Source organism: Pedobacter sp. NO84 (assembly GCF_059703915.1).
This window is the reverse complement of record NZ_AP046575.1, coordinates 634,387-692,057: the sequence shown is the minus strand read 5'-3', so window position 1 is coordinate 692,057 and position 57,671 is coordinate 634,387. Positions and strand designations below refer to the sequence as shown.

Here is a 57,671-nt window from a genome sequence, read left to right as displayed (position 1 = left end):
GTCGCATCAGCAATTAACTTACAGTTTAAAAAGACAAAACCATAGGGCTGTGCCTGCGTAGTTGAAGCGGCAGTAATGTAAGAATTCTTTTTACTTTGAATTACGCAATGTTCAAAGACTACGGTTGCAGCACCAAAAATAAAATCGGTTGTACCTTCAATGTAACAATCAACATAATATTGCCGGCTGGTATCGGCTGATGGAAATAAAGTATCCTGATTACCTACTATTCTGCAATTTTTGATCACCACCCTATCAGCGGTAACGTGTAGCGCAACCGCTTGGCCAACTGCTCCTGCGGCATTTTCGAAAGTTAAATTCTCCGACCTAAAATCATTTCCCTGTATTAGCGCAGTATAGGAAGTGTAGGTATTAATTCCGTTTTTTCCCGAATAATCATCATAAGTGATGATAGTTTGGTTTTTATCTTCTCCAATTAAAGAAATTCGTGATTTTTGTGCCGGAACAACTAGCTTCTCCTTATACACTCCATTTTTAATGTAGATAGGCACCTGTACTTCCGACCAATCCCTCACTGCATTTACCGCTTCTTGAATTGTTTTAAAATCCCCGCTTCCATCTTTTGCAACTGTAAAAGAGGTTGGAAAAGTTTGTACTTGTGCAACAGCAGCAAATGTTATGAAGGTTAAAAAAAAAGCAAAGATTAATTTCATATTTCAGTTGTTTGTGGGAATGGGAAATAAGTAGTAGCTAGCAGTATTCACGCCCTATTTTCTATTTTCTATTCCCTCTCTCGGATTCCAGTCTTTAAAAATTTTATCCAAGGTATATTCTTGTACGGTTATATCACTGAGCTGATGCGACCAGCTAGCCCGTGCATTTGGATTTGCCCCAGGGCCAACGTTTTTATATTCGGCATAATATGCTGTTTTTTCATTGCTTTCTTTGCCCCAATTGTCCCATCCAGCAGCTTTAATCATCTTACCTAAGTTGCAATTGATAAATACGGCTTTACTGTAGGGGCGCCATGGTCTGCCTAAGAAATATGAATTCTCTGGTGCGTCTCCCCCTATCTTGCAGTTAATAAACACATAACCATACTTAGTGGTGTCGGGGGTTGATGCAGCAGTTATATAGCCCCCTTTTTTACAAAAAATCTCACAGTCTTCAAATACCGCTGTTGATGAGCCAAAGATAAAATCGACAGTTCCTTCGATATAGCATTTATAATAATATTGGCGACTTGCGTAGCCGTAAGTATATAGCGTATCCTGAAAGCCTAACATCCGGCAGTTTATAAACTTGGCTTTATCGCCAGCTACAAATAGTGCTACCGCTTGTCCAACTGGTCCAGATGTATTTTGAAAAGTGATATTCTCTGCGATAAATTGAGTACCATAGATGTAGCAACTAGATGAACCCGAGGTACCTTTATCCTCACCATAGACATTTTTCTTCTGGGCCCAATCATCATAACTCAAAATTGTTTTATCAACGCTTTCACCTATTATCTTAACTAAAGATTTAGAGTGCGAAAGATTTAATTTCTCTTTATAGGTTCCATTTTTTATAAAAATAGTGGTGGTAACTTTTCTAAAATCAGGTACAGCATTAAACGCTTCTTGTACGGTCTTGTAATTACCAGAGCCATCTTGAGCTACAATGATGTTGTAAGGCGATTGGCGTTTGGCGTTGAGCGTTTGAGGAAACAACATTCCAACAATCGAACAATAAAACAATATCAACAATGTAGCTTTCTTCATAGTTATAACTTTTGCATGGCATTAAAAACCAATTGCGCCACTGCAGTAGCACCTGCCTTTTGGAAATGGGTGTTGTCTTTTTGACCATCTGGATATCCAGGGTACAATCCTTTTTCAAAGTTCATGAAATACTTAGATGTTACTTGTTCTTGACCTATCGTTGTAAATTCATCAATAGAAAGTTGTGTAAGGTCAATCAATTTAACATTTAGTTCTTTTGCCACTTCCTTTACGGCATTGGGGTATTCGCCGTGTACATTGCTTAATCTTCCATCCTTCCAGGGGTAATTTCTGTTTACGGGTGTAATTAAAATAGGTATGGCCCCCTTTTCCCTAGCCTGATTTACGTATAGCCGTAAAAATTCTTTGTATCCAGTTAGATTAACGTATCGTTCTGGTTTATCAACCGCAGCATCGTTATGTCCGAATTGGATCATTACAATATCATTCTTTTTTAGATCCTTAAAGATGGCTGCCCAGCGTCCTTCTTCAAAAAAGGTACGAGTGCTTCTTCCGCCTCTGGCTTTATCTAAAACCAATACGCTATCGGTTTTAATTAGATTTTTAACTTTTATGAGACTATCTTTCCTGAAGAATTGTTGGAAAACCTGGCCCCATCCATTTAAAGGAAATTTCTTTTCCATATAGCCAGAATCCAATGTATAGTCGGCCATTGTTGAATCCCCTACTAAATAGATGCAAGTTGGACTTTTAGTTGGTTTGAACGCAACTAGTGTTAAGGTTAATAATAGGCAGGTTATCTTTAGTAATTTCATTGTACAACTAAGTGTTTTGCTAATCCAATTTTTGTTTCCCTAATCCCTTCAACCACCAAACCAGCAACAACTTTTGCTCCTTCTGGGTTTAAATGGGTATTATCTTTTTTTCCTTTAGGATAATTTACGTGACCTGAATCTACGTAATTAAAGAATTTTGTTGATGCTTCATCTCCGAGACCAACTAACAATTTTTCTGTTTTACGCTGCATATCAATTAATGGAATATGCAATGAATCCGCTAATTTCCTAACCACATCGGGATAACCCATATGAGTGTCCCTAAAAACCCCATCTTTGAAGCTGTGCCTTGCGATTGGGGTTAATAAAATCGGGAAAGCGCTTTTGGCTTGGGTTTCTTTAATATATTTAATCAGATTGGTCTTATATTCTGCTAATGAAGTGCCAATGGCTGGATTGTCAATTTTTTCATCGTTATGTCCGAATTCTATTAGCACATAATCGCCCGCTTTTAACGTGGTTAAGATGTCGTCCCATCTTTTTTCGTTAATAAATGACTTGGTACTTCTACCATTCAGTGCACGATTATCAACTTTTACATCCTGATTAAAAAAATTAGCTAATTCCATACCCCATCCGGTTTCTGGAAAGGCTTTCGGCTGTTTGTTAGCAGCAGTGGAGTCTCCTATAATGTAAACTGTGATCAGCTGATTTTTTAACATCGTAAAAGACATGAGTGTTAAAAAGCAAAGAAAGGGAAGATACTTTAATTTCATCCTATAAATTTAAGCAAAAAAAAGACGGGGTTTTAAGCCCCATCTTTTTAAGAATTTTTATGCTATTAATAAGCCCAACGGGGATCTCCAATAGCTATACTGGTATTACTTGCGGTCCTTAAAGGCGAACCTACAGGCAATTGGAATGTAGTGGTAGCAGCTGTCCAACCTAAATCAATCGCATAGTTAGATGTTAATGTAACCGTAGCCGGGAAAGTAAGTGGAGTTGTACCCGTTCCATATAAACCAAACATATCGGTATAAGAAATTGTAGTGGTTACTCCTGCTCCTGTTGATCTTAAGGCAGCAGCTTGTATCGTTCCTGATTTAGGCGTATTTGCTACAATACTGTTTGTTAACGTAAAATTAACTGGATTTGCATTGGCATCTAATAGTGCATACTTACTATTACCACCAAAGCCATTAAACGTAGAATAACTGATGTTTATTGATCCCGCTGTAGCTCCTGTCATGGTATTACTTGCAGTAACCAATCCTGGGCCCGCATTATAGAAAGTTGATTTGGTGACATTAATAGCTGTAAACTCCATTTTATTAACATGGAAAGTATAATATGCCGATGAACCATTTGCTCCCATATCATACACTATCGAATTATTTACGGTAATGTTACCTATTTTGAAATCCCTAATTGCAGAACCCCTATCACCACGTAAAAACGATGTTGTAGAACCGTGTACAATGCAATTATCAACCACAACGTTAGTAAATGTAGCTGCTAGCGCATTATTGGCTTGAGAACCAATAAAATTAAGGAAATAGAGTGAGGCAGCAGTGGTGCCATCAAATTCGATCCCTGATAAGGTAATACCTGCACCTGTACCCTCGATGTCAATTTCTTTAAAGTTTACTTTGGTATCTAAAGGTGAGCCTGAAGTTGATTTTAAAGTAATGGTTTTACCTGTAACAAAGATATTTACCGATGTTACGTTATAAGTTCCCGGGTTTAACCCAATTATGGCTCCATTTGCAGCGGCAGTTATTGTGGCAGCTAGATTATCTGTTGGATTAATTATGGTAGAATAAACGGTTACTGGTAATGTTGTAAACGTAACTAATCCTTTATCTTTTGTACCTGCATAAATTTGCGCCGTATAGGCAACTCCACCTGTTAAACCTGTAATGGCTTTTAAACCGGCGGTAATATCCGCAGCGCTTAGCGTTACGGTTATCGGAGTTCCTCCAGTTGTGGGAGTAAGTTTAATACTCGTTAATGTAGCATCATTTGCGAAACGTAGCGTTACCGAAGTTTCTCGTATTTCTGAATCACGAACAGGCAAGAATAACTGCGTACCGGTAATGGTAAATGTTGATGTGCTTACGATATATTTAGATTCTGGTTGACCTTCGAACGCATTAGCTTTAATACGGGTATAATAAGGAACCCTTATGGTCAAATTATCGTCGGTTACAGTAATACCAGCGGTATCAACCACTTTGGTATAGGCAACGGTTGTAAAACTCGCATCCTTAGAAAAATCTACGGTATAGGTTAAGGGTTTACCAGTTGAAAATAATGGAACGCCCCATTTAATTTTTGCAGAAGTTTGACCAGCAGTAACCGATATATCGCTTGCTTTAAATAAACGAGGTGGGTCTAAAACTGGTTCATCATTCTTTTTACAAGCAGTAATCAACAAAACTGCTGCGAATAGAAGCAACAGATTTTTGCTTGTGTGATGGAAAATAGTTTTCATATCTAATTTTTTAAAATTAATAACCATAATTCTGTACCATATTCGGATTTTCATTTAAAGCCGTTTTTGGATATGGGAAGAGTTCTTTTTTGTTGGGTTCGAAATAAGTAGCAAAGCCTGTAGACAAACCTGTTACCGAGTTATCAAGCGTTAATTGTTTTCTCCAATTCTTTGTGGTGTATCCTGTTGGTGCGGTAGCCGAATTTAAACCTGGAGAAAATAATACTACGTTGGCAGCTCCACCATATAAATCTAATGATTGTACTTCTGCAACACTCGCTGAGTTATTATATGTTGATTCTTTTGCGTACACATAGTTTGGAACATTTACGTATGGTCCTGTTCCATCAATTAATTGTACCAGTTTTGCCCGGGTCTCTATAAATTTACTGTTAATTAAATTCCAACGGATCAGGTCGTATTTTCTAATTCCTTCGCCACCAAATTCCAATAAACGTTCTTTAACAATCGCATCGAAGAAAGCAGCTTTAGTAGCTGGAGCTGCAGGTATTTGGCCTTCAAAACCAGAATAAGCACGTTTTTGTACTTCCTGTAGCGCATTAACAGCCAGGCTTGTTGGGCCATTGATTTCATTTTCAGCCTCTGCATACATCAACAAAATATCGGCAAAGCGAAGAATTGGCCAGTTTATGGCAAAATTTTGGGATGATGAACTATTATTAAAGGCAGTCCATGATTTTCTAAATTTAGCATCGGTAAAATTGTTCAGCACATTGATCAATTTCTTAGAATTGGCAGTGATTTCCCAAGTTCCGATGGTTACGTCTCTGCGGCAATCTCTCGTTTGATCAAATTCATAAAAATAGGTTGGGATAGCATTCATACCTCCGCCACCTGTACCATAGGTAGAACCCGCAGCAAAACGAACACCATTGTAATATCCTAATTTACTATCAGTAGAGGCATTAGCACCAAATGCGGCAACTTCAAACATTAGCTCATGAGCATCATCTAACCTTGTAGAGGTGTGCAGTGTTTTAAATACATTTTCATAACTTGGATTTAGTGTATGTTGCGCACGATTGTCCATGATACTTTTACACTCTTCAAGTGCAATCTGATAATATTTTAGGTAATCCGCTCTGCGCTCCATCACATGGGTATCAGATCTTAATGAATATCCCCCACGGTATAAAGCAATTCTTGCTCTTAAACCTTTAATTGCTCCTTTTGTTAATCGGTAACTACCATAATCAGGAATATCAGATCTCCATCCTACTAGATCTTCGGCAAGTTTTAGATCTTCGATCAAACGATCATAGGTTTCGTCTCTATTTGCATTTTTAGGGAATAAATCTTCAGAAAATGCTGCTGGAACAAACCTTGAAGGAACATCGCCCCAATTTCGGATAAGTTCTAAATAGAACAACGCCCTTAAAGCTAATGCTTCGCCATGATAACGTTTCATAAGCGTTTGATCTGAGGCCGACCCTGAGGTATACAATTTCGATTCTGGAATGTACTTAATGCAAAGGTTTGCTCTTTCTATTCCGGCATATAATTGTGCAAATGGATTAATTAGATCCGAATTATCGGAGCTCGCTCCATACATGCTAATTCCCCGTCGATCTGAAGAAATATAACTTCCAGAGGTTTTAAAATCATCAGCTGATAACCCGAATAAGGTAGAAATTCTACTTCCATATCCATTATCGCCAATCAACTTATTATAAACACCAATAACAGCTGTATTTGTTGATGTAGAACTTTCAAATACCACATCTTCTGATGATGTAGAAGCTGATTCGTAGTCTAAGAATTTTTTACACGATGGTGTGATTGTAATCGCTCCTATAGCTAAAACTAAAAAAGCAGATTTTATAAATTTTTGTTTCATTGTCTTTTAAAGCTAAATGGATTAAAAAGTTAAGTTTAAGCCACCCAGAAAATATCTACTGCGTGGGTAAGCCGCATAATCAATACCTGGAGTAAGTGGATTTGATCTGCGCGTATTCGCTTCGGGATCATATCCCGTATAATTAGTAAACGTATAAAGGTTATTTACTGTTCCATATATTCTTAATCGCGAGATGAATTTTGTACGCTTAACCAAATTTGTAGGTAAAGTATAACCTAAAGTTACATTATTGATCCTTAAGAAAGAACCATCTTCAATTGCATAAGATGATAAGGCATAATTTCCTGGAGTTGGCGTCCATAAAGTAGTATTAGCATTCATCGCCGTTAACTGGGTTGGATCGGTTATCTTAACACCATTAGCATCAAAGTTTCTCCATCTATCATTCATTGTAGCTAACAGGTTGTTATCTTTAACGTTATACTGAGAAGAAAATTCAATCGCATTTGCATTGTATACTTCGTTACCCACAGAGAAGTTCATAAACACTGTAAAATCGAAGTTTTTGTAGTTAAATGAATTATTAAAACCACCAGTAAATTTAGGTTGAGAAGTGCCTAAAACCGTTCTATCATCATCACCGATCAACATGCTTGTTGAAGTCGATAATTTTTTCACTTTCATGTCGCCAGGTTGTGGATCTTTATTACCAATCAACAAACGACTATTTGGCACATCAGCTTTTAACGTATAGGTGTAAACTCCCGTGGTAGTGTTCTGTACATAGTTAAAATCATTAACTGTGTAACGCCCATCGGCCACAAAACCATAGAACTGACCCACCGGTTTACCTACTTCAATTAAGAAATCGGCTAAGCTATTAACCCAACCCGATTGAGCCACATAAGATTGAACGTTGTTCTGAAGTGCTAAAATTTTGTTTTTATTAAACGAAATGTTAAATCCAGCATTGTAGCTAAAGTCTCTTGATTTTACAACCTGTCCGTTAAGTGCAATCTCAATTCCTTTATTTTGGGTCTTGCCCACATTTTGTTGTTGAGAGCCATACCCGTTAATTGGCGGAATATTTGCCAACAATAATAGATCTTTTGTTCTATTGCTATATAGATCTAAGGCTAGGGTCAATCTATTTTTAAATAGATCTACATCTAAACCTAAGTTACCAGAGATATTTTTTTCCCAAGTGATGTTTGGATTTGCTAGCACATTGCCTGTAATTAATCCAGTGGTTAAAGCAGCATCAGATGCGGCATAACCTCCAGCTGTTGCACTTGCAGAGAATAAAGTTCTGAATAAATCCTGACCAATTCTATTGTTACCAGCGATACCATAACTAGCACGGATTTTTAAGCCGTTTAGCCAAGTTAAGTCCATCTTTTTCAAGAAATCTTCTTCAGATACACGCCATGCCACCTGAGCCGATGGGAAATCTCCCCATCTTTTACCTGGAGCAAAGAATGATGAACCATCTCTACGATAATTTAAGGTTGCTAAGTATTTTCCTTTATAGCTGTAAGATGCTCTTGAGAAAAATGAAAGTTGGCGCGAACCAGAGAAAAATGAAGTTGGTGGATCTTGTACAGAACCGGTTGGTGGAGCTGCTTTTTGGATACTTCCAAATGCCTCATCGGCGGTAATATTGATTGGGAACCATTTGATGGTAGAACTGTTCGACTTAATATCGAATTTGTTCAGTTCTTCTCCAACCAATATGTCTAAACTATGGTCGTTGCCCAAATTTGGCTTATAATTAACCACGTTGGTATTGATCAGTGTAGTGGCACTTGAATTATCCAGCGTTATGGCAGGGAGACCTGCGTTGTTACGGGCAAGACCACTTAATGGACCATTAAAACCGTTTACTTTACGATCTGTAAAATTAAGACCTACTGTTGATCTAAAATTCAGGTTTCTAAGTATTTGAAAGCTTAAATAACCGCTACTGATCAAATCGTTACGTTTATCATCCTTTAGCTCTTGTTCTGCCAAAGAAATGGGATTGGATAGTTGTGTAGTTAAGAAATCGGCATCGAATAGATCTCCAGTATCACCACCTCCCGAATAAGGTTGATAGCGAACAGAATTTCTTAAACGGTTTGTGCCTTGAGATCCAGTACTCGTAGTACCTACACCTTCAACTGTCTGACGGCTGTAACGAACGTTTACACCAGTTCTGAACTTCTCAGAAATGCGATGATCAAAACGGAAACTTGCAAAGGTTCTGCGGTAGCCCGATTCGAGCATAATTCCATCCTCAGAAGTATTATTTACCGTGAAGTTATAGGTTGTGGTTTTAGTACCGCCCGATAAGGTCAATACTTGTGTATTTGAAAAAGCTTGGCGACCGAATACTTTGTCCTGCCAATCGATATTTGGAATGTTCTTATAAATTTCTAAATCTTCAAAAGTACCATATCTCTTGGTAAAATCACCTTTAACTACATCCGTGGTATTGTTATTGTACAACTCATATTGATACATTACATATTCATACGGATTCATTACTGGCAATTCATTTACAATTTGTCTTGAGCCAGCAAAAGCTTCAAAGGTTACCGCGGTTTTACCGTCCCTTCCACTTTTGGTGGTGATAATAACTACACCATTTGCACCGCGACTTCCGTAGATTGAGGTAGAAGCAACATCTTTAAGTACATCGATACTCTGGATTTCGTTAGGAGATAAAATTGATAAGGCATTATCCACTTGGATTCCATCAACAATATAGAGTGGAGAGTTATCACCAGTAAGTGAACTACCACCTCTAACCCTGATTTGAATCTCAGCACCGGGACTGCCCTCGGTTGTAGTAGCCGTAACACCAGCCAATTTACCTGCTAGTGCCTGAGCCGCGGTACCTACCGGAAAATCTGCAAGATCTTTTGCGCTTATAGAAGATACAGAACCCGTTACCGCTTCTTTCCGAACTGTGGCATAACCGATATTAACCACCACTTCATTCAGCGTGGTAGCACTTTCTTCTAAAATAGCATTTACTTGGTTTTTGGTTCCAACTTCGATTTCAATCTCATTATAACCTATAGATTTGAAAACTAGCACTACAGTGCCCGTAGAAGGGATTGCAAGTTTATAAGTACCGTTGATATCCGTACTCGTTGCAATCTTGGTTCCCTTTATCGTTACACCCACGCCAGGTAGCGTAGTGTTGGTTCCTTTTTCGGTAACCTTACCCGATATTTGCCTTGTTTGTGCGTGTGCCATATTTAAACCCATAGCAAGCACACAAAAGAACAGTAAAATTTTTTTCATACATTCAATATATTTGGTGTTTAGGATCACTTGTGCAGTTTTCCATTAACAAGTCTACATTGTTTTTTTTACAATCCATGACAGTACAGGACACTAAATTTGTGCAATCGTTCCCGACAACGTTGCCAAAATCCATCAAAAAAGTTATCTTTAGGCATCTAAAAAAATAGTATCATTATAAACTGATTTTTATTTTTGGAAAATTTCCATTTATTGCACTGAAAGATGTTCGAGCCCGTAACCATAAAAGACATTGCAAAGGCCCTAGGGCTCTCTACTTCAACTGTTTCTAGAGCTTTACGGGATACCCACGAAATAAGTGCAGCTACAAAAAAAATTGTTCTGGCCTATGCCAAAGAAATCAACTACCATCCAAATCCGATTGCTTTAAGTTTAAAAGAGCGCCGAAGCAAATCTATTGGTGTGGTAGTTAGCGAAGTAGCAAATAGTTACTTCTCCCAGGCCATTAACGGCATCGAATCCATTGCGTATGATAGAGGTTATCACGTTATTATTTCACAGACCCACGAATCGTACGACAGGGAAGTAGTAAACGTACAGCATTTGGCGTCGAGATCTGTGGATGGATTACTGGTTTCACTATCTTCCCAAACTACAGATATCAGCCATCTCAGCTCCTTGCACGAGAGAGGCCTACCCATTGTTTTCTTTGATCGCGTGGCGGATGAAATCAATACGCATAAAGTAATCGCAAATAACGAAAAAGGGGCTTTTGAAGCTACTTCTTATCTAATTAATTCAGGATACAAACGTATAGCACATTTAACCAGTTCTAGCTATTTATCCATAAGTAAAGAGCGTTTAACGGGCTATGAAGCGGCATTAAAGGCACATGGCCTTACGCTAGAGCCCGCCTATATTAAACATTGCCCACATGGTGGGATGATATACGAAGAAACAGAGACTGCCATTAAAGAATTAATGGCCTTAGCCCAAAAACCGGACGCTATATTTGTAGCAGGTGATAGGCTGAGTACGGGATGCTTGAGTGTATTTAAAAACCTAAAAATCAAAGTACCTACTGATATGGCCATCGCCGGCTTTAGCAATTCTGATGTACTTGATCTGTTTAACCCTTCTTTAACTTCTGTCCGCCAGCCAGCTTTTGAAATTGGACAATTGGCAACTCAAATGCTTTTACAGTTAATAGAGGCCAAATATCCCCAGGAAGAATTTGAAAAAAGAGTATTGGAGACTGACTTGTGTGTGAGGAAGAGTTAAGCGCTGAGCGATAAGCGTTGGGTGGAGAATACAGTAAACTATTAACAATTTACTTGGTAAAAAGCGCCACTTTCTGATAAAGGTCATCCGGTAGGAAAGGTTTAACGATCACATCATTTATTCCTACTTCATTTACCCTAACTTCTATATCTTTTTTGACATTTGCCGTTAACGCAATAATGGGGATACTTATGCCTTGGGCTCTTATCCTTTTCGATGCTTCGTATCCATCCATAATCGGCATATGTAAATCCATCAAGATAAGCTTGTGCTTAATTACATCTAATTTATGTAAGGCTTCTTCGCCATTATGGGCCACATCAACCTGAGCGCCCCATTTTTGTAAAAATGTTTTGGCCACCATTACGTTCAGTACATTGTCTTCTACCAACAAAATAGAAAGTCCTTCGAAAGGTTTTTCATTTTCCTTAAAATTATTAGCATCACTTGGTTGGTCTTGGTTAAGGCTTGTTTTAGAGAAGGTTTGGATAAAATAGAATATAGAACCTTTACCTTCTTCGCTCATCACTTTTAGTTCTGAGCCTTGCATCTCTAAAATCCGTTTTGAAATGGCCAAGCCGAGCCCGGTACCACCGAAGCTTCTTGAGGTAGATGAATCTGCTTGGGTAAAACGATCAAAAATAATGGCCTGGGTTTTTTTAGATATCCCAATCCCCGTGTCCTTTACCTGTACTTTTAATGTGATATAGGTATCAGTTTGCGCCATTTCGGTGATGCTCACCTGTACACTACCTTCGTTGGTAAATTTAACCGCATTGTGTACCAAATTGGTAATTACCTGAAAAATTCTTGTAGGATCGCCCAATAGTTTATGTTTGAGAGACACCTCAGTAGTAAATTTTAGCTCGATATTTTTTTCTTGTGCAAAATTCTGCAGTCCAGCAATGATATTTTTAACGATGGCAACGATATCAATTTCTGTAAACTCTAAATCTATTTTTCCGGCTTCAATCTTATTAAAATCTAGGATATCATTTACAATACCTAACAGATTATTGGCCGAAAACAACATAATATCCAGTTGCTCTGCCTGATCAGGTCGTGGATTGTTTCTCAAGAGCAAGTGGCTCATTCCAATTACAGAGTTCAGTGGCGTTCTAATTTCGTGGCTCATGGTGCTCAAAAACTCGCTTTTAGCAATCAGCCCTTGCTCTGCCTGTTCGCCCGCCTTTTTAAGCTGAAAAGATACTCTATGCGATAAAATGAGCGATTGCAGAAAGAAAAAACCAATGTATCCGAAAAAACTAAGTAGCTGCAACTGGGGTATAATTGTCCAGTAATGGAGAAGAGTAATGGCAAATACTGACATCATTGCAACTGTGCTCATTAATGCAAATCTTGAACCCGGCCGGGACCTCCGGTAGGCTATTGCATAAATAGCAAGCGTGTATACAATGCAAAATACCGTAACTACCAAAAATGGATTGACCAGTTGGCTGAAATAATAGACCGGCAGCACCAAAGTAGCCAAGCTAAAGATTAAGCAGATGCAACAGAATACGTTGACAACGATTTTATTCACATCCTTTGGATATAAATAGTAGGTATATAGGCCGAACAAACCAACACCTAAAAACAAAGTGATGTATTCTAAACGCACGGTAACCGCCCAACTTAAATTGGGAAGGATAGTATGGAGTACATAGTTATTTATCCCCATGATGCGATAACTATATACGATAGAATATAGAGAGAATAACAAAATAGCCTTATCGCGACTCCCTAAAAGATAAAGTCCGATAAAAAACAGGCCTCCCATAATTAAACAACCCGTTAAGAGCAGATCTATCGCCTCAGCCCGTTGCCTATCGCTTTCTATTTTTTCTTTTTGCCCAATAAATATGGATTCCTTAATTCCTCCCTTACTATGCACAAAATTTGCAATTTGTAGTACAAATTTAGCGGTGTCCGTTCCTTCCGGGATGTCGAAGGCCTTATATTGCCAGTGCGGCCTAAAGTCGTTGGCGTTATCACTTACTTTCCCATTCGACACTACTTCCTTCCCATTTAAAAATAAGCGATAAGCACAGTAAACATCCGGCATGCTAATCCTGAGTGTGTTTTTTGTTTTTGGTAATAGGATGGTTAGCCTATAAGAAGCATAGCCGAATGAAGATAATTTTTTGCCATTGATAGTGAGATCGTTCCAAATGCTGGGAAAATTTACAGTTTCACCTTTTGGGATTATAGTATCGTTTGGATTAATGAGTTGTTTCCAGTAGAAAATCCATTCTCCACCGAGCGGGATATTCTCCTCAAAATTTTGGCTGCGTAAATCAAGAACCCCATTTTTTGCCTGAGGAACATCAGCATTATTGGCTATGCTCGAAAAACCAAACGCAAAAATGAGCAAGAAAGTTGAAAAAAAACAATACAGTTTCATGGATTCGCTTAATCTAAAAACCTTTTAATTTTGGTATTTAGCTATTACACGCGAAGATAAAAAAATGTTTGGTTGCTAATCACATCGTATAAAAATATCATTAGGAACATTTAGCTGGGATTATAAATTCCCTCAAAAAAATTTATTCGTTTAAGAATGTACCGTTTAAACTAAGCATATTTGTTTAGTCCAATTTTACCAAATATCTTCCTCATATATGAAAATTAAACTAATTGATAAGGTGATCTGCCGCACGCCTGCTTTTTGCCTCAATGATAAAATGGCAGATGTATTAGAAGAACTTAAAGTCAAAATCCAGGAATCTTCTCCAGCATTTTACCAATTTATATCATCCTTAGACCAGAGCGAGCTAGATCAATTAACTGAGAAAACGCGGTTTACCCTATGGAAATATTTCAATCGAGCAAAATACAGATCAACACCATTTGGTTCATTCGCGGCAATAACTACCCTACCCCTCGCTTTCAAAAGTAAAGAACCAGTAGTGATTGAAAAAGAAATGATCACTGATCATTTTATAGATTGGAGCCATAAGGAACATCATCTTAAAAATCTAAAACATGCCCTTGGAGGTGCTACTCTTCTATTGAGCAACTCTTCTATTTATTTTGTAGGAAAGGAAATTAGATACATCAAGATAAATGAAAATTTTCATGAATTGGCTGCCGTAAACGCCATTCCTGAACTCAGCGCAATTCTGCACAAATGTAAACACAAAATCCCATGCCTTGTAATCTACGAGTTAATGGAGGTGTCATTTGATATGAACGAGGTTGAAACTAGCGATCTGCTGGTACAATTGGTTAACATGCAATTGTTAATTACCGAACATTTTCCGAACATTACAGGAACCGATTATTTTGAAAGGTTAAAGATTGATGCACCCAAAACACCCAACGACTATATCATTGCTAAACGCAAACATTTAAGGGGAGCCTTTAATGGCGATTTACTGAAGCACGTTCCAGAATGGTTTATGTTTTTAAACCATCATTTAGGAACCCCAGATAATGCAGATCTTAGGAATTTTAAGCGTGCATTTGCAAAACGATTTGAACATCAAGAGGTAAGTCTAGCCTTAATAATGGATCCAGAAATTGGAGTTGGATATGGGAACCTCGCTCAGCAGCATGGCGCAAATCCACTGGTGAACGAAATTAAACAAGCAAAATCCGTCCTTCATCAAGACACCATCGCCTATGGCGAATTTCACGCTTTTTTATTAAATAAGATCGTGGAGGGCCAAGCCATTTTGTTAGAAGAATTTGTAACTGCTATAAAGCCTAAGGCAGAGCTTCCAAATACCTTCAGTATTATCTTTCATCTCTATCAATCTCAGCCCGTACTTGCCTTTGCTGGTGGATGTACGGCAAATGCGTTGATAGGCAGGTTTACAATGGGCAATCAAGAACTGGAAGATTTTGGAAAGGAAGTTGCCGCTTTTGAGATGAAGGTTAATGAGGATGTTGTATTTTTTGATATTGCCTACCAAGCAGAAAAAAGAGTAGATAATGTAAATAGAAGAAAAATACTGTACCAAAATGAACTCCCTATTTTAACATGGAGTGATTTACCCCATCCACTGGATTTTAACGATATCTTGGTTTCAGTTTTGGGAGACGAAGTAATTTTAAAATCAAAACGGCTGGGGAAGAGGATAGTGCCCAGAATCCCTTCTGCTTATAATTATACCAGATCTGATTTGGCGGCCTATCGTTTTTTATGCGATATCCAAAGTCAGGGACTGTCTACCAATTTAGGGTTTAAGCTTCAAGAACTATTTCCAAAATTGAGCTATTACCCGAGGTTGAGCTATAAAGGAATAATTGTTTCTCCGGCAATGTGGCGTGTACCATCAGGTATTTATGCCGACAATAAAATAGGTATAACGCAGGGGTGCTCGCTTTTAAAAGAATGGCTGCAAAAAAACAACATCAACTTTAGATATAAAGCTGGATACAGCGACCATACCCTATGTTTTGATCCCAATGAGGCTGAAGATATCTGGGCATTTATCAATTTTTGCAAGCAACAGCAGGAAGAAATTTATATTACCGAGGCTCTTATTTCGAATTCAGATGGCATCAAAGATGAGAAAGGAGGCATATATCTGCCCCAATATATCGCTAGCTATAAACACGAAGATCGATTGTATCAAGCTATTGCCACTCCAACCAAAGCCCAACAAAAACACGATAGAATTAAGCTTCCTGGAGGAGATTGGCTGTACTTCGAATTGTACTGCCACCCAGCAAAAACTAATCATCTCTTACTTAAAAATGTATCCTACTTTTTAAAAAGCCATAAGAAACAAACAAAAAAATGGTTTTTCATCCGATATAATGAACCCAGCAATCACATCAGACTACGTTTGCACCTTATAGATAAGGAATATGTGTTTATGGCAATGGAAGCCTTAAAGGCGATAATTGAGCCAGAAATGCATACGGGTACCCTGATCGACTATAAAATCAAAACCTATTTTAGGGAAACCGACAGATACGGCATACAACGGATTGATCTTGTTGAACAATTCTTCTTTGTGGATAGCAAATTCATCCTCCATTTATTAAAAAAATCAAAATCAGAGAATCATTTAATCTTAAGTTGCTTACGGCTCTTGATGGATTGGCTGGACCATAGCTTAAGCAGTTTGGCAGACCAAGTTCTGTTTGTAAAACACATGTCCGAAAGTTTTGCCGCTGAAACCGTAATTGGTCCGAGGCATTTTAAAAAGATCAATTCGAATTTCAATGCGTTAAAAGAGGATGCCGAGAACCACCCTATTAATATCCCCGTTGTATTTTTAAATCGTTACCGAAGGTTATTAGAAAAGATGATGCAGACTTCGCATCACCATGGAGAACGAGAAAAATTACTGGCCGATTTGATCCATATGCATATCAATAGGCTTTTTTCTATAGACCAACGGATGTATGAAACCATTATTTACCATTATTTATTGCGTATGCTGCAAACAAAGAAGGCTATTTTAAAACAGCTATAGCGATGTTAATATTTACTATAAATCGATGACTATCAATAGCGTAATGGAAACTGGCCTGATCACCATAGGCATACTTCAATCTTTTTTCGATATTATAAAGTCCAGATTTACTTTTCATTGTAGTCTCCTCGCTGTTGATCAGATTGGTAGTATTGATATACAGTTTTTCTAAATCAGCGTTAATTGATATCAAAGCAGGTGAGGTGGAATGGGTAAGATCGCCATGTTTAAAAATATTTTCCGTTAAAGTGAGGAGCACAAGGGGAATAATCTTAAGGTTTTTTACAGATTCGGAATAAGAGAAATCGATGTACAGTTTATTGTTTCGCCTAACCTGATTTAAAAACAGGAGATGGTCTATCTGCCCTATCTCATCAATTAATTCTATGGTGCCTTCCATTTGATCTGAGTCTATTGCAAAGCGCATCATTTCGGCCAAACGGATAATGGTTTCGCCTGCAACTTCCGAATGCATATTTACATTGTGATATACAAAATCTAAGGTGTTAAAAAGAAAGTGCGGGCTAATCTGGGCCTTCAAATAGGCATTTTGAGCAATGGATAGCTCTTGTTCTATTTTTTGCCTATTAATAATATTGTGCAGTCTTTCCCGCTCTAACTCTTCTGTTTTCTTTCGTTCATTAAGGTAATTTTTAAGAAAATAATAGCCAGTTGCAAAGGCCATAAAATAAATAGCACGATAGAAATTCCTAAAGATAAAATTGGTATTGAATTTAATGGTTTCGTAAGGGATTACACGAATAAACGCTAATAAATAATTAGCTAAGTGATGAGCACCAATATATAGAATGATTTGGGCAATGATAATAAAGGGAACCCGCCAAAAAGCATTCCTCTTACTGCGGAGCGCCCATGGCAAAAGTAAGTCGGAATACCCGTAAAAATAGGCGATGATTATAACACTGTGGACGATGTAAATCAAAGGGTGGGCATACACATGGAAAAGGATGGCAATGATCACAGATTCGTACATCACATACGAAATCCAGATCAAAACGTGGATTTTATTCTTAATCAGCCATCCTAATGCTTTTCCTTTCATAAATACCTGTGTGTATAGAAAATAACCCTGTCTGTATAAGCTACTATAACTCCTAAAAATGCAGCCTTAAGTTTCATAAAAAACATAAAATTATGAAACGCAAAGCATTAAAAATTACGGAAAACACCTTGTTTGTTTACAAAAAAGAAAAATCAAATTTAGGCAGATCTGAAACTGAGCCAACAACTACTATTTCAACTGTACTTACTGGAACAACGGGCATTAACAACCGAAACCTTAGATAGGTAATGGGGGCGGGATTAATTTCTTTTTCCCGCTCTTATTAATCTTTCAGTTATAAAACTGTTGAACTTCTTCCTATAAGCCTCTCCTACCGTAATTCTTAGTCCATTTACCATTTTAATCTGGTTCCCATCAACCGCTTCAATCTTATCTTGCCTAATGATAAAACTGCGATGCAATTGAAAAAACCCAGGCACATCTTTCAACAGCTTAGCAATTTCTGTTAATGAAATATAGGTTAGCACATTCTTAGAAAGTGTGTGGATAAGGATATAGTTTTGCTTACTCTCTATGGCAACAATATCTGCATAGCTTATTTTCACAATCTTTAAATCTTCTTCTTTACTTTTCACAAAAAAGAAGTCTTCCTTGCCGCCTATTTTAGGTTGCTCCTTTTGTGGGAACAGCTTATCAATGGTGATCACAAATTTGCCCAAAGAATAGGGTTTCAAAAGATAGGCATCCGCACTTGCGTCAAAAGCTTCATAGGCATACTTGCTGTGCGCAGTTGTAAAAACTAATTTATCGGTTTTGTTTCTGATTTCCCTAGAGAGTTCAATACCATTTATCTTAGGCATATCTACATCTAAAAATATCAGATCAACTGGTTCTAAAGCCCTAATAGATTTTAGCGCTTCTAATGGATCAGTATAACTAAAAATTAATGTTAGCTCAGGGGTGGATTCCATGTATCTTTTCAACCCTTCTATTGCATGTTGCTCATCATCAATTATTATACACCGATACATTTTAATCTGCTATTACCCTTAAATATGTGCAAAATTGAGGATTTCTCCAAACTAATTTGTTAAAGTAATTGAAGATTATAATAGTTTAACAACTTATGCTATTTCTTATACCAATAGGTATATTTTAAGGACGGAAAGGACTATTTTAAGGTCGGAACCTGTTTAGCTACAAAAGCAGCAATTTTATAATTTATTGAATATCTGCTTCTTGGAGAAAGGAGATTTTAGCTACTAAGATCAGTGTGATATACTGTTCTTTTAAGTGTTTAACTTTGCTCTTAAGGCGCTAACAACCCATAACGCTGTATGAATACGTTACTTCTACAAGAATTGAAACGTTTAATTTTAGTAAAACTCAACATACAGCACATCAATCCTTCCGATTGCCTTGTTATTTCCATTCTGATCCAAAAAGAACTTAAGAAAAACATTTCTGAAACAACGTTGAAAAGGATTTTTGGATTTGCGCAAATCAAGCATGAATTCTCGCAGTTTACCATCAATACCTTAAAAGAATTTGTAGGGTTTATAGATGAGCAATAAGATTGCTGCGATTAAAGGCCATTAGAAACACAAAGCCATGCCGACAAACTTGTTTAATCATCCCTAATTAGTGTTCATCAAGCATGGCTTGTATAATTGTTAGCGAGAGCATAAATGCCTTACTTCTACACTATGAATTTAGGTAGTTAATTGACAGTATTTTAATAAAGTAGGTGAAGACAAAGAAATAATTGATGAGCAGGGTTTTTTAGTAGACTTGATAGAATGGAAGAGGTAAGATGGAAGGCCAAACGCTTTATTGGCGGTCGCCAAACGCTTATCGCCTATCGCTAAACGCTAGCCGCTTTACGCCAAACGCTGGTCGCTTTATGCTTATGCTTGTATGGTAGCTTGCCAAATAAAATAAGCGTTCAGTAGGATATACACTAGCAAACTAACTATGGCGAAAATCCGATCAAATTTAATAGCCCTCGCCATTTGACCCTTCTTAAACAAGGTTAATGAGTAGGCTGTAGAAATAATTACGACCAAAATAAATACCAAGGTTACCCCGTGTAAGGTATCAACAAGGGTAAATGAAGTAGATTCGGGCAGTGAGCCATCAATAATATATTTGTTTCCAATTACGGCGAAAAGAGCTCCAACGCTTAATCCAAATCGTGAATCAATGCTGTCTATATGAATGTAAAAACACATATAGGCAATCAAGAAAGCTACGTACATGCCCAAAAACATTTTCCAGAACAACCCCATTGCATCCCTGCTGATACCGATACGTACCTTGAAATTGCTATATTCTGTATGAGGTTTTGGAATGCTGTTATCCCCAAAAGCTGTTTCGTAAACCTTAACGCCAGCCGACATTTTTAAGCTGTCAATTTTCCAGCCCCGTAAGGTAAAACGAGGGTCGAACTGCTTTCCTAATGAATCTGGCACAAAAATCAGTGCATTCGAATCATATTGAGAGTTTTCTATCGAAAGTCTCAATGTTTGGTGATCGAACGGGAAATTATCAATTGCCCATGAATCTTTCATCACACATTGTAACTTCATCAGCAAATACATTTCATTACCGCTACTATCTATAGTAGAAAAAGACTTTTCGACCGTTTTAGCCTGCGGAATCTCTAAATTATCTACAAAATTAAAGTCTTTATTTTTATACTTAAGCCAAAGCCAAAAGTTAACCGTGTACTCTTTATCCTTAAAATTAATATCGTGGATACTGGTAACATAAACCCCACTTCGCACCGTATCTGGTCCTTTTTTTTGAGCAAAGGTGATGGATCCTATAAAGATAAGCAACAGCGAAAACAGCAATTTTTTCATAATCTCTATAAAGATAGCCAATGTTGGGGAACTGTTAAGTGCGAAAATGGTTAATTGTTAAACTGGTTAATTGTTAAACGGGTTAACAGACCACTCAAACCTCCCAACTCAAAACTAATCTACAGCTCCCTTATCCATATATTTCGAAAACTAATGGGTTCGCTCTTATCACCATGTGCCTGTAATTTTATAGGACTAGCACCATGCGCCTTGGCATACGATGGTTTGCCGATGTATTGTGTTGGGCCGGTTAATTCGAAGTTATTTTGCACCAGAACACCATTAAATAATACCGTTACCCTTGCTGCGCTCTTTAGTGTTCCATCTTGGTTAAATACTGGAGCAGTCCAGATTACATCGTAGCTTTGCCACTCTCCTGGCTTACGGTTAGCGTTTACTAAAGGTGTGGTTTCCTTGTAAATACTGGCAGCCTGACCATTGGTATACGTTTTGTTTTCGTACGAATCCAAGATTTGTAGTTCATATCCCAGATCCCCCGCTCCTATGGAAGCCAAGAAAAGTCCACTATTACCTCTTAATTGTCCCTCACCGGTTATATTTTTAGGGATAAGCCATTCGATGTGCAATTGATAATTGTTAAATGCTTGTTTGGTCTCGATGTTACCAGCGCTTTTATCAACGGTGAGGATACCTTTTTTAACTAACCAAGTAGCCGGACTTTTATCCTTAACGTTTACCCATTGGTCTAAATTTTTACCATCAAATAAAATGATTGCATCAGATGGGGCAGCAGCATTATTTGCTCCTGGTGTAACTATTGGAGGCACAGGTGTATAAAACTCTGTGTCTTCATGTTTTGCTTTTTCTTGGGCTGAGGCAGCAAAAATCTGACTGCCTGCTATTAAGGCCAACAATAAATAACGTTTCATCTAGGTGTTTTTTTTGAAATGTTTTTAAAGATAAACGAATGAGGTTTTAAATTTAAAATTTTTCGAAGATTTATTTAATCCAACGCCAAACGCGATACGCTTAACGCCAAACGCTATTCATCATGCTGAGGCTTGGCAAAATCACCCATAAATCCTTTAGGATCTTTGCTTCCCTTATCAGTAGCAATTTCATCTTCATCAGTTACCGCTTCTTCTTCTAGTACATTGCCCGAAGCGTTTCCTGATAAATCATTACCCGAATTATCGATTTCTGGAGTTTTTACCTCTTTATTTTCTTGATCGCTCAAATCAGTATCGTGATTTTGTTGGTTTTCATTCCATCCTTTTGGTTCGTTTTCTATAGGTGCCATGGTTTTATAGGTTAAGTGGTTAATTGGTTAAGTGGTTAAGTGGTTAATTGGTTAATTGGTCAATTGGTTAATTGGTTAACTGTTTAATTGTTTAACTGGTTAATTGGTTATCCCGATATCTAGCAGGAGTTTAAATTTAACAACACCCATCATCATAGAATGTTTAGTAATTTATCATTTAGGGCCATGCGTAAACAGTAATTCTAAAGCATGCCTTTCCTTCTGTGCAGATCATTCCCAAATTGCTTTTCGTTCATCTATGATGAAAACCAATCGCAAGGGCCTTAAGCAGCTGCAGTCTGGTCCCAAATGGACTCCTTTCGAGCTAATGTTTTTCCCGTTCAATTCTAAAATTTGAATGTCTCCTCGAGGGCTCCACGGATAGGTGATGTAAATAATGCAGTAACAAAACAAAATTGGCATAAACCCCAATTAAATTTCAATCCATTCCAATTTTGCACATTGTTTTACACATCATTTCAGAAACTTTATGAGAATATCGATTTTGTTATTATATTCCCTAAATACAATCATCTCCCTATGATCAAGTTCAACTCAACCTCCCTAAGTGGCGTACTCGCTTGCTTAAAATGCCTACGCAATTCACACGCAAGTTACATTGTCACTTACATTCCATATGCGCGCAACGTCATTTGACTATCATAAGATGATAGTTTATGCTGTGCGGTACAAGCTAATTACAAGGGTGTTTAAATGCGTAAAGAAGATAGGACGTATGAAAAAGTTTACCTCAATCTTTTAGCTGTAATTGACTAATGGGCATGGATCATGAATAGATAATTTTCACTACAAAAAAGGTAAAAATACCCTTAATTTAAGGATAAAAATATAAGATATTGCGATTATAATAATGACGCTATCGCCTTACCAAACGTTAGTGACATGCCCTAAGTCTTAGATACTTGGAAATATAAATTTATTAATTTAGTTTCATAATAATGAATACTATCCGAGCATCGATTTAGACAGACCCTATATGAAAAACATGAACTAAATATTTTAACCTAAAACAAATCCCTATTATGAACAAAATCAACCTCTCAAGGATGTTTCTATTGATATCCTTTGTAACACTGTTTTCCCTTTCTTGCAAGAAGGACAAATCATTTGAAAACGAAAATCCCATAGAAACACCAACAAATCAATAAAGCCATGAGGAACACTGGAAAATTATTGCTTATGCTTTTTTTTGTAGCGCAAATAGGTTGCACCAAAGAACAAGCGGTCAATGAATACGACGTAAATCCCATTTTAAAAGCGAAGGTTCTATTGGCAAGCAAGTCATCGGAGGCGGTCAAGCTCCAATTTTGCAATGAAATACCCTTCAAATGGGATAGCATCATCATTCTACCGCCCTACAGCAGCGCGGAGACGGTAAGAAAACAAAACGTGGCCAATCCTAAAGCTATAGAAAAAATGTTCCCCGAATTGACATTGGATGAGGGGAGATGCGTACTATTGTTCATCCAAGGCGACAATATCGTAAGATATGCTTTTGTACCCCGTGACCCCCTAGATTTTAACGACCTCGTAGGGCCAGACAAGGCTAGCCAAAAGATTTCTAAGGAAACCGCATGCGGGAAAATCTATATCAAAAGAGATAATTCCAAGCTTTCACTGTCCTATTGATTTCTTCTTGGATTATATTTCTGCAATAATAGTAAAGCCACCGCTAGGGTGGCTTTATTTTACTACCTCTTTCCACCTCCTTGTCTATAGAGATGACATATATGCCAAAAATGAAATGAACGCTGATAGAGATGGATAAGATCCTACTATGACCGTTTTCCCAATTGTTTATACTGTCGACGTTTAACTCCAAAGCTTCCTCACATCAGTCTTCCAAAGCCTGAAGTCTATTCATTTCTTCCTAATTACTCCAAATGGTTATAGTTTTGTTGCCTAATACCATGGAAGCATGATTACACTTTGTTTTCGGAATCGAACGCTAACCTGCTTCTGCAACATATAGAATCCAATCCCTTTAAAACCCATTCACTAAAAAGGGTGGCTTAAGAGCGCGAATGGCTTTATCGGTCATTTATTTATAAGGTGGAATTTGTTCTCCGCTATTCTTAAAGTGAGTGCCGAGCATTTGTGCTTGGGTTTAGGTTGTGGTATTATCAAAAGCTAGTCGACAGAAAAATCGGTATTCGGTATTCTTAAGTTTTACAAACTGCTATGCCAGATGCTCCGCACATTTTATTGCCGATGCTTTTATATTACACCCCTTCAAATAAAATTGTGCATACTCTTGGCACTTGCTTCGGATCTGTCATTTAGTTTGTGGCAAACAAATTCATGCCTCATACGCAATTCTCTGCACCTTTACTTCATCCACGCTGTACCTTTTAAAAGGTGGGCCTTGCTTGCAATTTGCTCACCTGCGTATCGTGGTAGCCTGCATAATCAAAACAAAATAACCTAGTAGAACAAAACTCGTTTATATTTATAAACAATGAGCGATTGCTCGAGGAAGGTCTAAAAAGACTTTTAAACAACCACTGAAGCAACATTTAAACATAAAAAAAGCCTCAGATAGAAATCTGAAGCTAGTGCGCCCACCTGGGCTCGAACCAGGGACCAAAAGATTATGAGTCTTCTACTCTAACCAACTGAGCTATAGGCGCCGAAAACCTTTTGAGTTTTGCGAGTGCAATGTTACATATTTGCAATCAATTTTGGAAGTAATTCTAAAGGAAAAATAAATAATTGTTAATAATAACAGATAGGTCATGGACCATAGTTAGTGGTGATGCGACGTGTCCAATCAACACAAATGTTTAAAGATGTTCCAAATCCACTTCAAACCCAATGTTTTAAAGATTTTATTTCACGTCCCATATCTACGAGATTAAACCCCCTGTTTGCTCCAGATTTAAAACGTGGCTTGAATATTGTTATAAAATGGTAATTCCTTTCTACTGTCGGGCCCGAATAATTTCAATCTATTTCGGGCGGATGATATATCGGCCAAGTGCCTTACCCTACTTACACCAAATCAAATATGACAACTTTCAAAAACGTACAGCCCTTAAGTGCTGAGCAACTTTTCGACCTGTTAAAGAAGGAATTTACTGATGTGATCAATACCAGACTTGACTCAAGTCTTAGCATCAATTATGCGCATGTATACGATGTGATTAATGTTTCTTTCCCGGAAATAGCGGAAGGAACAATCTTTACGATCACCATAAATGATAATGAAATTGAATTAACCAAAAACGGCGACAGCACTGAGTACAATACAGAGCTATTGGAACAACATCTTAGCGACTTTTTAACGGAGAGATGCAGTTAATTCAACTTCATATCTCATTATTCTACAAATAAAATCACCAACTCATGGAAAAGAATACGCCAGATCAGTCAGTTTTGATGCATATCAAAGAACTCACCGAAAAAGAAGAGCATTTATATGGTAAGACAGATCTTACGGATCAAGACGTGGCAGAAATGCATGCCGTAAAGTCGCAATTAGATCAATATTGGGATCTGCTGCGTCAACGTAGAGCATTTCGCGATGCAGGTGAGGATCCAGAAAGGGCAAAAATGCGTTCTAGTGAAACAATCGAGAATTACAAAGAGTAAATCATTTATGTAAACAAGAGCAATTATGGGGCATGAATCATCAGCCATGATCCAGGAACCATCAACCTAATTTCACGCTCTTTCTGTATCTTTGCGCCAATGGAGATAAAAAACATCATATTCGATTATGGGAATGTAATTTTCGAAATCAATTTCAAAAAAACCCAAGAAGCGCTGTCAAAACTTGGAATCAAAAATATTGAAGCATTTTTCGCCCATAAAAATCATAATTCATTGTTCGATAATTTCGAGGTTGGTGGCATCAGCGCAGCTGATTTCAGAGCTGGCATTAGAACTGCCGCGAACAATCCATCCTTAACAGACCAAGAGATAGATGATGCATGGAACAGTTTGCTAATTGGTGTTTCTGCTAACAATCATGAAGTTTTACTTGAAGTTAAGCAAAAGTACCGCACCTTTTTGCTCAGCAACAATAACGAAATACATTACGATTGGATCATTGATCATATTCACACTGGTTATGGCATAAGCAATTATGATCACTTGTTTGAAAAAGCTTATTTTTCTCATTTGATGCAACTACGCAAACCAAATCTCAACATCTTTGAGCAAGTGATTAAAGAAAATAATCTTAATCCTAGCGAAACACTTTTTATCGATGACAGTCCACAACATATTGAAGGAGCAAAAAAAGCAGGTTTAAAAACCCTATTGATGGATGTTCATCCTGAAAAGTTGAGAGACTTCTTAGATCAGCATCATTTATTGTAAGGGTGGTCGTCATCAAAATCAAGAGGTAGCGACATTCCTATTCGTCTTTCGGCCATATCGCCATACATGAAAAGACTGGATTCTGAATAATATCCATTTAGTTGGATGTTGATTCCACCTTCCTTAAAAAAATAGAGGTAAGATGATAAATATACGGGTTTAGGCACTTTGGGGTTATCCTTATTTTTTCCTATCAAGGCTGCGACCGTTTTTTCCTCATTCAGTCTGGTCTTGTCGTAACTTACCAATAACGTATCCGTAAAATTTAGATTTACGGTTCTCGTAGCCTTATCTTTTGTAAAAAGCTTTCTAATGTTTATTGGCGTGGTTTTAAAACTTATAATTGGATTTTGCCGCATTACCATTTGATAGTATTTTACGGTATCTAAAGAAAAAAAACGAATAAGAGAGGTACCTGGCCTATTTTCTTTAGCGTAAGCTTCAGCTATTCTTTTATTAATGATCGCACTTACCCGCACCTGTTCTTTGTTTCGAATAGCGGTATATTTATAAACACTAAAAAATTCGCTTTCTAGATTATTCCTAAATACCGAACGCATGAAGTGCATTGCTGAGCCTTCATACGCTAGTTTCCTGTTTTTCTGAATCTGGCTTTCCGAAAGTTTACTTTGTTTTTTATTTTCATATAAACAGGAATAGGTATACGTAACTTCGTTCGAATTAAAGTTATAGTCAAACTTATCTAAGTCTAACCTGATTGTATAGGCCAAAAACTCGTTCTCAATTACTAGCGGACCTCTAGCATAAACAGAAACCTGATTGTTAGACTTATCATAGTCAAAATACAGGACTTCAGGGTTTTTTAGCTTACATTGGGTAGTTGAGTGCTCATATCTACCAATTAAATTGGTGGTAAACAGGTCGATCCATTTGGTTACATCAACTAAACTATATTTTCTGCTTTTGATAACTACCTCATTCAGGGTATTATCTTGAGCTTTAAGAGCAACCACAAGCGAATCTCCCTTGCCGGATTCTACTACTTGAACTTTTTTTTCATAAAGGATGTGCGAGAAAACAAGTTCTGCTTTTCCAACAGTTGTGCAGGCCAAGGTAAAATTCCCATCCTGATCTGTTTCGGTACCGCAACTACTGTTATTTAAATAAACTGATGCCCCTTGGATCCCCTGATTGGTTTTTTGATCAACAACCCTTCCTTTTATTTTAGTTTGAGCGATACAGCTAAGCGTGGCAAAAAGAAAAAAAAAGAGTAGTCTTATTTTCATGCAAAATTGATGGTGTGTAAGTATTTCGTTATTTTTATGTGCTAAATATAAAGATTATGAGCGAAAAAAGATTCACGTCTCTTAGAGAATTTTACCCTTTTTATCTGTCTGAACATCAAAACCTAACCAGCAGGGTTTTGCATTTCACAGGTACCGCCCTACTTATTTTGGCCTTGATTGCTGCAATTCTTTTTCACGATTGGCGTTTTTTGGTTGCCATTCCTTTTATCGGGTATGGCTTTGCCTGGGTTGGACATTTCTTTTTTGAAAAAAATAAGCCGGCAACCTTTCAGTACCCCGGATACAGTTTAGCAAGTGATTTTATCCTCTTTTGGGATTTATTGAGTGGTAAACAACCTTTCAGGGTAAAGTGATTACATAGATTACGCTTCGCGGATGATTACAGAGATTTTATAAGATTACACCGATTTTTGGTAACTTGACAGGCTAAGTTATTCGGACTTTCTGTCCCGATAGCTATCGGGATTCGGACTTCTGGACTCCCAACTCACAACTTCCTCCTCGTCTTCTCCCTAGCAATCAGTCCTAACTCTCTACCAGTTTGGCCAGCTACAGAGGTATTTTCCTGAGCACGTCTGAACAAATACGGCATAACCGCTTTAATTGGCCCGTATGGCACATATTTGGCTACATTATATCCCGCGTCGGATAAATTAAAGCTCAAGTTATCACTCATACCAACCAACTGCGCAAAATAAGCGTGTGGGTGTTCATGTGGGATATTATTTTCGTCCATCAACTCGGTGAGCAATTTGCTGCTTTCTTCGTTGTGTGTACCGCATACAAAACCAATCTGATCAATATGTTTTACACAGAACCGCAATGCTTCGTCGTAATCCTTATCTGTGCTCGCTTTATCAGGTTGTATTGGCGAAGGATAGCCCATTTCTAGCGCTCTCTTACGCTCTTTTTCCATATACGCACCACGTACGATTTTAGCCCCCAAGATAAAACCGGTTTCTTTAGCGATCTGGTAATCTGCTTTAAGATCGGCCAATTTATCATGGCGGTAAAGTTGATAGGTATTATAAACAATGAGTTTCTCTTTGTTAAACATCGTCATCATGGCTAGTGCCAATTCATCAATGGTATGCTGGATCCAGGTTTCTTCGGCATCAATCATTATGGGTACCTGTTTATCAAATGCAGTACGACAAATCCTTTCGCAGCGGGCTTTAACACGTTCGTAGGCTTCAGCTTCGCTGGATGTGAGTTCTTGTTTGGCATCCAATTTTTCTAATAACGAAAATTGCCCGATGCCAGTAATCTTGAATACAGTAATTGGAATCCGTGGATCTCCATCAGCGCGATTAATTGTTCGTATAATTTCTTCGCAAGTAAAATCAAAAACCTCTTCTTCATCCTCTCCCTCCACAGAATAGTCTAAGATGGTTCCTACTTTACCTAAATGCAACTGTTCTATAGTATGCTCGCATTCTTCTATAGTTTCGCCTCCACAAAATTGCTGGAAAATTGTAGCCTTTATGGCGCCCTTTATTGGGAAACCGATGTTAAGAAAGAAATTGGTAATTGCTGGACCAACCTTAGTTAAAAAGTTGCTGCTAATAATTTTAAATAACCAGTAAGCTTTGGTGAGTTCGGTGTTAGATTTATTGCGAAAAGCGATTTCAGTATTGTCAAAATTGATTTTTTTTCTGGGCGATATTTCCATTTTGCCGATTTGGTTAGTCAGATAAGTGCAAAAATATAAATTACAACGGTTGTTAGGGTAAAACACTTTATAAATAATTGTAAATTTGCACCATAATGATAAAATTCAAACTCGAAGGCGAATTTATACCGCTAATTGCATTGCTCAAGGCTACATCTTTGGTTCAAAGTGGTGGCGAGGCCCAAGCCGTTGTAGAAGAGGGCTTGGTTAAATACAATGGCGCTGTAGATTTTCGCAAGCGTCTAAAGGTACGAATTGGCGATAAAGTTGATTTTATGGGCAAAATAATTGAGGTAATTTAATGGAACCCATCAAGAGCGCTCAGCATTCTATCTATTTTGAAACGGGCTTAAAACCACTTCAAACCCTACTCGACCAACAAAAATACAGCAAGGTATTTGTTTTTGCCGATACCAATACAGCCGAACTATGCCTTCCTGTTTTCCGTGCATTCTTAAACGATTTAGACGATTTTGATATCATAGAAACCGATCCTGGAGAAGAGAATAAGAACATTGATTTTTGTATTGGGATCTGGAAAACATTATTGGATTTTGGTGCAGACCGTAAGTGTTTAATGATCAATCTAGGTGGTGGTGTAATTACTGATATGGGCGGTTTTGTAGCTTCAACTTATAAAAGAGGGATAGATTTTATCAACATACCAACCACCCTACTTTCGCAGGTTGATGCCTCTGTAGGAGGAAAAACTGGAATAGATATTGATAATGTGAAGAATATGGTAGGTACTTTTAGTATGCCACAAGCGGTATTTATCGAAAATTCTTTTTTAAGTACCTTACCAAAAAGAGAGCTGCTATCCGGCTTTGCCGAAATGATAAAACATGGACTAATAGCTGATAAGGAGTATTACAATTATTTAAAGGATGATTTTGGATTTGAGCCCGAAAAAATTTACCGTTCGATCGAAATCAAAAATGAGGTGGTAACCCAGGATCCGCTTGAAAAAGGTTTACGTAAAATCCTAAATTTTGGACATACCATTGGTCATGCGGTTGAAAGCTACGCGTTAACCAATTCGAAAAAACCATTAACCCATGGAGAGGCAATTGCCATTGGAATGGTTTGCGAAGCTTTTTTATCCGAAAAATACTGTAATTTAAGTAAGGAAGAATTAACGGATATTACCACGTATATCACAAGTCTATATCCGAAATACACGATAAAAGAAAAAAGCTTCGATAAGTTAATTAATTTAATGCAGAGCGATAAGAAGAATGAAGATGGACAGCTTATGTTCTCTTTATTAGAAAAGATTGGAAGTTGTACTTTTAACTGTAGAGTAACTACCAATGACATTTTGGACAGTTTGATTTATTACAATAATCTATAATGAAGTTTACTGGGGGTGATATTTCTGTTGGGGCATTATTTGGCTTTGTAATCGTGCTTACTTTTGTTGAAATGTATTTCAGCTATCGTCACGATCGTAAGTTATACACTAAACGTGATACTTGGACCAACGTTTATTTAATGGTTGCTGCTATTGTAATTAATCTTGGCATGAAATACGCAACCTTCGAACTACTCGATTATTGTTATCAGTTCAGGCTTTTTCAAATTTCTAATTTTTGGTTGTATTGGGCAGTACTTATCCTTACCCAGGATTTTTTATATTGGTTTTTACATACTATCGGCCATTATGTTCGATTCTTTTGGGCCATGCATGTAACCCACCATTCGTCTGAACATTTTAACCTCACTACTGGTTTTAGGTCTACCGTTTTTGAGCCTTTGTACCGCGTATTTTTCTATTTGCCTTTGGCCTTTATGGGTTTTACGGCACTTGATATTCTTTTCGCGTATCTAGTTACCCAAATCTATGGCAATTTAGTGCATACCAGAACTGTTGGAAAATTGCATCCATGGTTTGAATATGTCTTTGTTACCCCATCACATCACCGCGTTCATCACGCTAGTAATGTGCGCTATTTGGATAAAAATATGGGTATGGTGTTAATTCTGTGGGATAGATGGTTTGGCACCTTTCAAGAAGAATTGCCTGAAGATGCCATCAAATATGGCTTAACTACGCCTCCAAAAGATACCGGACCGGTAAATATCATTTTCCATGAATTTATTGCGTTGAAAAATGATATAAAAAAAGCCCCTAGTTTTAAAGATAAGGTTAGCTATATCTTAAACCCACCTGGATGGAGCCATGATGGTAGTACCAAGATTGCTAAAGTTATGCAACAGGAGCTGAAGAAAGAAGAGTCCAAAGTCGGTAGTCTGTAGTCGTGATTCTAGCTATTTATCTGAACTCTGCCATAAACTTTGCTACGCTTCCCTCTACATCATCAATAACTAAACTTTTCACAAATGCGCTACCTATAATAGCCCCATTTGCATATTCATTAGCCGAATCAAAAGTTTTTTTATCCGAAATACCGAAGCCAATCAAGATTGGATTATTGAGTTTCATGTCGCGGATCCGTGCAAAATAACTTTTAGCCTCAGAAGAAACATCCAGATTTTTTCCAGTAGTTGCTGCTGAGGATAAAAGGTAGATGAACGCATTGCTCAATCCATCAATTTTACGGATCCGTTCTTCACTGGTTTGTGGAGTTACCAAAAAGATATTGCTGATACCATATTTCTCGAATGTAGGTTGATATAATTCTTCGTATTCGTACATCGGTAAATCCGGAATAATACAGCCATCAACCCCTACTTCCTGACACTTCTTACAAAAATTTTCTACACCATATTGCAAGACCACATTTACATAACCCATCAGTAAAATAGGAATGGACACTGATTTACGCAAGTCTTTTAGTTGCTCAAAAAGGATAGGCAATGTCATGCCATAATCTAGGGCTAATTTACTGCTCCCTTGGATAACCTGGCCATCGGCTACTGGATCTGAATATGGAAAACCAATCTCCATAAAGTCTGCACCCGCTTTTTCTAAAGCAATAGCAATTTTTAAGGTGTCAGTTAAATTAGGATAACCTGCGGTATAATAAATAGAAAGAAGATCTTTCTTTTTTGTTGTAAATAAATTTTGTAATCGATTCATATTTTAAGATTTGAGATATGAGATTTGAGATATGAGATGGCCGACTTACATTGTCTCACATCTCACGTCTCATATTTCACATCTATAGGTTAAAATGTTTCATATACGTCTCCATATCTTTATCTCCACGTCCAGATAAGCATACGATTACGTTTTCGCCTCCGTTAAATTTCATGTATTCTAAATAAGCCAGGGCATGAGCACTTTCTATTGCCGGTATTATGCCTTCGAGCTTAGTTAACAATAAACCCGCGTCTAGTGACTCATCGTCTGTTATAGATACATATTTCCCACGACCGGTTTTAAATAGATGGGCATGTTGCGGACCAATGCCTGGGTAGTCTAATCCTGCAGAAACCGAATGCGGTTCTACAACCTGTCCATCAAGTGTTTGCATTAAAATGCTTCTGCTACCATGCAAAACACCTTCCTTTCCCAAATTTGTTGTAGCAGCTGAGAAGCCGCTCTCAACGCCTTTGCCGGCAGCTTCAACAGCAATCAGTTGCACATTTTCGTTATTAATAAAATGATAAAACATACCAATGGCATTACTGCCCCCACCTACACAAGCCAAAACGTAATCAGGTTCGTCTTTACCAGTTTGCTCCAGTAATTGTTTTTTAGATTCTTCGGAAATAACTGATTGAAAAAGAGCCACCATATCTGGGTATGGATGTGGGCCAACCGCAGAGCCTATAATGTAGTGGGTATCAACTGGATTATTGATCCAATCTCTCATCGCTTCATTTGTAGCATCTTTAAGTGTTTTGCTCCCAGACGTTGCAGGTACAACAGTGGCGCCCAACATTTTCATCCTGGCTACATTTGGCGCTTGGCGTTTAATATCAACCTCGCCCATGTAAACTACACATTCGAGACCACGTAAAGCGCAAACAGTGGCTGTAGCTACGCCATGCTGTCCGGCACCTGTTTCGGCGATTATTCTCTTTTTGCCCAATCGCTCTGCCAATAGAATCTGGCCAATGGTATTGTTAATCTTGTGCGCCCCAGTATGATTTAAATCCTCTCGTTTTAAGAAAATATTGGCACCATATTTTTCAGATAGGCGTTTAGCCAGATACAAGGGAGAGGGCCGGCCTACATAATCCTTTAGTAAGGCTTTAAACTCTGCCTGAAAGCTTTCTTCATTAATGATAGATAGATAGCGCTGTCTTAGTTCTTCAACATTTGGGTATAACATTTCGGGAATATAAGCTCCGCCAAAATCCCCGTAATAACCCTTTTCATTTACAAAATATTCCATAATTTTTTTACTTTATTATAGCAAGTTCAACGTTAACAACTTCGACAAACCCAATGTGAGGTGCTTAGGAGTTCATCAATTTATAAACTTTGACAAACCGAATGCAGGGTGCTTAGGATTTTGTCATAGTAAGCTATCTTTAAATTTTCTTAATTTTTCTATATCTTTTAATCCAGGCTCAACTTCAAATTTGCTATTTACATCAATGGCATATAACCTTACATCATTTATTAATTTTATAGCTTCAACATGAGTTAAATCTATTCCACCACTTAAAAAATAAGGCTTATTAAATTTATAATTACGTAACAACTCCCAGTTAAATACCTTTCCAGATCCACCATGAACAGGGGTCTGTGTGTCGAATAAAAAGTAGTCGACCATATTTAAATAAGGCTCTAATTGGTTAAAATCAAAGTTTTCATCAACCCCAAAAGCTTTGATGACTTCTGTCCCCGTAGTTTTAAGCTCATTGCAATACGCTATGCTCTCATTTCCATGCAATTGAACAGCTTTTAAATTATACCTTATGATATAAGCTTTAACTAGGTCTAAACTTTCATTTACAAAAACCCCAGTTGATTTAATAGATGATGGTGTATACTTAATTAACTCAGATGAAACTTCGCTAATGAAACGAGGCGATTTTTCGTAAAAGATAAATCCCATATAATCAGGTAGCAAATCAGCCACTGTAGCAATATTTGTTGCCTGTTTCATTCCGCAGATCTTTAATTTTAGTTTCATTCTCTTACCATTAAGAAATTAAGTTCATTAAGTAATTGTTATTTATTACTTAATTTCTTATTCGTCATATTTTAACTTAAACTTATCAACTTAGTAAAACTATTTAATGCTTTCTTCTTTAATAGCGATTCTTCGGCCTCATAATAACAATCAGAAAACGCAACATCTCCCTTAATCGTTTGGATTGCTAGGGCGGCATTACACAACACCACATTTATTTGAGGATCTGTACCGCTTCCGTTTAAAATATCCGTAAATATTCTTGCTGATGATTCTACCGTGTCTCCGCCTTGGATCTCTTTTTCTGTGATTTCGGTAAAACCTAAATCGGCTACTTTGTTTAGGGCCTCCCCTTTTTTACTGAACGTTTTAAAATCGCAAGTTAAAGAAACTTCGTCGAAGCCATCCACCGCGTGAATAATGGTGTAATTTTTATCCGTTTGCTGGTATAGATAAGCATATAGGCGCGCCAATTCCAAACTAAACACCCCAACAATCTGGTTCTTAGGCTGAACGGGGTTAACCATTGGCCCCAGCATGTTAAAAAATGTCTTTACTCCCAATTCTTTTCTAATTGGCGCTACGGTTTTCATAGCCGGATTAAATAGGGGTGCATGTAAAAAGCAGATGCCTGCGGCATCAAGGCTTCGCTTCAATTGATCTTCATTATTGGTGAATGTATATCCCAAATATTCCATTACATTTGAGGACCCACAACCCGAAGAAACCCCATAATTTCCATGTTTTGCCACTTTATATCCTGCTCCAGCTACTACAAAAGAGGCTAAAGTAGAGATATTGAAGGTATCTTTTCCATCCCCTCCAGTGCCGCAAAGGTCTACCAGTTCATATGCCGAAAGGTCTATTTTTAAGCACAAATCCAGCATTGCATCGCGAAATCCCTGCAATTCCTCAACCGTAATATTACGCATGCCATAAGCAGTAATAAATGCGGCAATCTGCGAGCTATTAAATTCGCCCAAAGCAATAGAAGTAAGTATTTTTTGCGCTTCTTCCCTACTAAAGGTTTTATTTTCAAATAAGTGGTTCAGTATTTTCTTCATGGGTTTAAAACAAAAAAGGTTGCTTTATACAAGCAACCCTTTAACATATATTTTATAAAAATAAGCTCAAATAAAGGATCACATCACGCTGTTGCGAAATGCCACCACCAATTTTTATTTGTACTTGTTAAAATCATTCTGTAGCAAATATGGAATAGTTTTTATTATTTGCAAAATCTTTCTTTAAATTATTTGCAATTATGGCATTTATTAAACGAAAATCACATGATGAAGACGATTTAGGCTATGGAAACCGGCCCATGGGCAAAGGGCAGCGTATGATGAATGCTGATGGAACCTCTAACATCAAGCGAATTGGCTTGCCATTTTTTCGGTCTTCAGATACCTACAATTGGTTAATTTCCATGTCGTGGGGCAAGTTCATGTCAATTATAGTTATCGCCTATTTAATAATTAATTTATTCTTTGCCGTTATTTATGTAAGCATTGGAATTACACACTTGCATGGTGCAGATGGAATTACAAGGCGTGACCAATTTTTTGATGCATTTTTTTTCTCAGCCCAAACTATTTCAACCGTCGGCTATGGGCATATTAGTCCGAATGGCTTCTTAACGAGTTGTGTTGCAGCCTTCGAATCAATGCTCGGGCTATTGGCATTTGCCTTAGCAACTGGATTATTGTATGGTCGTTTTTCGAGACCAAAAGCTAAGATTTTATATAGCAAAAACATGGTTGTGGCCCCCTACAAAGGAATAACAGGATTGATGTTCAGATTAGCAAATGAAAGAAATAATCAGCTCATAGAAATTACCGTTCAACTGGTTTTTACCATAAATGAGCTTGTAGAAGGCAAAAAAACAAGAAGGTTTATTCCGTTAACACTAGAAAGAAGTACAATTGGATTGTTAACATTGAGCTGGACTGTTGTACACCCGATTGACGAAAATAGTCCGTTATTTGGAATGACCCAAGAGGAAATGATAGAGGGAGAAACGGAGGTTTTAGTGCTCTTACAAGCATTTGATGATACTTTTTCTCAAAATGTGCATAGCAGAGCATCTTATTTAGATGATCACATTTTATATAATCACAAATTTGCACCGCTTATTTCGCAAGACGAAAGTGGAGTTACGACTCTAGACCTATCGAAATTAAGTATAGTGGAGAAAATAAGCTGATTTAACAAAATTCCTGAACTGATAGAAACCGAGAGGATACTACACGTTATCGCGGCACGCTAGAGAATGGATGGTCAAATAAGTTATTTTTTTTAAATTGCTTCCTGATATTCACAAAACCTAATCAAAGTCCTCTCAAATGAAAATAAAATTATATATAGCTGTATGTTGTGCATTTGGATTGTTCAATTCATGCAAGAAATATGATGAATATTATAAGCAAGTTACCATGCGTATTAATCATTTTGAGCAGGCAACCACCGATTTTGGGAGTCCAAGATTCGTACAAATGTTCCAAACTCTTAATGACATAGGTACCAATAATTGGACAAATATCTCGCAGTCCATAGAAGGTTTTGACTATGAGCCCGGATATTATTATACGATAGAAGTGATTACCAAATCGGGTGTTACAAGCACCGTTACTGGACAGAACGATTATAGCGGATATACCTATAAATTAAAAAAAATTAATGAAAAAACGGCTGTTGGAGCAGGGACGACATTTGAAGTTAACTTAAGATCAAATAAAGTAAACCTTTATACCGGCAATTCAACGGCAGGATTTAAGATCTTAGATAAGTTTAAAATAGATGTTGGAACCTTATCTAATGATTTTAATAATGCCGTTTCATCAAGTGCCCCTAACATCATAGGAATATTTGTACGTAATGCGGATGGAAGTTATCTACTGAAGGGTTTAAAAGTTTATTAAACTAAAAGCTCAACTAATTACAGATCAATGTAGCGTTTGGAAACAAGCCAACGTATAGAGGAGATAACCCGCCATTCATCAGCTTTGCTAACTATCTATGAAAAACATATCCCTTAAACCAAACCTTTTAACAATTATTTTTGCGAGTATTTTTATACTTTCATCTTGCGAAAAAGAAGAGAATCTGGGAACTGTCCCTTTAAGAGTTAATTTCTTTAAACAAGCGAGTTATTCGGGTATGGTACTTTCTGTTCAGGAACGACCTAGTATCGGAACCGGTAATTGGGGCCCCATTGGCACCGAAATCACAGGTTTTAAGTATGAACCAGGGTATGTTTATGAACTTCTTTTAACCAAAGTTCCTGTTCCATATCTAGCGGATGCCCCTTCATTTAATTATAAATTAAAAAGAATATTAGCCAAAAAGAAAGTTGCTGCTGACGCAACGATTGAAATGCCTTTGAAAACGTCTAGCTTGTTTTCTCCTGCTACACACTATACTAGTTTTGTGAGCGGAACATTGAACACTGGGTTTATCTTGGCCAATGAGGTTAAAATTGATTGTGGAACGCTATGTAATGAACTCGATCAAGTAGTACAAACAAACGGCCCTAAGTCAGGAGTTTTTACACGTAATGCGGATGGAGGTCTCAAATTAATTGCCTTGAAGTAGGGCAAATATTCATTCCTGAATACGCTGCTATCAGCCCTACTTAGTTTCGCTCAAAAAATTAACTATTTGCGGATAAAGCTTATTTCTTCCCCAAATCATCTGAGTTATCATCGGGACATGTTTTTTACCTTCAATTACCGTTAATTGAACTGGGATATGTTGCTCTTGCAATGTCTTATAGATTCGTTGTGATTGGATGCGAATGGCGTCGTAGGTAGCTGATCCATAGAAAATAAGGTGTGGATTAGTGATATTCTTTACATAGAATAAGGGAGATCCCATTTGCCAGGTTTTTTCTTCGGAAGTAAAAGTTCTGATGAAATCGGTATAATAATGATCTTTTTCCGCCTTTAATAAATACTCTTCCATATCCAACCCAAAAGCATCATTTAAGATTACCCCTTTAATCGGATTGGCAATTCCGACAGATTTAAAATACTGCGGATCGGCATTGATCAACTCGCACAGGTGTCCCCCTGCCGAATGTCCCATAATAAATATCCTGTTCGGGTTTCCTCCATAGGAGGTAATGCTATCCTTAACCCATTTTACAGCTTTAGCGCTTGCCATAGCCATTTCTTTAAAGGTAGCATTGGGCGCCAAAGGATAATTAATAACCGCCGCAACCACGTTGTTCTTGGCTAAATTTCTGCCCAACCACCAATAGGTTTCTTTTTTTCCGCTACTCCAAGATCCGCCATGAATAAAAATAATTACATCCTGATTTTGTGGATTGTCTTTTTTATGATAAACGGTTAAAGTGTTAGCCTGATCGGTATTGCCAGCATAATTGATGTCTTTAAGCACTCGAATCTGCGCCGATCCAGTAAAAATTTGACCAAGGAAAGCGAAGATCATAAGTATAACGTATTGCGAAATGCGTATTGAGACATGCCCACTCTTACCTCTTCCATTTTCCATCTTACATTATCTAATTAAAGGATTTTTCTCCTTAGCAAACAACTGAAAAACCTTTTTATCGGTAAATTTTGGAAATAGTTTGTTCATCCACACGGCTAATTTACCTTGACCAGTCATAATTAAAGTTCGTTTTCGCTGTGCAATTCCATCGCAAATTAGTACGGCAACTTCTTCGGCCGACATCATTTTACCTTCTTCCATGCTAGTTTCACCATGTGCAAGCCCATCTTTTGCCAGTGCTGCAACACGTATATTTGATGTGGTAAAACCTGGACAGGCAACCATTACATGAACACCAGTTTTTAGCAACTCCGTTCTTAACGACTCCATAAAGCCGTTCATTGCAAATTTAGAAGAGGAATAACCCGTACGGCCTGGTAAACCTCGGTAACCAGCAATTGAGGATACGCCAACCACACTCCCTTGTGATTTTAGAATTTCGGGCAAAGCATATTTTGTACAATAAACGGATCCCCAAAAATTTACATCCATCAGGTTTTTTAATACCGAAAGGTCTACATCACTAAACAATGCCCTCATCGAGAGGCCTGCATTATTAATTAACACATCTATTTTACCAAAGGTGATGAACGCCTGTTGAACCAATAGTTTACAATCTTCTTCTTTGCTCACATCGGTTTGCACGGCCAAAGCCTTTACTTGGTATTTGTTTTCTAAATCAGTGGTAATTTCACATAACGTTACGTAATGACGGGCGCCTAAAACGATCGTTGCGCCACGCTTGGCAAATTCTTCTGCCAATGCTTTCCCTATACCTGATGAGGCGCCGGTAATGATGACTACTTTATCCTTAAAATCCATTATCTATGGTTTGCGAAATAGGTTTTGCACTCTACTATTTTATCGGTATTGATGATTACTTTCCCTAAGTTATTGAGTTGGGCCCAGCAATCGGGAGTATCGGGCGCACCCCAAAAGCGGAAATGTCTATGTGTGCGATTTGCTGCATCGACCACTGCCTTTAGTTTAACTAGGTCAGCTGCAGGTATTTCACCTACGCCCTTCCATTTGGAGTAGCTAGCAAAATCATCACTGATCATCGTGATCCGCTTAAAATCATTAGGATTATAGTTAACACCAGGTAACCCATCAAAATATAACCAGCTTGGATAGGTGTGAAAAGTTGAATCTGCTGGTCTATTTCCACTAATTACTATTCCAACGGCATGTTTGTTTTTACTTAGGTCGAAAATTGAACCGTATTTTGTAATAAGTTTTTGCAGCGCTTGATAAGTGGGCTGCCACTCAGTTTTAAAATCAATCATAAGATTGAATCTGTAATTTTTATCCTTACTAACCCTACCCTTATAAAGTTTAAATAAAGAATCTATCGGTTGAAGATATAATTTGTCTAACGTGTTATTAGGATTGATGCCTTTTTTATTATGGGAAACTATTAATTCGCCATTCACTTCAAAAACATCGGCTTCGATCTGATAAACTTGGCTGGAATAAGCGAGATGGAATTTGTTTTTCTGTTCGTAATCGTTATGCGAATGGATTAACACCTTTTGTGAGAAGCCGGTAAGTGTAATGATTGAAAATAAAACTATTCCGATTATTTTTTTCATCTACCTTAATTTATTTAATGAAAGATCCTTCATAAGGAATTCGGGTTAGTATTGATCTTCCTAAGGTAATCTCATCGGCATATTCCAATTCTCCGCCAAAGGCGATGCCTCTAGCGATGGTAGTAATTGGGATCTGAAAATCTTTAAGTCGTTTGTGTAGATAGAAAAGTGTGGTATCACCTTCCATATTTGCGCTTAACGCTAAGATAATTTCTTTAACGGGCGTAGTAGCCACCCGTTGCACTAAGCTATCGATAAAAAGATCCGATGGGCCGATACCATCCATCGGGGAGATCAAACCTCCGAGAACGTGGTAAACCCCAAAATATTGATTGGTGTTCTCTATGGCCATCACATCTCGCGTATCTTCAACTACGCAAATGGTTTCCCTCTCACGTTTAACTGCGGTACAAATGCTACAGGTTTGGTGATCGGAAATATTATGGCAAATGATACAATGTTTAATTTCTTCTTTTAGTTTTATCAAGGTATTACCAAAAAGAGAAACTTCTTCCTGCTCCTTATTTAAGAGGTGTAATACCAAACGAAGCGCAGTTTTTTGCCCAACACCAGGTAATTTTGCAAATTCGTTTACTGCATCTTCCAGCAGCTGAGAAGAAAAATTCATTATACAAATTTAAGATAAAATTCATCTTGAAGAGAATAAATTCTTTAGTCCATAGACAATTGTCGATTGCTGATAGTTTGGGTGCATAGGGTGAAATGTGTAAGGGAGGTCGGGTTGTCGATGGCTATAGTTAGGTGCTTAGAGTTAAATGTATAGGTGACACCTCAGTCCAGACTATGAACTATCAACCATGAACTATCAACCCCCTAGCCAATACAGCGGGACACCTTTGGTCCCAGACCATGGTCTATTGTCCGTCAACCATCGACCCTATATTCAACTTCAACCCTTGCAATAAATTTAAATTTTCCTACATTTAACCGCTAAATATAAAATATGAGTCCAACCATACTACTGTGTTTTTTAATCGGGTACTTTGCTCTATTAATTATCATCGCTTTTGCGACATCTAAGAATTCGTCGGATAATTCGACTTTTTTCATAGCCAATAAAAATTCTAAGTGGTATCTAGTTGCCTTTGGGATGATTGGTACTGCTCTTTCTGGAGTAACTTTTATTTCAGTTCCCGGCGAAGTTGGTTCGCCCGCAGGAAACCAATTTCAGTATTTCCAGTTTGTCTTGGGAAATGCAGTGGGCTTTATCGTCATCGCCACGGTGTTATTGCCTTTGTATTACCGGATGAACTTGACATCCATTTATGGTTATATCGAAAAGAGACTTGGTCATTACAGCTACAAAACGGCTGCCTCTATCTTTTTATTAAGCCGCACGTTAGGATCAGCCACAAGATTATATCTCGTAGTAATTGTTTTACAACGATTTATATTTGATACCTATCATGTTCCATTTTGGGCAACCGTCTTAATTTCTTTAGGCTTAATTTGGTCTTATACCTTTAAGGGTGGGTTAAAAACGATAATCATAACCGATACGTTGCAAACGTTCTTTTTGGTACTATCGGTATTCTTAACCATCTATTTCGTATGCAGCAGTTTAGATTTGAACATACCCCAAGCTTTTGAAACCATAAAAACCAGTAGCTATTCTAAAATTTTCTTTTTAGATGATTTTTTGGCCAACAAATTCCATCTCGGTAAACAGTTTATCGGCGGTATTTTTGTAACCATTGCCATGACAGGTTTAGATCAGGATCTCATGCAAAAAAACCTGAGCATGAAAACCATTGGTGAGGCAAAAAAGAACATGTTTACTTTTACCGGAATTTTCGTGATTTTAAATATCTTCTTTTTAAGTGTGGGCGCATTACTGTATGTTTTTGCTACAAAAAATGGAATAGATATCCCTCTTGATCATATAACAGGGAAACCAAGAACCGATTTTTTATTCCCAGAAATAGCCCTGAATCATTTAACTAGAATCCCTGCAATTGTGTTCATGCTAGGTTTAACAGCCGCTACTTTTGCCACAACCGATAGTGCGTTAACGGCACTAACCACTTCATTTTGTGTAGATTTTTTAGGGATGAATAAAAAAGAAAATCTCGAAAAGACAGATGCGGTTAAGAAAAGGCACATGGTACATATCGGCTTTTCGATACTGATGTTTTTAGTGATATTGGTTATAAATGCATTAAATAGCTCTTCGGTAGTTAGTTTGATTTTCCTTATAGCCTCTTATACATATGGTCCGTTATTAGGCCTTTATTCATTTGGGTTATTCGTTAAAAACCGTGGACTCCACGACAAGTTGGTACCAATTATTTGCATTATATCCCCAATCTTATGCTATTTTCTAGCCACAAACTCTAAAGCATTGCTGGGCGGATATGTTTTTAGTGTTGAGCTGATATTAGTAAATGGATTGATTACCTTTGTAGGCTTACTACTGATCAGCAAGAAAACAGATCAACAAACCAAGTTTTGAGCAATGCGCGTAGCGCTAGGCGTTGGGAGACAATTTAAATCGTTGACCAACTAAACAGTTAACCAATATATAAAATGACAAGTGAAGAAAAGATAAGAAGCGCTTTTGCGAATAAAGATTGGCAAGAAATTAAAGTAACAGACAGTTGGCAGATTTTTAAAATCATGGCAGAGTTTGTAGATGGATTTGAGAAATTGGCTAAAATAGGGCCCTGTGTTAGTATTTTCGGTTCTGCCCGTACTGCAGAAACCAATCCATATTATCAGCTGGCAGTAGAATGTGGCCGTTTGTTAACCGATCGTGGTTATGGAGTTATTACCGGCGGCGGACCCGGCATTATGGAAGCTGGTAATAAAGGTGCCCACCAAAATGGAGGTAAATCTGTAGGTTTAAACATCGACCTGCCTTTTGAGCAATTCCACAATAAATATATAGACCATAATAAGTTGCTTGAGTTCGATTACTTTTTTATTCGAAAAGTGATGTTCATGAAATATTCGCAGGGCTTTGTGGTATTACCTGGCGGGATGGGAACGATGGATGAATTATTTGAAGCCATTACCTTAATACAGACCGGCAAGATTGCCCGTTTCCCAATCGTTTTGGTAGGATCGGCCTATTGGGGAGGATTAGTTGAATGGATCAAGACCCATATGTTAGAAAAAGAACATAACATCCACGCAGAAGATCTTAACCTATTTAGATTAGTTGATACCGCAGAAGATGCAGCAGAACACATCTTTAGGTTCTATGATAAGTATGTGTTGAAACCGAACTTTTAACAAACAGCGTGGGGCCTGGAGCGTTTGGCGTTATGGGCGCTTATCGCAAAACGCCCTTCGCTTAACTAAAAGTGGCTCACCCCTCCACTCACTACTAATTTCATCGCATCAGCTGCACTCATATTAAGGGGTTTTACTTTCTCTCTGCTTACTACAGAAATCTGACCGGCAAAAGAGTAAGAGAACGGAAAATATACGATCACATCATCGGGCAAATTCAGTTTTTTGAGATCATTTTGAGTTAAAAAACCTATTTTCTTAATACCATTGCCTATATCTACCAATACCGGGTGATTAAACTTCTTTTCATCACCCACAAATGCTTCGGTTAGGTCTTTAATTGAGGAAAAGATGAAATTAAGCAGAGGGAATTTGTTCATTATCCGCTTAAACCAGAGGTACATGGGCTCGGTTACGAAGTTTGTCACGAAAATTCCAGCGAGTAAAATTATGGAAATAACCAGTGCCAAACCCAATCCCGGAATATTTCTATTGGCACCAGTTATAGGATCAACGCCAAGAATATTGTTCACATTTAGCCAACTATCAACCGTAGTAACTGCCCACACAACGATAAAAATGCTTAAGGCAACTGGCACAACGATCAAAAGTCCTTTGATGAGGTAGTTTAAAAGTGCTTTTCCTATCCTATTCATGCCCCAAAATTAACGAAAAAAATTGGGTTGAATGGTTGGAATGGTATTGATTAGGTGGTTAATTGGTTAATTGTTAAACTGGTTAATTGTTTAAACTGGTTAATTGTTTAAATGTTAAATGTGGGCAAGGAAAGAACCAATGCCTGCCCGTCTAGGGCAATAACGATTTTTAGATTACTTCGCTTTGCGTATTGTCTCCACGATCCCTTCATTTAGAACGATATACATCCCTAGTCTTTCTTCAGAAACACCATTCTTTAATTTGTAGGTAAAAACGGGCTTTTTATCCTTAAAAAAGGTTTCAAGATAGTTAAATGAAATATTTTCAAACTTCTTCAGCTCTGCTGCTATTTCTACAATGTGGGTCGAAATAATAAATATAGAATTTTTAACAGAAGCAAGTTCCGATATGATCAATAAGGAAGCCTCAGAAGCATCTTTCACATTAGTTCCTCTAAAAAGTTCGTCAAAAATCACAACTATCCTATTGTTCTCCGATAACTGTAATGCCACATCCTTTACACGCTTTACTTCGCTGTAATAATGGCTCAGCCCTTGATCTATATTGTCGTTTAAGTTGATTGTTGTAATTAATCCATTAAAGACAGTGGTGTTCATCGCCTCGGCGGCAACAGGAAAACCTAAGTGCGACAAATAAATAGCGAGACCCAATGATTTAAGTAAGGATGATTTTCCGGCCATATTAGACCCTGTTAAGAATACGATATTCTTATTATGATCAATGATGACATCGTTTTTAACAGGATTTTGTAGTCCAAAATGAAATAGACCTTGCAACTTAACCTGTATTTTTTCATCCGCATTGTATACGGGAAAGGTTAAATCATATTTGCGTGCAACAAGGGCAACATTCTCAAAAACATCAAGTTCATAAATGAGCTGTAATAATTCATTTATTTTACCTATTTCTTTACCCCTAATTGCACTATCAAGTTGGTTTATCTGAAAGAACTTCAGTTTATTTTCATCTAATAGAATGGCCCGATTTAAAATACCTTCTTCAATAATCGTTGTTATTTCTTCAAAGAGCTTAATCAGATAGCTTGGTGTTTCTTCTGAAGAATTATCCTTTACAAAATCGAAAATATATCTTGATAACTTTAAGAGATACTTAATTCCTGTTTTAATAATGTAGTAATCGTTACTAGAATTTTTGGTAAAGTAATCGGACAGGGAGTCTATAAGATTGCTTTTGGATTTCCGTTTATCAGAACTTAGATAGAAAGTTATGAGATCTAGTTCTTCATTTCTGAAGTCTAAGTTTAGTTGATGCTTATGAAAATAGGCAATCGCACCACTCCGCAGCTTCAGTAATTCGATATCTGAAGAAGGGTTTCGCATCATTTCCCTCAATTGATCTCGAGCGCCTTGGGTTCTAGTTCCCTTAAAAAGATCGAAAACCGAGGCTGAATTCGATTGATCTCCGAAAACCTGGAGGTCTTTAAACGTTTGGTTATCGATACTAAAATTACCCATTGTTGATTTGTGTGTTAATCAGCAATGAAGATATAGATTCGAAAACAATTTTATAATGAATTATTTTTGGAGGGGAAATTTACACTATCGTCAACGATTAGTGTTTGCTGTCGCTGGTATCTGCTTTTCTGATAAAGGTTAAAACAAAAGCAGTGATAAAAATAAGTACACAAACTGAAGCTAATGTAATTAAGGTGCAAAGGCCTTGAGCTGATTGATGATCTTCCATGGTGGTAAATTTTCTATAAAGTTAGGTAATTATTCTATTTGGAGAGATACAAGGATAGAAATAAAAACTAAATAGTTGAAAATTATTCCCGAATTTCAGCAATTAATTATGCAGCCATTTAAAGATAAGCCCCTCAATTTAGATAAGAAAACAGCTATCATCAAGGCAGAGAGTTGGTGCGCCTACCAAGAGCGCTCGCAACAGGAAGCTAGGGATAAGTTGTATGAATATGGGCTCCATCAAGCTGAGGTGGAAGAAGTGGTTACAGAATTGATTGTTACCAATTTTTTAAATGAAGAGCGTTTTGCAATGGCTTACGTTTCGGGAAAGGTAAATATCAAAAAATGGGGCCGGATAAAAATAAAACAGGGATTGAAGTTTAAGAAAGTGCCAGAAAAGCTTATTCAAAAAGCGTTAAAAAGCATTGATGAAGATAAATATTTGGCTAATTTATTGGCAACATTAGTGAAGAAATCGGCTGTTTTGCACGAAAAAGATCCAATTAAAAAGAAATATAAGCTGATTACTTACCTACAAGGCAAAGGTTTTGAAAGCGATTTGATTTTTGATGTACTGAAAGCCAATAACTTAACCCAATAGCATTTATTTTTATAAAATATTTCTTGACGGGAATATAAATCTGTTTATATTTGCATTCCCAAACGGAAAGCATCCTTGCTATCCTAAGGAAAACATCGGATGATGTTACAATATGCGAAAGTAGCTCAGTTGGTAGAGCACGACCTTGCCAAGGTCGGGGTCGCGAGTTCGAATCTCGTCTTTCGCTCTAAATGCCTTCCTACCAGGAGGCATTTAATTTTAAAAGCTAAATGGCTTTTAAGCTCGGATGGTGGAACTGGTAGACACGCAGGACTTAAAATCCTGTGCCCTCAACAGGCGTGCGGGTTCGATTCCCGCTCCGAGTACAATCAAATCGAACGGAAGCTATCAGAAATGATAGCTTTTCTTGTTTTGCTCCTAGTTAGTTTAACCTAAACGAAACTCATGTTCGCAACCTATGTCCTTCAATCAGAAAAAAGCGGACGTTTCTATATTGGCCATGCAGAAGACATCATCAGAAGACTCCACAAGCACAATAATGGCCAGGTAACCGCTACCAGGAACAAAGGGCCTTGGACATTGGTATTCCAGGAGGAATTTGATACGAGAGCCCAAGCGGTAAGAAGAGAGCTCTACATCAAATCAAAAAAAAGCAGAAAATTTATAGAGAACCTTATTTTGGATGGTGGAACTGGTAGACACGTCCCGACCTAAAGTCGGGATGCCCTCAACAGGCGTGCCCCGCCCGAGCGGGGCTCCTAGTACATTAACTATATGATAATCAGACTGTTATAAAAAATCAAAACCAAGCCTTTCATAACGAAAGGCTTTTTTTATGGGTTCGAATCTCCTCTTGGGTATTTAAAAATTTTTAAGAAAATATATTATCTTGTACTCTCATAGAGTTGAGAAATGGCAATTTGGCAGTATAAACTATTTATTTTACCAAGAGAAGAAGTAATTTCTTATTTCGGAAATGCGCTTTCAATTACAGAAGAGGCTTTAAATGAAGTTGAATGGTGGAAATATAGACAAATTGGATTAGATAAATTTGATCCATTGCTTAACCTAATACCTTTAGGTAAGTCTTGGTCTAAAGAAATAATTTTATTAGGGAATGAATATTCTGATTTTGTGGAACTCCTCCATGAAAAAGATAAAATATTTGAAATTTCAGCAAGAATAGATTTAAGATCTAATTATACTCAATTCCTTTCCACGCTGTGTGAAGTTGCTGATGAAAACAATTGCTGCTTTGTAAATGATTCTTTAAAAATATTGCCTGCCACTATTTCGATAGTACAGTATGACATCGAAAATTATGGAGTTTTCCAATCTTTTATAGATAAACTCAATGATTAAAAGTATGCTGCGACAGTCATAACAATGTTGCAACAAAACACACATAACTAATTGATTATTAAATTATAACAGATAGCAGAATACTTCCGCTCCGAGTAGATTAAAATCGAACTAAAACCTTTCAGTACTGAAAGGTTTTTCAATTTTATCTTGGAGCGAAAGATGTCGCCACTTTTGGAACAACGCCCATATAGACAAGGTTATTCGAATTTCTTGTATCTGAAATCTATAAATCCCAAGACGAAGAACGTCGCCGCATAGGCACATGAAATCCACATTACGAATGGAATTCTCGCAGCATTCCCGTTGAATGCGATAAATGCCGGAAAATTGAAAAGAACCTTATCGGGATCTATTATTTTATATCCAATCAAATTAATCATGCCAAGGATGCTGAACATTATCCCAACGCCTATCGGCACCAAAAAATTCCTGAATCGAAGTCCAAGCCAAAACTGCAGCGTTGAAAGGGCCAAAATAGAAATATAAGTTTCGATGATCATCGTACCATATTGCTCCAGGTCGAGTTGATGCGAAAAAAACTTAAACTCTGGATAAAGGGCATTAAAAATAATGCATACGAAGGCCATGACGAGGATATTAACCGCCAAAAAAGTGAGGATAAAGGTCTGAAAAACAATATACTTAGAAAAATACAATCTTGCAAAAGTCTGCGGAGAGGCCAACACCTGCTTCCACGTATGGTAACGATATTCGATCTGCGGCAAGAGGGTGCCCATGAACACTACGAACATTGGTAAAAACACAATGCTGATAATTAGCCGGCCCTGATGGAAAAATTGGTTCCATGGGTCCTGTAAGACTTGTTTAATCTGCTTTGCATTAGATGGGTCTCCCAGATCAAGCACCAAGGGTACCAAGATGGGTGCAAAAGAAGCCATAATGATGGTTAGGGTCCACAAGCGCGAACGCTTGGTCTTGATAAATTCTGATCTTAAGGAAATTAATATGCTCATTGATGGCTATGGGTTAGGTTAATAAATAATTGTTGGGACTTGCTTTACAGGGGATGCTCCAGTATGTAAACAAGCCAAGAACTAAACAAAAAAGTATAGACTTCCCAATCGATATTTTAGTGTACTAGTGAGTTAATACACAAGTTTAGGTAAAAAAAATTATTTTATTAAATAAAATGTGTGATAAACAGACATTTCTAAGCAACTAGTAGACGATGCCTTAAGATTTTTACGGAAACGTTTGGGTATTTGAAATGTTAAGAGTACAAACACGCAAAGCGGTATACCTTGCGTGTTTTTTTGCTTAAAACTTGATATCAAAGTTATCGGGAACGATGATTAATTGAAGAGATTTGCTGATTACTTGTGCAATTTCTTTTTAACCATTATCAACAGTTTTGGGTCATCTGCATAAATGCGGTCTATCCCCATCTTTTCAAGCGCTTCCATCTGAGCCCAATCATAGACATTCCATGCACCCGCTTGAAGATTAGCGGCATGAATTTTACTAATCTTTTCGGCCGTAATGCCATCATAATGTAGAACGAGGGTTTCAAAACCCTTTTCTTTAGCGACCCGAATGTCATCATCAATGTCAGTGGTAGCAAGGCGGTCCCAAAAAACAGGTATACCGGGCGCGAGATTTTTAACAACAGACATGTTAGGTAAACTCACACTGTTAAACCCTACCATTTTCTCAGCCTTTGTAGCTATAACAATAGCCATTGCCTCGGGTACGCAATCTACCTTAGGATGTATAGAAAAACGTGTGCGTTTCTGTTGCATAATCAGTTTGATTGCTTCGCTTAATAAAGGCATGCGTTGAGCAGGGCACTGAGCCAAGCTAAGATTGTTTCTATTACGAAAGCCAATAGCTATATCTATTTGCTTCAACTCCTCAAAGGTAGAGTTGGCTATAATTAAGTCTTTATCACCGTTGCGTTTTGTAGTGGCGTCGTGGGAAACCACAATTTGTCCGTCTTTTGTTTTATGAATATCCAGCTCTATCCAATCTGCATGTATATCAATTGCGGCTTTGAAGGATATCAAGGTATTTTCAGGATAAGCAGCTGAATATCCACGGTGGGCTGTAACGCCTTTTACAACTGCCATTGTATCTATTTTTGACGATTGCGCCCATGTAAACAAAGGCATGCTTAGGCTAGCTAGGAGCACTATTTTTAACTTGTTCATTTTTTTTCTGCGTTAATTACTGTGTGACCGTTTACCAGGGGCAAGCACCAAAATAGAAACATATTAAGAAATAACCCCATTTTCTAGTCAAACATGCTAGTTAGAATAATGTTATGCGCAAACATAATATCTAATCAAATTAGGCAAATTGTCTTCCCAAAAATTAGTAACATGAAAAAACCTAAAAATGTTTAACCTTGATCCGAAAATAACAAAATTGTGCCAGCCTATTATGCCAACTTGATGCTAGGAGATCCAAAATTCTCGGTAGAAACGGAGTGAGGCAGCAATCCGGATATATGTGGTTTTGTGAAATAAAGATGATAAAAGCGGTTGTTTTAGCTATTAAAATTTTGGGCGAGAATACGATCGATATTCCATGCCTGTCAGGCAGGCATATTACATTATAAACTTCACTATTTGTTACTTGTATGGAAACCCGTAACCATTTGCGAAATAAACTGCAAAGCTTTACAAATCAATTTGCGTTAAATTTTTATGATAAAAAAAGTATGGGTCACAGTTAAGCAAAACTTTCTTTTTATGGTATTTATTTGTAAATCTGAATGGCGAAAATTCAAGAAAGGATGTGGTAGCATGTTTAAAAGCAATAACGATGATGAGCCCTTTGATAATTGGATGGATCGTAATGCTTGGTAATGCCTTACAGCCAAAACGGTAAATTGCCATTTTACATCTTCCATATTTCATATTCCATCTTCCCTACCTTGGTAGCCAGGCATTTTATCTATTCACACTCAATCCCATGCCCAAACCTGATCATATGCCCATCTAGATCCTGAACAAGCATTTCCCTCATAAACCAAGGTTTATCTTCTGGAGGTGATATAACATTGGCTCCACGAATTTTAATCATATCGTAATATTCATCCACGTTATTTAAGTTTATACAAATCCATGTACCTGGGTGGCCCTGAGCTTGTTGGCAAAAGAAAATGCGCACATCTTCTCCCCAAAAAACACCGCCAAATGTAGGCGGATCTCCCCACTCCCATTGATCTGTAAAGCCAAGTACTGTTGTATAATGAGCAATACTTTCACTAACATTTTTCGAATACAGAATTGGAACTAATGATTCTGGTTTCATCATATTAAATACGTAATAATCTTAGCAAAGAATACTTATAAATGGCATTATATGTTCTCGCTACAATATTTTTTCTACCTCTGCTTTATAATTTCTCCCAATAGGTACCTGAAAATTATCAATTATGATCTTATTTCGTTCAATCCTTTTAATTGCGGGGATGGATACCAAAAAGGACTTATGCACCCTGATAAAAAGAACTGATGGAAACATTTCCTGAACCATTTTTACAGAGCCTTTAATTACAATTCTTTCTTCGAAGGTGTGGATAATGGCGTAATCTTTTAGTCCCTGGATATGTGTAACCTGATTAAAGTAAAGTTTAATTTTTTTAACTCCACTTTTCACAAAGATAAATTCTGGTGTATTCTCTCCTACTTCCAATTTCGCGTTTTGCGATTTAAGGGAAAGAAAGTCGTTTACTTTCTCTATTGCTGCAGAAAACCTGGAAAATGAGATCGGCTTGAGTAAAAAATCAATCACACCCAACTCAAATCCTTCAAAGGCATAGTCGCGATAGGCGGTGGTAAAGATGGTAAGCGGAGGTTGATCCAATTCTTTCAAAAAATTGATGCCTGTAATTTCGGGCATTTCAATATCTAAAAGGAGGATATCGGTGGTATTCCTTTCCAGAAACGACCTGGCAGCAGGAGCATTATTAAATTTGCCTATCAACACTAGGTCGGGCATGTTAGAAATATGTTCTTCCAATACATCCTGAGCAAGTGGCTCATCATCTATGATAACGCACTTAATCATAAATCAAGAATTAAAATAAGTTTAAACGTATTGGGATCTTCTATAATATCAAGCGTGTGCTTTCCTGAGTATAGCAACTGAAGTCGTTGTTTAAGGTTTGAAAGTCCTATTCCACTACCCTTATGTTCCGCGATCCCATGAAAATTTGACCTCCCATTTTCAATAGTGAAGAAAAGTTTGTTGCCCTTAATTTCAATAAAAATGTGCAACCAGGCATTTTGAACCATTTTGCTTATCCCATGCTTAAATGCGTTCTCTAGTGTAGGAAGCAACATAAAAGGTGCAATTTGTTTACCCTTAGCCTCACCTTTTTTTGTTAAAATGATTTCGGCATCGTTGCCTTGTCGCATTTTTTCAAGCTCAAGGTAATTTTCTAAATAGTGAAGCTCCTTTTCTAACGGAACAAAGGTCTCCTCGCTTTCATAAAGCATGTATTCCATCATCTCTGATAATTTTAGCACTACTTCTGGCGCCTGATTAGATTTTTTAATGGTAAGCGAGTACAAACTGTTTAAGACATTGAACAAAAAATGCGGGTTAACCTGGGCCCTTAGATAATTAACTTCCGCTTTTAGTTTCTCAATCTTTGTTTTTTGTAGCATCTGGTTTTGTCCGTACCAATCTAAGCTTAATTTAAGCGAAAGCATTAATGCAAGATACCATAGCGTACTAAAGAAATTGTAAGATAAGGCTTCTATCAAGTTGCTACTGCGCATTGGACCAACAACAAACCCATACATGTAAAAATCAAATAGGCTTTGAACGGTGAGATAGCCAATTACAGAAATGATAACTGAAACGAAATAGAAGATGTATTTTTTCTTTAACAGAAATTTGGGTAAAAAGTAAGTCAGGTTGAGGTAAGCAATCACAATGAGTAATGCAATTCTGATGCTAACGCAGGCCACAAAATAGGGCATACTGGCCTTATGTATGAGATACTTTTTCTCGTACATGAAAAATCCTGTGATCAGGATCCAATAGGCACAATGAATCAGTGCATACTTTACAGAAACAGCTTTATTTGAAAATGGCAGATTAAATTGTTTATCCAGAAAATCCATTTTTATGAGTATGAGTATCGTTAAAGCCCTCGGTTTAAAGATTCTTAATTCCTAAATGGCTAAGCATCGGGCTAATTTTATTCTTCTTCTAAAGGAACCGAAAACTAATGGACCTGCAAAATTATATCGACAAACAGCACTAAAAGTAGATGAATATAAGGATAAAAGACCGATGTCTACTATTCGGGTTATTGGTCTACTATTTTTCTGTGCTATTTCTAATTGGGTTAATCTTGTACAATAAACTTATCTAATATTTAAAAATATGAAAAAAATCATTTTCAATCCAGCGTTTACTAAGATGTTTACTCTGGTTACATTATCTGTTATCTTGTTTAGTTTCACCCCAATGCGGGGATTAGACCGGTACGCAATTTACTTAAACAAAAAACTTGTGTTGGATATAGCGGTAACCCAACCCTTGAGTTCCAGGGTACTGCAATTGGGTAAAGCAGCCGAAAAAGATAACCTATCTATCAATTATGTACACTGCATGAACAAAGGTGCCGGCAAAAGCAGAAGCATCGCTTTAAAGGATGAAAAGGGAAATGTATTAAAGAAATGGCAGTTCGCAGATGCCAAAAGTTCTGATCTAAGCATGTCTTTACCTTTGACCGAAGTGTTCAGGGTAGAAAAAACCCACCCTAATAATACGCTCAGTCTTTACTATTCTTCAAAAGAGCTAACTAAAAGTGAAATGCTATCAACCCTTAGTTTTAAATAATTAAAGGTTTTGGATTTTGCAGTGATGGTTCATGGTTCATGGTTGATGGATCATGGTTCATGGAAAGATCACAAACAGCCGCAGATGCGCAGACTTCTGTTAGCCGAGAAATCTATGCATCTGTGGCCAATCATTTTTAATCTGTGGCTAAAAATTTATCCTGACAACCAGGAGAATACTAATCTTGCTGACCGTGCTAGCTGGTTGAAGTTTTCCTAGTTCATGAATCTTAGTTCATGGTTCATGGATCATGGTTCATGGAAAGATCACAAACAGCCGCAGATGCGCAGAGTTCTGTTAGCAAAGAAATCTGTGCATCTGTGTCCAATCAATCATTTTTAATCTGTGGCTAAAAATTTATCCTGCATACCAAGAGAATACTGATCTTGCTGTCCGGGGCAGCTGATAGTAGTATTTGCCTATCCCCCCAATCCATGAACTATGATCTAATCAGCAAATCCCTTTCTCAACGAAGCGTTGATCCCGCAATTTTTGTTTTGAAGATTAAAGCCTAACTTAGTTGAGAGAATTTATATAATGAGTACCACGCCCTATTCAATAGCTCAGATTGCCGAAATTTTAAATGCCAAAGCTAAATTACCGCAGCCCCAATCCTTAATTAGAAAGCTGTTAACAGATAGTCGAACGGTAATTGATCCCGAAGGTTCATTATTTTTTGCAGTTAAGGCACAACGAGATGGGCACCAGTTTATACCCAATGCCTACGAGAATGGGGTTCGTAACTTTGTAGTTGTTGATCCAACCTATGCATTATCTTATCCTGAGGCCAACTTTTTAATTGTTAATAACGTGCTTAAATCATTACAGGATTTGGCAGCATACAATAGAAAGGATAACGATTTAAAAGTAATAGGAATAACGGGCAGTAATGGCAAAACCATAGTAAAAGAGTGGCTCTATCAATTATTAGCATCTGATTTTAATATTATCCGTAGCCCAAAAAGCTTTAATTCGCAAATAGGTGTTCCCTTATCGGTATGGCAAATTAAACCGGAACATACCCTAGGTATTTTTGAGGCGGGTATTTCTACCAAAGAAGAAATGTTGCCGTTAGCTAACATAATCATGCCGAACATTGGTATTTTAACCAATATTAATGAAGCCCATGCAGAAGGTTTTGATAGTAAGGCCCATAAATTAGTCGAAAAACTCAAACTGTTCGAAGAGGTAGATCTTTTTATCTTCGCCCCCGAATACATAGAGGATATAGCTATTGAAAAATTGCCGGGAAAAACCAGATTTAGCTGGAGTACAAGCTCCCCTGCCGATCTTCATATCAACTTTATTGAGCCTATTGATGGCAAAAACTACGTCAGGGCCACTTATCAGGAAAAAGAAATCGAATGCCTCATACCTTTTAGCGATAAAGCCTCGATAGAAAATGGCATTATTTGCTGGGCTACTTTGCTGGCGATGGGTTATACACCAGAAGAAGCAGATTTGAGGTTAGAAAAACTTACCCCTATCAGTATGCGCCTCGAACTGATCAACGGTATTGAAAACTGTTCGGTAATAGATGATTCGTATAGTGCGGATATCTCCTCTTTAGCCATTGCCCTCGACTTTTTAAATCAACAGAACCAGCACGCAAAAAAAACATTGATTTTATCTGATATCTACGAAACCGGAAAATCAAATGATATCCTTTATGCAGAAATTGCCGCTTTATTGGCGCAAAAAAATCTAAACCGATTAATTGGAATTGGCCCTCATATCACATCCTTTGCAGACAAATTTAACTTGGAAAGCCAATTTTATGAAAGCACCCAAGCTTTTATAGACCAATTACCGGCCATTCATTTTGCCCATGAAACAATTTTGATTAAAGGTGCACGAAGATTTGAATTTGGAAGGATCAGCAAATTGCTTACCCAAAAAATTCATGATACGGTGTTAGAAATTGATTTGAATGCCCTTTCGTCAAACTTACAGTTTTATCGCTCCAAACTCAATCCAAGGGTTAAAATAATGGCGATGGTTAAGGCCTTTTCTTATGGAAGTGGAAGTTTCGAAATTGCGAATCTCTTACAATATCACAAAGTGGATTATTTGGCAGTTGCTTATGCCGACGAAGGCATCGCCCTACGTAAGGCGGGCATTAGCTTGCCCATTATGGTAATGAGCCCCGAACCTTCAGCTTTCGAAGCCATAGTTAACCATAAATTAGAGCCAGAAATATACAATACGAGTATTTTAAAAAGCTTTATAAATTCTTTGCCCGCTCAAGCGATTGGTTTTCCGATCCATTTAAAATTAGATACGGGGATGCATCGATTAGGGTTCGAAAGAGCAGATCTACCTGCATTGTTGGAAGTAATAAAGGATAATATAGCCGTGAAAATTGTCTCTGTTTTTACGCATTTGGTGGCCAGTGATGAGGCAGAACATGATGGATTTACCAGCCATCAGTTGTCAGAATTTTCAAGCTTATTTGAAGAAATTTCGGATGTACTGGACTATCAACCCCTCAAACATGTGCTAAATACATCGGGCGTAACCAGATGGCCAGAGGCTCAATTTGATATGGTGAGGATCGGTATTGGATTGTATGGCTATGATACTGCCCTAAAAGAAAACCATGGGCTGCAAACTGTGGCTATTCTAAAAACAACTGTTACTCAGGTTAAAGAATTAAAGCCCGGCGAAACGGTGGGTTACAGTCGCAAAGGGATTATGCCAAACGGCGGAAGGATTGCCACGGTAAAAATTGGTTATGCAGACGGGTACAACCGAAATTTCGGCAATGGAGTTGGAAAGATGAGCATACATGGGAAACTCGTACCAACTATCGGATCCATCTGCATGGATATGTGTATGCTAGATGTAAGTGGGCTCACGGTTAATACAGGAGATGAAGTAATAGTTTTTGATTCGCAGCATACCATAGTTGACCTGGCCAATGAAATAGGTACCATACCCTATGAAATTTTGACCAATATTTCTCAACGGGTAAAAAGGGCCTACTATTATGAATAATGCCCGGATAGGTTGTAATTATAGCTGAAACTCAATTTTAAACTCCGTTCCTTCATTTACGCTACTCATAATGCTTATCTTACCATCAAGTGCTTCTACTTGCGTTTTCACCATGTAAAGGCCCATTCCTTTTCCTTCTACATGCGTATGGAACCGCTTATATAGTCCAAAAACCTGCTCTCCTCTTTTTTGAAGGTCAAATCCCAATCCGTTGTCACTGAAAAACAATTGAATCTTATTTTTTATGAGCTTGCTTTTTACCTCTATCAAACAGGGAATTCCTTGTTGACGATATTTTATGCTATTGGAAATTAGATTATAAAATATACTGTATAAATAGCTTTTTACGGTTACTAAATGATCGATCTCTGCAAAATCGCAAGCAATGGTTACCTGTTCTTTTTCTATCAAATTTTGGATGCTGTTTTGAATGTCGTTAACGAGGCCCGACAAAGTAACCACTACTCTCAGCTCATTTATTTGGTGCCTTATTTGTAAAATTTGGTTTAGATCTTTTACTACATCATCCAACTTTGTTGCCGAATCTTGAAGTCCTTGCATAAGGGTATACGCATTATCTTCAACATTCAGATCATCTTTCATGATTGCGGTTACTCCGATAATATTAGCAACAGGGGCGCGAAGGTTGTGTGAAACGATATAGGTAAACTGCTCTAAATCTTTATTTCTTTGGATCAGATCAGCAGTTATTTTCTCCTTTTCTATTTCATCCATTTTTCTGGATGTAATATCGGTTAACATAGCGATAGCGCCTAAATAAGTCCCCCCCTCATCAATAATCGGACTAGCTGATACATTAACCCATATTCTTTGTCCGTCTTTATGTATGTAAACTTGCTCAAAATCTTCTGAAATTCCCTTTTTTCTTCGTTCAAGCTTTTCTTCAATGCTAACTTTTCCTTCTTCATCCAGTAAATCAAAAGTATTCTTTCCC

At 37.5% G+C, this 57,671-nt stretch carries 54 protein-coding genes and 3 tRNA genes (2 of these 57 only partly in view); 24 read left to right on the top strand and 33 right to left on the bottom strand.

Annotated features, from left to right (window positions below; all coding sequences use genetic code 11):
* The 7 genes from AC6H0V_RS03200 to AC6H0V_RS03170 all read right to left on the bottom strand — a co-directional run.
* Nucleotides 1–674, bottom strand: the 5' portion of a protein-coding gene (locus AC6H0V_RS03200) for a pectinesterase family protein (RefSeq protein ID WP_497562265.1). The gene continues 280 nt to the left of window position 1, outside the view; 674 of the gene's 954 nt are visible here — the first part of the coding sequence; the start codon lies at nt 672–674; its stop codon lies beyond the left edge, outside the window.
* 54 nt (nt 675–728) lie between these two features.
* Nucleotides 729–1,724 carry a pectinesterase family protein gene (locus AC6H0V_RS03195; RefSeq protein ID WP_497562264.1) on the bottom strand — a complete coding sequence of 332 codons (996 nt, stop codon included), beginning with the start codon at nt 1,722–1,724 and terminating at the stop codon, nt 729–731.
* A 2-nt stretch (nt 1,725–1,726) separates the two neighbouring features.
* Nucleotides 1,727–2,500: a rhamnogalacturonan acetylesterase gene (locus AC6H0V_RS03190; protein ID WP_497562263.1), complete on the bottom strand. Its 774-nt coding sequence runs from the start codon at nt 2,498–2,500 to the stop codon at nt 1,727–1,729.
* On the bottom strand, nt 2,497–3,237 hold the full coding sequence (locus AC6H0V_RS03185; protein ID WP_497562262.1) for a rhamnogalacturonan acetylesterase: 741 nt from the start codon (nt 3,235–3,237) through the stop codon (nt 2,497–2,499). The genes AC6H0V_RS03190 and AC6H0V_RS03185 overlap by 4 nt, the downstream gene beginning before the upstream one ends.
* Nucleotides 3,238–3,302: 65 nt before the next feature.
* The gene (locus AC6H0V_RS03180; protein WP_497562261.1) at nt 3,303–4,955 is read right to left on the bottom strand and encodes a hypothetical protein; all 1,653 of its coding nucleotides are present in this window, start codon (nt 4,953–4,955) and stop codon (nt 3,303–3,305) included.
* A gap of 16 nt (nt 4,956–4,971) precedes the next feature.
* A complete protein-coding gene (locus tag AC6H0V_RS03175) occupies nt 4,972–6,813 on the bottom strand; it encodes a RagB/SusD family nutrient uptake outer membrane protein (RefSeq protein ID WP_497562260.1) in 1,842 nt (613 codons plus the stop codon).
* Between the two features lie 21 nt (nt 6,814–6,834).
* On the bottom strand, nt 6,835–10,065 hold the full coding sequence (locus AC6H0V_RS03170) for a SusC/RagA family TonB-linked outer membrane protein (RefSeq protein ID WP_497562259.1): 3,231 nt from the start codon (nt 10,063–10,065) through the stop codon (nt 6,835–6,837).
* A gap of 225 nt (nt 10,066–10,290) precedes the next feature.
* On the opposite strand from AC6H0V_RS03170, the gene AC6H0V_RS03165 reads away from it, so the two are divergent.
* Nucleotides 10,291–11,307 carry a LacI family DNA-binding transcriptional regulator gene (locus tag AC6H0V_RS03165; protein ID WP_497562258.1) on the top strand — a complete coding sequence of 339 codons (1,017 nt, stop codon included), beginning with the start codon at nt 10,291–10,293 and terminating at the stop codon, nt 11,305–11,307.
* 49 nt (nt 11,308–11,356) lie between these two features.
* Here AC6H0V_RS03165 and AC6H0V_RS03160 read toward each other — a convergent pair whose 3' ends face one another.
* The gene (locus tag AC6H0V_RS03160) at nt 11,357–13,711 is read right to left on the bottom strand and encodes an ATP-binding protein (protein ID WP_497562257.1); all 2,355 of its coding nucleotides are present in this window, start codon (nt 13,709–13,711) and stop codon (nt 11,357–11,359) included.
* 217 nt (nt 13,712–13,928) lie between these two features.
* On the opposite strand from AC6H0V_RS03160, the gene AC6H0V_RS03155 reads away from it, so the two are divergent.
* Nucleotides 13,929–16,739: a lantibiotic dehydratase gene (locus AC6H0V_RS03155; protein WP_497562256.1), complete on the top strand. Its 2,811-nt coding sequence runs from the start codon at nt 13,929–13,931 to the stop codon at nt 16,737–16,739.
* Here the strand turns inward: AC6H0V_RS03155 and AC6H0V_RS03150 are convergent.
* Nucleotides 16,720–17,802 carry a sensor histidine kinase gene (locus AC6H0V_RS03150; RefSeq protein ID WP_497562255.1) on the bottom strand — a complete coding sequence of 361 codons (1,083 nt, stop codon included), beginning with the start codon at nt 17,800–17,802 and terminating at the stop codon, nt 16,720–16,722. The genes AC6H0V_RS03155 and AC6H0V_RS03150 overlap by 20 nt on opposite strands.
* A gap of 92 nt (nt 17,803–17,894) precedes the next feature.
* On the opposite strand from AC6H0V_RS03150, the gene AC6H0V_RS03145 reads away from it, so the two are divergent.
* Nucleotides 17,895–18,047: a hypothetical protein gene (locus AC6H0V_RS03145; protein WP_497562254.1), complete on the top strand. Its 153-nt coding sequence runs from the start codon at nt 17,895–17,897 to the stop codon at nt 18,045–18,047.
* A gap of 15 nt (nt 18,048–18,062) precedes the next feature.
* Here the strand turns inward: AC6H0V_RS03145 and AC6H0V_RS03140 are convergent, their stop codons facing one another.
* On the bottom strand, nt 18,063–18,794 hold the full coding sequence (locus tag AC6H0V_RS03140; protein ID WP_497562253.1) for a LytR/AlgR family response regulator transcription factor: 732 nt from the start codon (nt 18,792–18,794) through the stop codon (nt 18,063–18,065).
* A 306-nt stretch (nt 18,795–19,100) separates the two neighbouring features.
* Between AC6H0V_RS03140 and AC6H0V_RS03135 the strand changes: the two genes are divergently transcribed.
* The gene (locus AC6H0V_RS03135) at nt 19,101–19,337 is read left to right on the top strand and encodes a hypothetical protein (protein WP_497562252.1); all 237 of its coding nucleotides are present in this window, start codon (nt 19,101–19,103) and stop codon (nt 19,335–19,337) included.
* Between the two features lie 333 nt (nt 19,338–19,670).
* On the opposite strand, the gene AC6H0V_RS03130 is transcribed toward AC6H0V_RS03135, so the two are convergent.
* The 3 genes from AC6H0V_RS03130 to AC6H0V_RS03120 all read right to left on the bottom strand — a co-directional run bounded on the left by AC6H0V_RS03130 (nt 19,671) and on the right by AC6H0V_RS03120 (nt 21,888).
* Complete coding sequence (locus AC6H0V_RS03130) at nt 19,671–20,627, bottom strand: ligand-gated ion channel (RefSeq protein WP_497562251.1); 957 nt, start codon at nt 20,625–20,627, stop codon at nt 19,671–19,673.
* 119 nt (nt 20,628–20,746) lie between these two features.
* Complete coding sequence (locus AC6H0V_RS03125; RefSeq protein ID WP_497562250.1) at nt 20,747–21,517, bottom strand: 3-keto-disaccharide hydrolase; 771 nt, start codon at nt 21,515–21,517, stop codon at nt 20,747–20,749.
* Between the two features lie 113 nt (nt 21,518–21,630).
* A complete protein-coding gene (locus AC6H0V_RS03120; protein ID WP_497562249.1) occupies nt 21,631–21,888 on the bottom strand; it encodes a hypothetical protein in 258 nt (85 codons plus the stop codon).
* Nucleotides 21,889–23,061: 1,173 nt separating this feature from the next.
* Between AC6H0V_RS03120 and AC6H0V_RS03115 the strand changes: the two genes are divergently transcribed.
* Nucleotides 23,062–23,538 (top strand): hypothetical protein, encoded by a 477-nt coding sequence (locus AC6H0V_RS03115; RefSeq protein WP_497562248.1) that lies wholly within the window; start codon nt 23,062–23,064, stop codon nt 23,536–23,538.
* 927 nt (nt 23,539–24,465) lie between these two features.
* Here the strand turns inward: AC6H0V_RS03115 and AC6H0V_RS03110 are convergent.
* Nucleotides 24,466–24,539: transfer RNA gene (locus tag AC6H0V_RS03110), tRNA-Ile, on the bottom strand.
* Nucleotides 24,540–24,916: 377 nt separating this feature from the next.
* Between AC6H0V_RS03110 and AC6H0V_RS03105 the strand changes: the two genes are divergently transcribed.
* From AC6H0V_RS03105 to AC6H0V_RS03095, 3 genes are all read left to right on the top strand, one after another.
* Complete coding sequence (locus tag AC6H0V_RS03105; protein WP_497562247.1) at nt 24,917–25,210, top strand: hypothetical protein; 294 nt, start codon at nt 24,917–24,919, stop codon at nt 25,208–25,210.
* Nucleotides 25,211–25,254: 44 nt separating this feature from the next.
* Entirely contained in the window at nt 25,255–25,500 is a 246-nt protein-coding gene (locus tag AC6H0V_RS03100) for a DUF2630 family protein (RefSeq protein WP_497562246.1), read from the top strand.
* Nucleotides 25,501–25,599: 99 nt separating this feature from the next.
* Nucleotides 25,600–26,232: an HAD family hydrolase gene (locus AC6H0V_RS03095; RefSeq protein WP_497562245.1), complete on the top strand. Its 633-nt coding sequence runs from the start codon at nt 25,600–25,602 to the stop codon at nt 26,230–26,232.
* On the opposite strand, the gene AC6H0V_RS03090 is transcribed toward AC6H0V_RS03095, so the two are convergent.
* A complete protein-coding gene (locus AC6H0V_RS03090; protein ID WP_497562244.1) occupies nt 26,220–27,479 on the bottom strand; it encodes a carboxypeptidase-like regulatory domain-containing protein in 1,260 nt (419 codons plus the stop codon). The genes AC6H0V_RS03095 and AC6H0V_RS03090 overlap by 13 nt on opposite strands.
* 56 nt (nt 27,480–27,535) lie before the next feature.
* Here AC6H0V_RS03090 and AC6H0V_RS03085 point away from each other — a divergent pair, with 56 nt between their 5' ends.
* Entirely contained in the window at nt 27,536–27,853 is a 318-nt protein-coding gene (locus AC6H0V_RS03085) for an Mpo1-like protein (RefSeq protein WP_497562243.1), read from the top strand.
* Nucleotides 27,854–27,987: 134 nt separating this feature from the next.
* Here the strand turns inward: AC6H0V_RS03085 and AC6H0V_RS03080 are convergent, their stop codons facing one another.
* Nucleotides 27,988–29,172, bottom strand: coding sequence for a proline dehydrogenase family protein (locus AC6H0V_RS03080; RefSeq protein ID WP_497562242.1), 1,185 nt, complete (start codon nt 29,170–29,172; stop codon nt 27,988–27,990).
* A 95-nt stretch (nt 29,173–29,267) separates the two neighbouring features.
* Between AC6H0V_RS03080 and AC6H0V_RS03075 the strand changes: the two genes are divergently transcribed.
* Genes AC6H0V_RS03075 through AC6H0V_RS03065 form a run of 3 tightly spaced genes read left to right on the top strand, consistent with a single transcriptional unit; the run spans nt 29,268 to nt 31,431 of the window.
* Nucleotides 29,268–29,474, top strand: a complete 207-nt coding sequence (locus AC6H0V_RS03075; protein ID WP_497562241.1) for an RNA-binding S4 domain-containing protein — start codon at nt 29,268–29,270, stop codon at nt 29,472–29,474.
* Nucleotides 29,474–30,526, top strand: a complete 1,053-nt coding sequence (gene aroB, locus AC6H0V_RS03070) for a 3-dehydroquinate synthase (RefSeq protein WP_497562240.1) — start codon at nt 29,474–29,476, stop codon at nt 30,524–30,526. The genes AC6H0V_RS03075 and aroB overlap by 1 nt, the downstream gene beginning before the upstream one ends.
* Complete coding sequence (locus AC6H0V_RS03065; RefSeq protein WP_497562239.1) at nt 30,526–31,431, top strand: sterol desaturase family protein; 906 nt, start codon at nt 30,526–30,528, stop codon at nt 31,429–31,431. The genes aroB and AC6H0V_RS03065 overlap by 1 nt, the downstream gene beginning before the upstream one ends.
* Nucleotides 31,432–31,447: 16 nt before the next feature.
* Here the strand turns inward: AC6H0V_RS03065 and trpA are convergent, their stop codons facing one another.
* From trpA to trpD, 4 genes are all read right to left on the bottom strand, one after another.
* Nucleotides 31,448–32,215: a tryptophan synthase subunit alpha gene (gene trpA / locus AC6H0V_RS03060; RefSeq protein ID WP_497562238.1), complete on the bottom strand. Its 768-nt coding sequence runs from the start codon at nt 32,213–32,215 to the stop codon at nt 31,448–31,450.
* Between the two features lie 82 nt (nt 32,216–32,297).
* Complete coding sequence (trpB, locus tag AC6H0V_RS03055) at nt 32,298–33,479, bottom strand: tryptophan synthase subunit beta (protein ID WP_497562237.1); 1,182 nt, start codon at nt 33,477–33,479, stop codon at nt 32,298–32,300.
* 123 nt (nt 33,480–33,602) lie between these two features.
* A complete protein-coding gene (locus tag AC6H0V_RS03050; RefSeq protein ID WP_497562236.1) occupies nt 33,603–34,226 on the bottom strand; it encodes a phosphoribosylanthranilate isomerase in 624 nt (207 codons plus the stop codon).
* 71 nt (nt 34,227–34,297) lie between these two features.
* The gene (gene trpD / locus AC6H0V_RS03045) at nt 34,298–35,290 is read right to left on the bottom strand and encodes an anthranilate phosphoribosyltransferase (RefSeq protein ID WP_497562235.1); all 993 of its coding nucleotides are present in this window, start codon (nt 35,288–35,290) and stop codon (nt 34,298–34,300) included.
* A gap of 200 nt (nt 35,291–35,490) precedes the next feature.
* On the opposite strand from trpD, the gene AC6H0V_RS03040 reads away from it, so the two are divergent.
* From AC6H0V_RS03040 to AC6H0V_RS03030, 3 genes are all read left to right on the top strand, one after another.
* Nucleotides 35,491–36,432: an ion channel gene (locus tag AC6H0V_RS03040; protein WP_497562234.1), complete on the top strand. Its 942-nt coding sequence runs from the start codon at nt 35,491–35,493 to the stop codon at nt 36,430–36,432.
* Nucleotides 36,433–36,571: 139 nt separating this feature from the next.
* Nucleotides 36,572–37,147 carry a DUF4377 domain-containing protein gene (locus AC6H0V_RS03035; protein WP_497562233.1) on the top strand — a complete coding sequence of 192 codons (576 nt, stop codon included), beginning with the start codon at nt 36,572–36,574 and terminating at the stop codon, nt 37,145–37,147.
* A 97-nt stretch (nt 37,148–37,244) separates the two neighbouring features.
* Nucleotides 37,245–37,820, top strand: coding sequence for a DUF4377 domain-containing protein (locus AC6H0V_RS03030; RefSeq protein WP_497562232.1), 576 nt, complete (start codon nt 37,245–37,247; stop codon nt 37,818–37,820).
* A 36-nt stretch (nt 37,821–37,856) separates the two neighbouring features.
* On the opposite strand, the gene AC6H0V_RS03025 is transcribed toward AC6H0V_RS03030, so the two are convergent.
* The 4 genes from AC6H0V_RS03025 to recR form a co-directional block, all read right to left on the bottom strand.
* On the bottom strand, nt 37,857–38,678 hold the full coding sequence (locus AC6H0V_RS03025; protein ID WP_497562231.1) for an alpha/beta hydrolase: 822 nt from the start codon (nt 38,676–38,678) through the stop codon (nt 37,857–37,859).
* A gap of 69 nt (nt 38,679–38,747) precedes the next feature.
* Nucleotides 38,748–39,563 carry an SDR family oxidoreductase gene (locus AC6H0V_RS03020; protein WP_497562230.1) on the bottom strand — a complete coding sequence of 272 codons (816 nt, stop codon included), beginning with the start codon at nt 39,561–39,563 and terminating at the stop codon, nt 38,748–38,750.
* Nucleotides 39,563–40,333 (bottom strand): PI-PLC domain-containing protein, encoded by a 771-nt coding sequence (locus tag AC6H0V_RS03015; protein ID WP_497562229.1) that lies wholly within the window; start codon nt 40,331–40,333, stop codon nt 39,563–39,565. Before AC6H0V_RS03015 ends, AC6H0V_RS03020 begins: the two co-directional genes overlap by 1 nt.
* A 10-nt stretch (nt 40,334–40,343) precedes the next feature.
* Entirely contained in the window at nt 40,344–40,961 is a 618-nt protein-coding gene (recR, locus tag AC6H0V_RS03010; RefSeq protein ID WP_497562228.1) for a recombination mediator RecR, read from the bottom strand.
* Nucleotides 40,962–41,297: 336 nt separating this feature from the next.
* Between recR and AC6H0V_RS03005 the strand changes: the two genes are divergently transcribed.
* Nucleotides 41,298–42,806, top strand: coding sequence for a sodium:solute symporter (locus AC6H0V_RS03005; protein WP_497562227.1), 1,509 nt, complete (start codon nt 41,298–41,300; stop codon nt 42,804–42,806).
* 74 nt (nt 42,807–42,880) lie between these two features.
* Nucleotides 42,881–43,588: an LOG family protein gene (locus tag AC6H0V_RS03000; RefSeq protein ID WP_497562226.1), complete on the top strand. Its 708-nt coding sequence runs from the start codon at nt 42,881–42,883 to the stop codon at nt 43,586–43,588.
* A 65-nt stretch (nt 43,589–43,653) separates the two neighbouring features.
* Here AC6H0V_RS03000 and AC6H0V_RS02995 read toward each other — a convergent pair whose 3' ends face one another.
* The 3 genes from AC6H0V_RS02995 to AC6H0V_RS02985 form a co-directional block, all read right to left on the bottom strand.
* Nucleotides 43,654–44,244, bottom strand: a complete 591-nt coding sequence (locus AC6H0V_RS02995) for a DUF502 domain-containing protein (protein ID WP_497562225.1) — start codon at nt 44,242–44,244, stop codon at nt 43,654–43,656.
* 174 nt (nt 44,245–44,418) lie between these two features.
* The gene (locus AC6H0V_RS02990) at nt 44,419–45,741 is read right to left on the bottom strand and encodes a MutS-related protein (RefSeq protein WP_497562224.1); all 1,323 of its coding nucleotides are present in this window, start codon (nt 45,739–45,741) and stop codon (nt 44,419–44,421) included.
* 97 nt (nt 45,742–45,838) lie between these two features.
* Nucleotides 45,839–45,970 (bottom strand): hypothetical protein, encoded by a 132-nt coding sequence (locus AC6H0V_RS02985; protein WP_497562223.1) that lies wholly within the window; start codon nt 45,968–45,970, stop codon nt 45,839–45,841.
* 75 nt (nt 45,971–46,045) lie between these two features.
* On the opposite strand from AC6H0V_RS02985, the gene AC6H0V_RS02980 reads away from it, so the two are divergent.
* The 5 genes from AC6H0V_RS02980 (at nt 46,046) to AC6H0V_RS02960 (ending at nt 47,893) form a co-directional block, all read left to right on the top strand.
* Nucleotides 46,046–46,570: a regulatory protein RecX gene (locus AC6H0V_RS02980; RefSeq protein WP_497562222.1), complete on the top strand. Its 525-nt coding sequence runs from the start codon at nt 46,046–46,048 to the stop codon at nt 46,568–46,570.
* Nucleotides 46,571–46,684: 114 nt separating this feature from the next.
* Nucleotides 46,685–46,757 (top strand) — tRNA-Gly (locus AC6H0V_RS02975).
* Between the two features lie 54 nt (nt 46,758–46,811).
* Nucleotides 46,812–46,896 (top strand) — tRNA-Leu (locus tag AC6H0V_RS02970).
* A gap of 79 nt (nt 46,897–46,975) precedes the next feature.
* Nucleotides 46,976–47,245, top strand: a complete 270-nt coding sequence (locus tag AC6H0V_RS02965) for a GIY-YIG nuclease family protein (RefSeq protein ID WP_497562221.1) — start codon at nt 46,976–46,978, stop codon at nt 47,243–47,245.
* A gap of 198 nt (nt 47,246–47,443) precedes the next feature.
* Nucleotides 47,444–47,893 (top strand): hypothetical protein, encoded by a 450-nt coding sequence (locus AC6H0V_RS02960; protein ID WP_497562220.1) that lies wholly within the window; start codon nt 47,444–47,446, stop codon nt 47,891–47,893.
* Nucleotides 47,894–48,093: 200 nt separating this feature from the next.
* Here AC6H0V_RS02960 and AC6H0V_RS02955 read toward each other — a convergent pair whose 3' ends face one another.
* The 5 genes from AC6H0V_RS02955 to AC6H0V_RS02935 form a co-directional block, all read right to left on the bottom strand.
* Nucleotides 48,094–48,870 (bottom strand): ABC transporter permease, encoded by a 777-nt coding sequence (locus AC6H0V_RS02955; protein WP_497562219.1) that lies wholly within the window; start codon nt 48,868–48,870, stop codon nt 48,094–48,096.
* A 360-nt stretch (nt 48,871–49,230) separates the two neighbouring features.
* Nucleotides 49,231–50,064 (bottom strand): glycerophosphodiester phosphodiesterase, encoded by an 834-nt coding sequence (locus AC6H0V_RS02950; RefSeq protein WP_497562218.1) that lies wholly within the window; start codon nt 50,062–50,064, stop codon nt 49,231–49,233.
* Nucleotides 50,065–50,812: 748 nt separating this feature from the next.
* Nucleotides 50,813–51,175, bottom strand: a complete 363-nt coding sequence (locus AC6H0V_RS02945) for a VOC family protein (protein ID WP_497562217.1) — start codon at nt 51,173–51,175, stop codon at nt 50,813–50,815.
* Nucleotides 51,176–51,232: 57 nt separating this feature from the next.
* On the bottom strand, nt 51,233–51,931 hold the full coding sequence (locus AC6H0V_RS02940; RefSeq protein ID WP_497562216.1) for a LytR/AlgR family response regulator transcription factor: 699 nt from the start codon (nt 51,929–51,931) through the stop codon (nt 51,233–51,235).
* Entirely contained in the window at nt 51,928–52,995 is a 1,068-nt protein-coding gene (locus AC6H0V_RS02935; protein WP_497562215.1) for a sensor histidine kinase, read from the bottom strand. The genes AC6H0V_RS02940 and AC6H0V_RS02935 overlap by 4 nt, the downstream gene beginning before the upstream one ends.
* Before the next feature lie 265 nt (nt 52,996–53,260).
* Here AC6H0V_RS02935 and AC6H0V_RS02930 point away from each other — a divergent pair, with 265 nt between their 5' ends.
* On the top strand, nt 53,261–53,719 hold the full coding sequence (locus AC6H0V_RS02930) for a hypothetical protein (protein WP_497562214.1): 459 nt from the start codon (nt 53,261–53,263) through the stop codon (nt 53,717–53,719).
* Between the two features lie 537 nt (nt 53,720–54,256).
* Nucleotides 54,257–56,716, top strand: a complete 2,460-nt coding sequence (locus AC6H0V_RS02925) for a bifunctional UDP-N-acetylmuramoyl-tripeptide:D-alanyl-D-alanine ligase/alanine racemase (protein ID WP_497562213.1) — start codon at nt 54,257–54,259, stop codon at nt 56,714–56,716.
* Nucleotides 56,717–56,734: 18 nt separating this feature from the next.
* Here AC6H0V_RS02925 and AC6H0V_RS02920 read toward each other — a convergent pair whose 3' ends face one another.
* Nucleotides 56,735–57,671 carry the end of a PAS domain S-box protein gene (locus AC6H0V_RS02920; protein WP_497562212.1) on the bottom strand. 2,582 nt of this gene lie beyond the right edge of the window, so only the last 937 of its 3,519 coding nucleotides appear in the window; the start codon falls outside the window, past its right edge; the stop codon is at nt 56,735–56,737.

What these genes read in the sequence shown, in the direction of transcription:
- AC6H0V_RS03195 (WP_497562264.1), bottom strand. Translation starts at nt 1,724, where the DNA reads ATGAAGAAAGCTACATTGTTGATATTGTTTTATTGTTCGATTGTTGGA.
- AC6H0V_RS03190 (WP_497562263.1), bottom strand. Translation starts at nt 2,500, where the DNA reads ATGAAATTACTAAAGATAACCTGCCTATTATTAACCTTAACACTAGTT.
- AC6H0V_RS03185 (WP_497562262.1), bottom strand. Translation starts at nt 3,237, where the DNA reads ATGAAATTAAAGTATCTTCCCTTTCTTTGCTTTTTAACACTCATGTCT.
- AC6H0V_RS03180 (WP_497562261.1), bottom strand. Translation starts at nt 4,955, where the DNA reads ATGAAAACTATTTTCCATCACACAAGCAAAAATCTGTTGCTTCTATTC.
- AC6H0V_RS03175 (WP_497562260.1), bottom strand. Translation starts at nt 6,813, where the DNA reads ATGAAACAAAAATTTATAAAATCTGCTTTTTTAGTTTTAGCTATAGGA.
- AC6H0V_RS03170 (WP_497562259.1), bottom strand. Translation starts at nt 10,065, where the DNA reads ATGAAAAAAATTTTACTGTTCTTTTGTGTGCTTGCTATGGGTTTAAAT.
- AC6H0V_RS03165 (WP_497562258.1), top strand. Translation starts at nt 10,291, where the DNA reads ATGTTCGAGCCCGTAACCATAAAAGACATTGCAAAGGCCCTAGGGCTC.
- AC6H0V_RS03160 (WP_497562257.1), bottom strand. Translation starts at nt 13,711, where the DNA reads ATGAAACTGTATTGTTTTTTTTCAACTTTCTTGCTCATTTTTGCGTTT.
- AC6H0V_RS03155 (WP_497562256.1), top strand. Translation starts at nt 13,929, where the DNA reads ATGAAAATTAAACTAATTGATAAGGTGATCTGCCGCACGCCTGCTTTT.
- AC6H0V_RS03150 (WP_497562255.1), bottom strand. Translation starts at nt 17,802, where the DNA reads ATGAAAGGAAAAGCATTAGGATGGCTGATTAAGAATAAAATCCACGTT.
- AC6H0V_RS03145 (WP_497562254.1), top strand. Translation starts at nt 17,895, where the DNA reads ATGAAACGCAAAGCATTAAAAATTACGGAAAACACCTTGTTTGTTTAC.
- AC6H0V_RS03140 (WP_497562253.1), bottom strand. Translation starts at nt 18,794, where the DNA reads ATGTATCGGTGTATAATAATTGATGATGAGCAACATGCAATAGAAGGG.
- AC6H0V_RS03135 (WP_497562252.1), top strand. Translation starts at nt 19,101, where the DNA reads ATGAATACGTTACTTCTACAAGAATTGAAACGTTTAATTTTAGTAAAA.
- AC6H0V_RS03130 (WP_497562251.1), bottom strand. Translation starts at nt 20,627, where the DNA reads ATGAAAAAATTGCTGTTTTCGCTGTTGCTTATCTTTATAGGATCCATC.
- AC6H0V_RS03125 (WP_497562250.1), bottom strand. Translation starts at nt 21,517, where the DNA reads ATGAAACGTTATTTATTGTTGGCCTTAATAGCAGGCAGTCAGATTTTT.
- AC6H0V_RS03120 (WP_497562249.1), bottom strand. Translation starts at nt 21,888, where the DNA reads ATGGCACCTATAGAAAACGAACCAAAAGGATGGAATGAAAACCAACAA.
- AC6H0V_RS03115 (WP_497562248.1), top strand. Translation starts at nt 23,062, where the DNA reads ATGAGGAACACTGGAAAATTATTGCTTATGCTTTTTTTTGTAGCGCAA.
- AC6H0V_RS03105 (WP_497562247.1), top strand. Translation starts at nt 24,917, where the DNA reads ATGACAACTTTCAAAAACGTACAGCCCTTAAGTGCTGAGCAACTTTTC.
- AC6H0V_RS03100 (WP_497562246.1), top strand. Translation starts at nt 25,255, where the DNA reads ATGGAAAAGAATACGCCAGATCAGTCAGTTTTGATGCATATCAAAGAA.
- AC6H0V_RS03095 (WP_497562245.1), top strand. Translation starts at nt 25,600, where the DNA reads ATGGAGATAAAAAACATCATATTCGATTATGGGAATGTAATTTTCGAA.
- AC6H0V_RS03090 (WP_497562244.1), bottom strand. Translation starts at nt 27,479, where the DNA reads ATGAAAATAAGACTACTCTTTTTTTTTCTTTTTGCCACGCTTAGCTGT.
- AC6H0V_RS03085 (WP_497562243.1), top strand. Translation starts at nt 27,536, where the DNA reads ATGAGCGAAAAAAGATTCACGTCTCTTAGAGAATTTTACCCTTTTTAT.
- AC6H0V_RS03080 (WP_497562242.1), bottom strand. Translation starts at nt 29,172, where the DNA reads ATGGAAATATCGCCCAGAAAAAAAATCAATTTTGACAATACTGAAATC.
- AC6H0V_RS03075 (WP_497562241.1), top strand. Translation starts at nt 29,268, where the DNA reads ATGATAAAATTCAAACTCGAAGGCGAATTTATACCGCTAATTGCATTG.
- aroB (WP_497562240.1), top strand. Translation starts at nt 29,474, where the DNA reads ATGGAACCCATCAAGAGCGCTCAGCATTCTATCTATTTTGAAACGGGC.
- AC6H0V_RS03065 (WP_497562239.1), top strand. Translation starts at nt 30,526, where the DNA reads ATGAAGTTTACTGGGGGTGATATTTCTGTTGGGGCATTATTTGGCTTT.
- trpA (WP_497562238.1), bottom strand. Translation starts at nt 32,215, where the DNA reads ATGAATCGATTACAAAATTTATTTACAACAAAAAAGAAAGATCTTCTT.
- trpB (WP_497562237.1), bottom strand. Translation starts at nt 33,479, where the DNA reads ATGGAATATTTTGTAAATGAAAAGGGTTATTACGGGGATTTTGGCGGA.
- AC6H0V_RS03050 (WP_497562236.1), bottom strand. Translation starts at nt 34,226, where the DNA reads ATGAAACTAAAATTAAAGATCTGCGGAATGAAACAGGCAACAAATATT.
- trpD (WP_497562235.1), bottom strand. Translation starts at nt 35,290, where the DNA reads ATGAAGAAAATACTGAACCACTTATTTGAAAATAAAACCTTTAGTAGG.
- AC6H0V_RS03040 (WP_497562234.1), top strand. Translation starts at nt 35,491, where the DNA reads ATGGCATTTATTAAACGAAAATCACATGATGAAGACGATTTAGGCTAT.
- AC6H0V_RS03035 (WP_497562233.1), top strand. Translation starts at nt 36,572, where the DNA reads ATGAAAATAAAATTATATATAGCTGTATGTTGTGCATTTGGATTGTTC.
- AC6H0V_RS03030 (WP_497562232.1), top strand. Translation starts at nt 37,245, where the DNA reads ATGAAAAACATATCCCTTAAACCAAACCTTTTAACAATTATTTTTGCG.
- AC6H0V_RS03025 (WP_497562231.1), bottom strand. Translation starts at nt 38,678, where the DNA reads ATGATCTTCGCTTTCCTTGGTCAAATTTTTACTGGATCGGCGCAGATT.
- AC6H0V_RS03020 (WP_497562230.1), bottom strand. Translation starts at nt 39,563, where the DNA reads ATGGATTTTAAGGATAAAGTAGTCATCATTACCGGCGCCTCATCAGGT.
- AC6H0V_RS03015 (WP_497562229.1), bottom strand. Translation starts at nt 40,333, where the DNA reads ATGAAAAAAATAATCGGAATAGTTTTATTTTCAATCATTACACTTACC.
- recR (WP_497562228.1), bottom strand. Translation starts at nt 40,961, where the DNA reads ATGAATTTTTCTTCTCAGCTGCTGGAAGATGCAGTAAACGAATTTGCA.
- AC6H0V_RS03005 (WP_497562227.1), top strand. Translation starts at nt 41,298, where the DNA reads ATGAGTCCAACCATACTACTGTGTTTTTTAATCGGGTACTTTGCTCTA.
- AC6H0V_RS03000 (WP_497562226.1), top strand. Translation starts at nt 42,881, where the DNA reads ATGACAAGTGAAGAAAAGATAAGAAGCGCTTTTGCGAATAAAGATTGG.
- AC6H0V_RS02995 (WP_497562225.1), bottom strand. Translation starts at nt 44,244, where the DNA reads ATGAATAGGATAGGAAAAGCACTTTTAAACTACCTCATCAAAGGACTT.
- AC6H0V_RS02990 (WP_497562224.1), bottom strand. Translation starts at nt 45,741, where the DNA reads ATGGGTAATTTTAGTATCGATAACCAAACGTTTAAAGACCTCCAGGTT.
- AC6H0V_RS02985 (WP_497562223.1), bottom strand. Translation starts at nt 45,970, where the DNA reads ATGGAAGATCATCAATCAGCTCAAGGCCTTTGCACCTTAATTACATTA.
- AC6H0V_RS02965 (WP_497562221.1), top strand. Translation starts at nt 46,976, where the DNA reads ATGTTCGCAACCTATGTCCTTCAATCAGAAAAAAGCGGACGTTTCTAT.
- AC6H0V_RS02960 (WP_497562220.1), top strand. Translation starts at nt 47,444, where the DNA reads ATGGCAATTTGGCAGTATAAACTATTTATTTTACCAAGAGAAGAAGTA.
- AC6H0V_RS02955 (WP_497562219.1), bottom strand. Translation starts at nt 48,870, where the DNA reads ATGAGCATATTAATTTCCTTAAGATCAGAATTTATCAAGACCAAGCGT.
- AC6H0V_RS02950 (WP_497562218.1), bottom strand. Translation starts at nt 50,064, where the DNA reads ATGAACAAGTTAAAAATAGTGCTCCTAGCTAGCCTAAGCATGCCTTTG.
- AC6H0V_RS02945 (WP_497562217.1), bottom strand. Translation starts at nt 51,175, where the DNA reads ATGATGAAACCAGAATCATTAGTTCCAATTCTGTATTCGAAAAATGTT.
- AC6H0V_RS02940 (WP_497562216.1), bottom strand. Translation starts at nt 51,931, where the DNA reads ATGATTAAGTGCGTTATCATAGATGATGAGCCACTTGCTCAGGATGTA.
- AC6H0V_RS02935 (WP_497562215.1), bottom strand. Translation starts at nt 52,995, where the DNA reads ATGGATTTTCTGGATAAACAATTTAATCTGCCATTTTCAAATAAAGCT.
- AC6H0V_RS02930 (WP_497562214.1), top strand. Translation starts at nt 53,261, where the DNA reads ATGAAAAAAATCATTTTCAATCCAGCGTTTACTAAGATGTTTACTCTG.
- AC6H0V_RS02925 (WP_497562213.1), top strand. Translation starts at nt 54,257, where the DNA reads ATGAGTACCACGCCCTATTCAATAGCTCAGATTGCCGAAATTTTAAAT.